The 56783-nt window shown below is 65.0% G+C and carries 54 protein-coding genes and 1 pseudogene (2 of these 55 running past the window's edge); 27 read left to right on the top strand and 28 right to left on the bottom strand.

Annotated features, from left to right (window positions below; translation table 11 throughout):
• From AB0N05_RS35085 to AB0N05_RS35075, 3 genes are all read right to left on the bottom strand, one after another.
• Window positions 1–1270, bottom strand: the 5' portion of a protein-coding gene (locus AB0N05_RS35085; protein ID WP_364702263.1) for an aldehyde dehydrogenase family protein. Its footprint begins 119 nt before the window's first position; the window shows 1270 of its 1389 coding nt (coding positions 1–1270); its start codon is at window positions 1268–1270; the stop codon falls past the left edge of the window.
• A gap of 83 nt (window positions 1271–1353) precedes the next feature.
• Window positions 1354–2637: an acyl-CoA dehydrogenase family protein gene (locus AB0N05_RS35080; protein ID WP_364702261.1), complete on the bottom strand. Its 1284-nt coding sequence runs from the start codon at window positions 2635–2637 to the stop codon at window positions 1354–1356.
• Window positions 2634–3116 carry a flavin reductase family protein gene (locus AB0N05_RS35075; protein ID WP_364702258.1) on the bottom strand — a complete coding sequence of 161 codons (483 nt, stop codon included), beginning with the start codon at window positions 3114–3116 and terminating at the stop codon, window positions 2634–2636. Before AB0N05_RS35075 ends, AB0N05_RS35080 begins: the two co-directional genes overlap by 4 nt.
• A 150-nt stretch (window positions 3117–3266) precedes the next feature.
• On the opposite strand from AB0N05_RS35075, the gene AB0N05_RS35070 reads away from it, so the two are divergent.
• Window positions 3267–4052: an IclR family transcriptional regulator gene (locus AB0N05_RS35070; protein ID WP_364702255.1), complete on the top strand. Its 786-nt coding sequence runs from the start codon at window positions 3267–3269 to the stop codon at window positions 4050–4052.
• A 24-nt stretch (window positions 4053–4076) separates the two neighbouring features.
• Here the strand turns inward: AB0N05_RS35070 and AB0N05_RS35065 are convergent, their stop codons facing one another.
• The gene (locus AB0N05_RS35065; RefSeq protein WP_364702252.1) at window positions 4077–4784 is read right to left on the bottom strand and encodes a hypothetical protein; all 708 of its coding nucleotides are present in this window, start codon (window positions 4782–4784) and stop codon (window positions 4077–4079) included.
• A gap of 97 nt (window positions 4785–4881) precedes the next feature.
• Between AB0N05_RS35065 and AB0N05_RS35060 the strand changes: the two genes are divergently transcribed.
• A complete protein-coding gene (locus AB0N05_RS35060; protein ID WP_364702249.1) occupies window positions 4882–5763 on the top strand; it encodes an alpha/beta fold hydrolase in 882 nt (293 codons plus the stop codon).
• 8 nt (window positions 5764–5771) lie between these two features.
• Here the strand turns inward: AB0N05_RS35060 and AB0N05_RS35055 are convergent, their stop codons facing one another.
• A complete protein-coding gene (locus tag AB0N05_RS35055; protein WP_364702246.1) occupies window positions 5772–6410 on the bottom strand; it encodes an isochorismatase family protein in 639 nt (212 codons plus the stop codon).
• Window positions 6411–6421: 11 nt separating this feature from the next.
• Window positions 6422–7636 (bottom strand): CoA transferase, encoded by a 1215-nt coding sequence (locus AB0N05_RS35050; RefSeq protein WP_364702243.1) that lies wholly within the window; start codon window positions 7634–7636, stop codon window positions 6422–6424.
• Window positions 7637–7764: 128 nt separating this feature from the next.
• Here AB0N05_RS35050 and AB0N05_RS35045 point away from each other — a divergent pair, with 128 nt between their 5' ends.
• Window positions 7765–8688 carry a hydroxymethylglutaryl-CoA lyase gene (locus AB0N05_RS35045; RefSeq protein WP_364702240.1) on the top strand — a complete coding sequence of 308 codons (924 nt, stop codon included), beginning with the start codon at window positions 7765–7767 and terminating at the stop codon, window positions 8686–8688.
• On the opposite strand, the gene AB0N05_RS35040 is transcribed toward AB0N05_RS35045, so the two are convergent.
• The 3 genes from AB0N05_RS35040 to AB0N05_RS35030 are packed head-to-tail and all read right to left on the bottom strand — an operon-like array spanning window position 8685 to window position 12159.
• A complete protein-coding gene (locus AB0N05_RS35040; protein ID WP_364702237.1) occupies window positions 8685–10163 on the bottom strand; it encodes an MmgE/PrpD family protein in 1479 nt (492 codons plus the stop codon). The genes AB0N05_RS35045 and AB0N05_RS35040 overlap by 4 nt on opposite strands.
• Window positions 10160–10975, bottom strand: coding sequence for a cyclase family protein (locus AB0N05_RS35035; RefSeq protein WP_364702235.1), 816 nt, complete (start codon window positions 10973–10975; stop codon window positions 10160–10162). The genes AB0N05_RS35040 and AB0N05_RS35035 overlap by 4 nt, the downstream gene beginning before the upstream one ends.
• The gene (locus AB0N05_RS35030; RefSeq protein ID WP_364702233.1) at window positions 10972–12159 is read right to left on the bottom strand and encodes a CoA transferase; all 1188 of its coding nucleotides are present in this window, start codon (window positions 12157–12159) and stop codon (window positions 10972–10974) included. Before AB0N05_RS35030 ends, AB0N05_RS35035 begins: the two co-directional genes overlap by 4 nt.
• Window positions 12160–12299: 140 nt before the next feature.
• Between AB0N05_RS35030 and AB0N05_RS35025 the strand changes: the two genes are divergently transcribed.
• The gene (locus AB0N05_RS35025) at window positions 12300–13763 is read left to right on the top strand and encodes a dihydroorotase family protein (RefSeq protein ID WP_364702231.1); all 1464 of its coding nucleotides are present in this window, start codon (window positions 12300–12302) and stop codon (window positions 13761–13763) included.
• A gap of 41 nt (window positions 13764–13804) precedes the next feature.
• On the opposite strand, the gene AB0N05_RS35020 is transcribed toward AB0N05_RS35025, so the two are convergent.
• Together AB0N05_RS35020 and AB0N05_RS35015 are read right to left on the bottom strand one after the other, a co-directional pair.
• Window positions 13805–14542 (bottom strand): hypothetical protein, encoded by a 738-nt coding sequence (locus AB0N05_RS35020; RefSeq protein WP_364702229.1) that lies wholly within the window; start codon window positions 14540–14542, stop codon window positions 13805–13807.
• An 88-nt stretch (window positions 14543–14630) separates the two neighbouring features.
• A complete protein-coding gene (locus AB0N05_RS35015; RefSeq protein WP_364702226.1) occupies window positions 14631–15437 on the bottom strand; it encodes a methyltransferase in 807 nt (268 codons plus the stop codon).
• A gap of 62 nt (window positions 15438–15499) precedes the next feature.
• On the opposite strand from AB0N05_RS35015, the gene AB0N05_RS35010 reads away from it, so the two are divergent.
• Complete coding sequence (locus tag AB0N05_RS35010; RefSeq protein ID WP_364702223.1) at window positions 15500–16018, top strand: AAA family ATPase; 519 nt, start codon at window positions 15500–15502, stop codon at window positions 16016–16018.
• Window positions 16019–16127: 109 nt separating this feature from the next.
• Here the strand turns inward: AB0N05_RS35010 and AB0N05_RS35005 are convergent, their stop codons facing one another.
• Window positions 16128–16661 carry a hypothetical protein gene (locus AB0N05_RS35005; RefSeq protein ID WP_364702220.1) on the bottom strand — a complete coding sequence of 178 codons (534 nt, stop codon included), beginning with the start codon at window positions 16659–16661 and terminating at the stop codon, window positions 16128–16130.
• A gap of 217 nt (window positions 16662–16878) precedes the next feature.
• On the opposite strand from AB0N05_RS35005, the gene AB0N05_RS35000 reads away from it, so the two are divergent.
• The 5 genes from AB0N05_RS35000 (at window position 16879) to AB0N05_RS34980 (ending at window position 20335) form a co-directional block, all read left to right on the top strand.
• A complete protein-coding gene (locus AB0N05_RS35000) occupies window positions 16879–17208 on the top strand; it encodes a hypothetical protein (protein ID WP_364702218.1) in 330 nt (109 codons plus the stop codon).
• A complete protein-coding gene (locus AB0N05_RS34995) occupies window positions 17189–17707 on the top strand; it encodes a DUF6879 family protein (RefSeq protein WP_364702215.1) in 519 nt (172 codons plus the stop codon). The genes AB0N05_RS35000 and AB0N05_RS34995 overlap by 20 nt, the downstream gene beginning before the upstream one ends.
• A 3-nt stretch (window positions 17708–17710) precedes the next feature.
• Window positions 17711–18601 carry a helix-turn-helix transcriptional regulator gene (locus AB0N05_RS34990; RefSeq protein ID WP_364702212.1) on the top strand — a complete coding sequence of 297 codons (891 nt, stop codon included), beginning with the start codon at window positions 17711–17713 and terminating at the stop codon, window positions 18599–18601.
• A 38-nt stretch (window positions 18602–18639) separates the two neighbouring features.
• Complete coding sequence (locus tag AB0N05_RS34985) at window positions 18640–19614, top strand: GlxA family transcriptional regulator (RefSeq protein WP_364702208.1); 975 nt, start codon at window positions 18640–18642, stop codon at window positions 19612–19614.
• An 82-nt stretch (window positions 19615–19696) separates the two neighbouring features.
• A complete protein-coding gene (locus tag AB0N05_RS34980; RefSeq protein WP_364702206.1) occupies window positions 19697–20335 on the top strand; it encodes an HD domain-containing protein in 639 nt (212 codons plus the stop codon).
• 28 nt (window positions 20336–20363) lie between these two features.
• On the opposite strand, the gene AB0N05_RS34975 is transcribed toward AB0N05_RS34980, so the two are convergent.
• The 3 genes from AB0N05_RS34975 to AB0N05_RS34965 all read right to left on the bottom strand — a co-directional run bounded on the left by AB0N05_RS34975 (window position 20364) and on the right by AB0N05_RS34965 (window position 24096).
• The gene (locus tag AB0N05_RS34975) at window positions 20364–20750 is read right to left on the bottom strand and encodes a nitroreductase/quinone reductase family protein (RefSeq protein ID WP_364702203.1); all 387 of its coding nucleotides are present in this window, start codon (window positions 20748–20750) and stop codon (window positions 20364–20366) included.
• Window positions 20751–20832: 82 nt separating this feature from the next.
• The gene (locus AB0N05_RS34970; protein WP_364702200.1) at window positions 20833–22434 is read right to left on the bottom strand and encodes an ABC transporter substrate-binding protein; all 1602 of its coding nucleotides are present in this window, start codon (window positions 22432–22434) and stop codon (window positions 20833–20835) included.
• Between the two features lie 168 nt (window positions 22435–22602).
• Entirely contained in the window at window positions 22603–24096 is a 1494-nt protein-coding gene (locus AB0N05_RS34965; RefSeq protein ID WP_364702197.1) for a DUF222 domain-containing protein, read from the bottom strand.
• A 143-nt stretch (window positions 24097–24239) separates the two neighbouring features.
• On the opposite strand from AB0N05_RS34965, the gene AB0N05_RS34960 reads away from it, so the two are divergent.
• Genes AB0N05_RS34960 through AB0N05_RS34915 form a run of 10 tightly spaced genes read left to right on the top strand, consistent with a single transcriptional unit; the run spans window position 24240 to window position 36788 of the window.
• A complete protein-coding gene (locus tag AB0N05_RS34960; protein WP_364702194.1) occupies window positions 24240–25022 on the top strand; it encodes a methyltransferase domain-containing protein in 783 nt (260 codons plus the stop codon).
• Window positions 25023–25076: 54 nt separating this feature from the next.
• Window positions 25077–26501 (top strand): MFS transporter, encoded by a 1425-nt coding sequence (locus tag AB0N05_RS34955; RefSeq protein WP_364702192.1) that lies wholly within the window; start codon window positions 25077–25079, stop codon window positions 26499–26501.
• Window positions 26502–26530: 29 nt separating this feature from the next.
• Window positions 26531–27766 (top strand): aminotransferase class I/II-fold pyridoxal phosphate-dependent enzyme, encoded by a 1236-nt coding sequence (locus AB0N05_RS34950; protein WP_364702189.1) that lies wholly within the window; start codon window positions 26531–26533, stop codon window positions 27764–27766.
• Window positions 27763–29328: a carboxyl transferase domain-containing protein gene (locus AB0N05_RS34945; protein WP_364702186.1), complete on the top strand. Its 1566-nt coding sequence runs from the start codon at window positions 27763–27765 to the stop codon at window positions 29326–29328. The genes AB0N05_RS34950 and AB0N05_RS34945 overlap by 4 nt, the downstream gene beginning before the upstream one ends.
• Entirely contained in the window at window positions 29325–31265 is a 1941-nt protein-coding gene (locus AB0N05_RS34940) for a biotin carboxylase N-terminal domain-containing protein (RefSeq protein ID WP_364702184.1), read from the top strand. The genes AB0N05_RS34945 and AB0N05_RS34940 overlap by 4 nt, the downstream gene beginning before the upstream one ends.
• Window positions 31265–32896, top strand: a complete 1632-nt coding sequence (locus AB0N05_RS34935; RefSeq protein WP_364702181.1) for an ABC transporter substrate-binding protein — start codon at window positions 31265–31267, stop codon at window positions 32894–32896. The genes AB0N05_RS34940 and AB0N05_RS34935 overlap by 1 nt, the downstream gene beginning before the upstream one ends.
• Before the next feature lie 42 nt (window positions 32897–32938).
• On the top strand, window positions 32939–33949 hold the full coding sequence (locus AB0N05_RS34930; RefSeq protein WP_364702178.1) for an ABC transporter permease: 1011 nt from the start codon (window positions 32939–32941) through the stop codon (window positions 33947–33949).
• Entirely contained in the window at window positions 33946–34806 is an 861-nt protein-coding gene (locus AB0N05_RS34925; RefSeq protein ID WP_364702175.1) for an ABC transporter permease, read from the top strand. Before AB0N05_RS34930 ends, AB0N05_RS34925 begins: the two co-directional genes overlap by 4 nt.
• Window positions 34803–36461, top strand: coding sequence for an ABC transporter ATP-binding protein (locus tag AB0N05_RS34920; protein ID WP_364702172.1), 1659 nt, complete (start codon window positions 34803–34805; stop codon window positions 36459–36461). The genes AB0N05_RS34925 and AB0N05_RS34920 overlap by 4 nt, the downstream gene beginning before the upstream one ends.
• Window positions 36462–36482: 21 nt before the next feature.
• Window positions 36483–36788, top strand: coding sequence for a hypothetical protein (locus AB0N05_RS34915; protein WP_364702170.1), 306 nt, complete (start codon window positions 36483–36485; stop codon window positions 36786–36788).
• Here AB0N05_RS34915 and AB0N05_RS34910 read toward each other — a convergent pair.
• Together AB0N05_RS34910 and AB0N05_RS34905 are read right to left on the bottom strand one after the other, a co-directional pair.
• Window positions 36785–37177 carry an NUDIX domain-containing protein gene (locus AB0N05_RS34910; RefSeq protein ID WP_364702167.1) on the bottom strand — a complete coding sequence of 131 codons (393 nt, stop codon included), beginning with the start codon at window positions 37175–37177 and terminating at the stop codon, window positions 36785–36787. The two genes, AB0N05_RS34915 and AB0N05_RS34910, sit on opposite strands and share 4 nt — an antisense overlap.
• Window positions 37178–37399: 222 nt before the next feature.
• Window positions 37400–38680 carry a hypothetical protein gene (locus AB0N05_RS34905; protein ID WP_364702165.1) on the bottom strand — a complete coding sequence of 427 codons (1281 nt, stop codon included), beginning with the start codon at window positions 38678–38680 and terminating at the stop codon, window positions 37400–37402.
• A gap of 335 nt (window positions 38681–39015) precedes the next feature.
• On the opposite strand from AB0N05_RS34905, the gene AB0N05_RS34900 reads away from it, so the two are divergent.
• The 3 genes from AB0N05_RS34900 to AB0N05_RS34890 are packed head-to-tail and all read left to right on the top strand — an operon-like array spanning window position 39016 to window position 42538.
• On the top strand, window positions 39016–39453 hold the full coding sequence (locus tag AB0N05_RS34900) for a DUF4189 domain-containing protein (protein WP_364702163.1): 438 nt from the start codon (window positions 39016–39018) through the stop codon (window positions 39451–39453).
• A 51-nt stretch (window positions 39454–39504) separates the two neighbouring features.
• Complete coding sequence (locus AB0N05_RS34895; protein WP_364702161.1) at window positions 39505–41193, top strand: peroxidase family protein; 1689 nt, start codon at window positions 39505–39507, stop codon at window positions 41191–41193.
• 7 nt (window positions 41194–41200) lie between these two features.
• Window positions 41201–42538 carry a cytochrome P450 gene (locus AB0N05_RS34890; RefSeq protein WP_364702158.1) on the top strand — a complete coding sequence of 446 codons (1338 nt, stop codon included), beginning with the start codon at window positions 41201–41203 and terminating at the stop codon, window positions 42536–42538.
• Window positions 42539–42580: 42 nt separating this feature from the next.
• On the opposite strand, the gene AB0N05_RS34885 is transcribed toward AB0N05_RS34890, so the two are convergent.
• The 6 genes from AB0N05_RS34885 to AB0N05_RS34860 form a co-directional block, all read right to left on the bottom strand.
• Window positions 42581–42931, bottom strand: coding sequence for a hypothetical protein (locus AB0N05_RS34885; RefSeq protein WP_364702155.1), 351 nt, complete (start codon window positions 42929–42931; stop codon window positions 42581–42583).
• Between the two features lie 40 nt (window positions 42932–42971).
• Window positions 42972–43385, bottom strand: coding sequence for a hypothetical protein (locus AB0N05_RS34880; protein WP_364702152.1), 414 nt, complete (start codon window positions 43383–43385; stop codon window positions 42972–42974).
• A gap of 841 nt (window positions 43386–44226) precedes the next feature.
• A complete protein-coding gene (locus AB0N05_RS34875; protein ID WP_364702149.1) occupies window positions 44227–44634 on the bottom strand; it encodes a hypothetical protein in 408 nt (135 codons plus the stop codon).
• Window positions 44635–44700: 66 nt separating this feature from the next.
• Complete coding sequence (locus AB0N05_RS34870) at window positions 44701–45027, bottom strand: hypothetical protein (RefSeq protein ID WP_364702146.1); 327 nt, start codon at window positions 45025–45027, stop codon at window positions 44701–44703.
• 51 nt (window positions 45028–45078) lie between these two features.
• Window positions 45079–45606, bottom strand: a complete 528-nt coding sequence (locus tag AB0N05_RS34865) for a hypothetical protein (protein WP_364702143.1) — start codon at window positions 45604–45606, stop codon at window positions 45079–45081.
• A 17-nt stretch (window positions 45607–45623) separates the two neighbouring features.
• Complete coding sequence (locus tag AB0N05_RS34860) at window positions 45624–45884, bottom strand: hypothetical protein (RefSeq protein WP_364702140.1); 261 nt, start codon at window positions 45882–45884, stop codon at window positions 45624–45626.
• A gap of 378 nt (window positions 45885–46262) precedes the next feature.
• On the opposite strand from AB0N05_RS34860, the gene AB0N05_RS34855 reads away from it, so the two are divergent.
• A complete protein-coding gene (locus tag AB0N05_RS34855) occupies window positions 46263–47477 on the top strand; it encodes an FAD-dependent monooxygenase (RefSeq protein WP_364702137.1) in 1215 nt (404 codons plus the stop codon).
• Window positions 47478–47749: 272 nt separating this feature from the next.
• Here AB0N05_RS34855 and AB0N05_RS34850 read toward each other — a convergent pair whose 3' ends face one another.
• From AB0N05_RS34850 to AB0N05_RS34835, 4 genes are read right to left on the bottom strand one after another with little or no spacing between them, the layout of a single operon-like run.
• Window positions 47750–49222, bottom strand: coding sequence for an aldehyde dehydrogenase (NADP(+)) (locus AB0N05_RS34850; RefSeq protein ID WP_364702134.1), 1473 nt, complete (start codon window positions 49220–49222; stop codon window positions 47750–47752).
• Between the two features lie 31 nt (window positions 49223–49253).
• Window positions 49254–50390, bottom strand: coding sequence for a mandelate racemase/muconate lactonizing enzyme family protein (locus AB0N05_RS34845; RefSeq protein WP_364702131.1), 1137 nt, complete (start codon window positions 50388–50390; stop codon window positions 49254–49256).
• A gap of 14 nt (window positions 50391–50404) precedes the next feature.
• Entirely contained in the window at window positions 50405–51319 is a 915-nt protein-coding gene (gene kdgD / locus AB0N05_RS34840; RefSeq protein ID WP_364702128.1) for a 5-dehydro-4-deoxyglucarate dehydratase, read from the bottom strand.
• 44 nt (window positions 51320–51363) lie between these two features.
• Window positions 51364–52242 carry a LysR substrate-binding domain-containing protein gene (locus tag AB0N05_RS34835; protein WP_364702125.1) on the bottom strand — a complete coding sequence of 293 codons (879 nt, stop codon included), beginning with the start codon at window positions 52240–52242 and terminating at the stop codon, window positions 51364–51366.
• A 300-nt stretch (window positions 52243–52542) separates the two neighbouring features.
• Here AB0N05_RS34835 and AB0N05_RS34830 point away from each other — a divergent pair, with 300 nt between their 5' ends.
• Window positions 52543–53928 (top strand): sugar porter family MFS transporter, encoded by a 1386-nt coding sequence (locus AB0N05_RS34830; protein ID WP_364702122.1) that lies wholly within the window; start codon window positions 52543–52545, stop codon window positions 53926–53928.
• Complete coding sequence (locus tag AB0N05_RS34825; protein ID WP_364702119.1) at window positions 53925–54944, top strand: beta-propeller fold lactonase family protein; 1020 nt, start codon at window positions 53925–53927, stop codon at window positions 54942–54944. Before AB0N05_RS34830 ends, AB0N05_RS34825 begins: the two co-directional genes overlap by 4 nt.
• Here AB0N05_RS34825 and AB0N05_RS34820 read toward each other — a convergent pair.
• Window positions 54916–56176, bottom strand: a pseudogene (locus AB0N05_RS34820) (enolase C-terminal domain-like protein). The gene AB0N05_RS34825 and the pseudogene AB0N05_RS34820 overlap by 29 nt on opposite strands.
• 145 nt (window positions 56177–56321) lie before the next feature.
• Here AB0N05_RS34820 and AB0N05_RS34815 point away from each other — a divergent pair.
• Window positions 56322–56783 carry the 5' portion of an NAD(P)-dependent oxidoreductase gene (locus AB0N05_RS34815; RefSeq protein WP_364702117.1) on the top strand. The gene runs 342 nt beyond the window's last position, so the window shows 462 of its 804 coding nt (coding positions 1–462); its start codon is at window positions 56322–56324; its stop codon lies beyond the right edge, outside the window.

Here is a 56783-nt window from a genome sequence, read left to right as displayed (position 1 = left end):
GTGTCATCAGGTGCAGGCTCATGATCGAGGATCCGTTGACCTTCACCTCACCGGCCCGAATTCGTTGCGCCACTGTCAAAGCCAGATCTTCATCGGCGCCGCAGACATAACCCTCGAGTCCGAACGGCCCGGAGTTGGCCTGCTCGACCGCCTCGTCGATGGAGGTGTAGGTGAGGACTCCGGCGACCGGGCCGAAAACCTCCTCGGCCAGGTCGCCGTCCAGCAGGGTGGGCGCGAAATAGTTCCCGAGTCCGGGAACCGTGCCGTACGACCGTGCCTCGCGGCCGGATACCGCGGCCCGCACGGTGGCCAGGTGCCGGGAGTGCAGCAGCGGCCCGAAGTCGGTGTCCGGGTCCAAGGGTGCACCGATTCGCAAGCCCGCCAATCGTTTTCCGATCGCCTCCAGGAGATCATCGGCATGATCCGCGGGAAGGATCAGACGGCCGAGCGCCCGGCACCATTGACCGTTGAGCGTGGTGAGCAGTTCGGCGGCCATGCGCGCGGCGGTCTCGAGATCCGCGTCGGGCAGTACGACCAGTGGATTATTGCCACCGAGTTCGAGCTGACAGGGCCGCAGCAGCGGTGCCGAGGCGACGGCCACCGACCGGCCACCGGGCAACCCGCCCGTGAACGACACCGCCTTGATCCGTGGGTCGCCCACCAGTCGCGCGCCGGTTTCCGCGCCGCCGTGGACGAGCTGGAACATGCCGTCGGGCACATGCTCGGCGATCACCCGGGCGAGCGGAATCGCACTGTAGGGCGCGAATTCACTGACCTTGAGGATGACCGGGCAGCCCGCCGCGAGCGCATTGGCGACCTTGTGTGCGGCCATCGGGGCGGGCGCGTTCCACGGGGTCAGGCATAGTGCCGGGCCGAGCGGCAACCGATGCACCCGCACGCCGTCGTGGTCGGCGCGCAGGGCACCCGTGCGCATCTGCTGGGCAGCCAGCCGGAAGGATCCGGAGACAATCACGCCGAGTGGGCGGGTCTGCCGAATCGGTACACCCGTTGCCCGCGAATCCAATTCCGTGATCAGGTTCAGTTGCGCGTCGAGATCGTCGGCGATCGCCTCGAGCACCTCCGGAGTGATCGCGCCCCGGACTCGATCGGCGACCTCGAGCGCCCGTTCCACCCGCTCGGGCGCGGTGGCGACCATGCGGGCCACCTCGCTACCGGTCGCCGGATCCTCCAGCGCCACACCGAGATCGACGGCCGGGCGGCCCCACCGCCCGTCAACCAGCTCGACTATCTCGGGCAGCTCGCTGCTCATCTCGCTCACTGTGTGACCTCCGCGGTGGATTCCGGGCCGATCGATCTGCTCAAGTATTTCTGGCAGCTCGCCACTCATCTCGCTCACCGTGCGACCTCCGCATTGGATTCCGGTGCGGTGGCGAACAATTCGTTCGCCTTGGCGTCGGTGACCATGCGCGCCACCTCGAGCATGCCGCGTTCGGCCGGGAACGTCATGACCAATCCCATGGCGAGATCACGCAGCGCGCGTCCGGCCGTACCGTCCATCGAGGCGGCGGACGTGCCACCGGCCTTGAGCGCTCCGAGCGCGACCTGGAAGCACGCCTCGGTGACCGCGCCCTTGCCGAGCCGCCACTGCGCGAACACTTCCGGCTTGGGCTTGAGCGGCGGTTCGACCGTCTCGATAGCGAGCTGATAACGCAACCACAGGTAGGCGGTGTGCAACTGTCGCGTCATCTCACCGATGAGTACCTGATGTACGGGAGAGGAGGCGATAGGATCCCCGGTGTCCGCGAAGGTCTTCCGCGTTGTGGCCGCGAGGGTCTCGTCGTAGACCTGCTGCGCGCACCCGGTGTAGACCGCGGCGATGGCCAATTGATTGCCGACGAAGCTGCCCCTGCTCATGGTGAGCATCTTGGTGAACGCGCCCGGCACCGCCAGGGCCTCGTCCTCGGGAATGAAGACCTCGTCGAGCCGGATGCCATTATTGGCGGTGGCGCGCATGCCGAGCCCATCCCACGGTGCGCGCACGCTCACGCCCGTGGCCTCCCGCGGCACGAAGAAGGTCGCCAGCCCTTCGGCGGTGTCGTAACCCTCCAGCTTGGCGGAAGTCAGGTAGTAGTCCGCGACACCGGTCGCACAGCCGAAGGACTTCTCTCCATTGAGAATCCAGCCGCCGTCCACCTTGCGGGCGGTGGTGGCGATGGTGATGTTCGCCTTGGCCGTCTTCACCGCCTCGGAGGCGAAATTGGCCAGCCACACACCGTCGGCCATGCGGGTGAGCACCTTTTCGGCGAAGGCGCGCACGACGGGAATCTCGTCGTCGGCGAACAATCCCGCGTCGATGGCTTCGAGGGGAAGCAGCCCGCGCGAGGCGCTGGTGTTGTGGAAGAAGTACGCCAGTGCGGTGGACGGGCACGCGGTGCCCATGGCGAACGTGGCAGCGGCCAGATCGCGCAGGGTGCCGCCGAGTCCGCCGAATTTCTCCGGCACCACCAGGCCCAGCAGCCCCGCCTCACGCAGCAGCGCGATATGCGAGGCGGGGAAGGTGGCGGTGCGGTCGGCTTCGGCGGCGGCGGCGCGCAGGTCGGGCAGGATCGACTCGACCCGGCTCGCGCGTGCGCGTTCCGCGTCGGTCATGTCTTCGACGAGTCGTTCGCCGATCATCGGGCAATCCCCTCGTAGTAGGTGCGGTCGTGATAGATGAGCGGGGGTGCGGGTCGTGGGGCGGCGGCCTCCTGGACCAGCCCGAGCACGATGGTGTGGTCACCGGCCGGATGGCAGGCGGCGACCACGCAGTCCATCCACGCCACCGCGTCCCGCAGTACGGCGGAACCGGTTTTCGCGGAGGTCCAGCGCCCCAAGGCGAATCGGTCACCGCGCAACGCGGGTCCGGCGAAGCGGCGGCTGATGTCCTCATGGTCGTGACCGAGCACATTGACCGCGAAGACACCACTCTCGCGGATCAATCGGCAGGTGGTGCTGTCCGAGGCCAGGCATATCGAGACGAGTGGCGGTTCCAGGGCCACACTGGTGAATGAGCTGGCTGTCATTCCGTGGCGGGTTCCGTTGTCGCGGATGGTCGTGACGATCACGACCCCGGACGCCCACTGGGCCAGCACCGACCGGAGAGCTATCGGCTCCACGTTTCCCTCCGTTTCGATAGTGGAAACGCTGTTACGCACAAGGTAACGCGAGGGGTGATGCCGTGCAAGTGGTGAGCGGGAGATTCGGTGCCGTCGGCAGATTCGGGACGTCGTTTCCCATCGGGAAATTCGGTGTTCTAAGCTGTAGCGGTGTCGGACATCGAGGCCGAGAACCAGAGTCGATCCATCGCCGCCGTCGAACGAGCCATGGACGTGTTATTGCTGTTCGGCCGCAGCGGCCGGGCCGATCTCGGCGTCACCGAGATCGCCAATGAACTCGGTTTGACCAAGGCCGCGGTGCATCGCATCCTCACCGCGCTGCGCAATCGCGAACTCATTGCCCTGGAACCCACCACCCGGCGTTACGCGCTCGGGCACGCCGCCATCGCGCTGGGCCGGGCGTATCTCGCGCGCACCGATCTGCGGGTGATGGCCGCACCCGAACTGCGCAGGCTGGCGGCCGCGACGGGGGAGACCGCGACGCTGTCCATTCGACGCGGCGATACCCGCATGTATGTGGATCAGGTTGTGCCGGAACAGGAATTGCGCATGGAGGTGGCGCTCGGGGTGCCGTATCCGCTGCACGCCGGGAGCTCCTCGAAGGTCATTCTGGCGCACCTGCGCAAGGAAGAGATCGACGAATACCTCGATCGGCATGAGCTGACCCCGTTCACCGACGCCACCATCACCACCCCGCGCAAACTGCGTTCCGAGCTCACCGCGATTCGCAAGCAGGGTTACGCGATCTCGTTGGGGGAGCGGCAGATCGGCGCGGCCTCGGTCGCCGCGCCGGTGCTCGACCATGACGGTGGCGTGGTGGCCGCGATCAGCGGGTGCGGGCCGCTCTCGCGGTTCGAGCCCCGGATCCCGGAGCTTATTCCGCTGCTGCAGAAAGCGGCTGGCGCGCTGTCGGCCCAGCTCGGCTATTCGGGGTAGCGCGGTTACTCAGGGTCAGCGCTGTCACAGGTGTGCGCCGGGCTTGAACACGCCCAGCGCGGCCGCCGCCAGCACGCTGCACCAGATCGCCCAGACGTAGGGCAGGCAGCCGTCCACGCTGCGGCGTAAGGTCCGTTCCACCTCTTCGGTCGATCCATTCGTCTGTAGCGCCCCGAAGGCAGCGCCGAAGGGGCGCAAGGTCATTCGGATGCCCAACCCGGCCGCGATGGCGATGGTGTAGAGCAAGATCTTGGCCCCCAGCCACTTCGGATTGGTGGTGACACCGAACGGTTCAGCCGCGAACAGCGTGTACACGCCCGTGCCCGCCAATGCGACGATGACGGCGAATCGGATGGCCAGATCCGCGCGCTGGACCATCCGGATGCGCCCGTGCGTGCGGTGTTGAATCACGTTGAGCGTCAACCAGATCGCGGCGAGCACCCAGATCGCGACGACCGACCACCAGGGAAACAGTGCGATCCCGAACAGTGACGCGCCGTGCGGTGCGGTCGCCATGAGCGTCACGCCGCTGGGAAGGAACAACACCAGGCAGACCTTCGGCCCCAGATCCAGGCCGCTCATGATGCTCAGTGCGGTCGCGCGTGCCGCGGGCGTGAGATTCGGATTGATCACGAAGCGGCTGGAATAGAACACTCCCAGGTCCCCACCCAGCCAAAACACGAACAACACCAGGTGCAGCAGGATCCACCAGCCGTAGGGGTGCGGGCCCATTCCAACTCCCTGTTCTCTTCTGCGAAACGCTGTTTCGGAGTACGCTCCCGGACAGTCTCACATCGAAACAGTGTTTCCACAATCGAAACGGGGTCCCATGCGCACCGTGATGGCGGCCGCCCTCTCCCTGCTCTTTCTCACTGCCGCACCGGCATCCGGCGACAACACCGTCATCCAGGAGCAAACCCGCGTCGGATCCGACGGGGCGACCGTCTGGTATCCGGCGCACGCCGAGCGCCGCCTACCCGTGGCGCTCATGCTTCCCGGCGCGAATGTGCGCCGCGAGTACTATTCCCGATTCGCCTCCGCCGTAGCCGATTACGGGTTCGTCGTGGTCATTCCCGAGCGTTATGCCATGCCCGGCTACAGCCTGCCCAGCGAACAATCGGTCACCGAGGTGCTTACCTGGGCTCGCGAACGAGCCGCCGACCCCTCCTCCACGGTAGGAACCCACGTGGACCCGGACACCCTGGTGGTAGCCGGTCATTCCTACGGCGGCGCCACCGCCCTCTACGCCGCCGCGGACCGTTGTCAGGTTCCCTTCTGTTTCGGCCTGTCCTATCAGCATCCGCCGCAGTTGAAGGCGATAGTCGGCCACGGCACCAACACCACCATCGGTCCCCTCGTCGACGCGGTTGCGGTACAGGACATCCCGGTTCTCTACATCAATGGCACCGAGGATGGCGTCAGCGAACCGGCCGAAGCCCATCAAAGCTTCGCCGAACTCACCGGCACGTCCTCCTCCGAATTTGTGAACCTGGTGGGCGCCAACCACTTCGGCCTGACCGATCAAGACAACCCGCCCGGCGCGGCCCCGGACGCACACCCCGGCACCGCGCCACGTGAGCAGACGATTGCGGCGGCGGCCCGCTGGACGGCAATGTGGTTCCTCGCTCAACTCGGTGATCAGACGGCACGCTCGTACGTCTACGACATCGGACTACACACCGATTCGGCCGTCCGCGTCGAAACCCGCTGAACGGACCACTATTCCCTCGGAGCGCTTTTCGGGGCCAGCAGTTCGAGTGCGTACTTCAGGTCGATGACGTCGGCGTATTTCGCATTGAGGTCGAACAGGTTCGCCTCGTGTAGCCGGGGGTCTCGGTCGCCGCAGGCGTCGGCCACGACCTGGGGGCGGAAGCCGTGCTGAAGGGCGTCGGTGGCGGTGGCTCGGACACAGCCGCTGGTGGTGAGTCCGACGATGAATACGGTATCGATGCCCGCGGCGGTGAGATTGGCCGCGAGGGGCGTTCCGTGGAAGGCGCTCGGATATTGCTTGGTGATGACGCAGTCTCCGGGCAGGGGTGCGGGGTCGGGGAGGAATTCTCCGAGGGGGTTGCCCTCTTCGAAGACCGCGAGGTTGGGGATCTTCTGGCGGAAGAGCCCGCCTTCGGTGGAGCCGGGGCGGTAGCTGACGCGGGTGAAAATGATCGGATGTCCGGCCTGCCGGGCCTGCTCCACTACCGTGGCCGCGGCGCGTACCGAGGCCTCGACCGGGGCCCGCAGTGGCGAGGCATCGTCGAGGTACGCCGCGCAGACATCGATGACCACCACCGCCGGGTGCGCGCCCGCGCCGAGTGGGGTGCCATATCCGGCTCGGCGCGCGTCTTCGTTCAGGTCTGTCATGTGAATGCTCCTCAGATGACGCCGGTCTCGGTGAGTTTCGCCAGCTGGTCGGCATCCAGGCCGAGCAAGCCGCCGTAGACGTCGGCATTGTGGTCGCCGAGTCCGGGTCCGGCGTGGCGAACCTGGCCAGGGGTGGCGCTGAGTTTGGGGAATACGTTCTGCATCGGCAGTTCGCCGAGTTCCGGATGTGCAAGGCGCACAATGGCTTCCCGTGCCGCGAAGTGCGGGTCGGTGAACATGTCGCGGGCGGTGTATATGCGCCCGGCGGGGACACCACCCTCGTGTAGCCGGGTGAGCAGGACGTCGGCGTCCTGTTCGGCGGTCCATTCGGAGATCATTGCGTCGAGCTCGTCCATGCGCGCGCCGCGGGCGGTGTGGTTGGAATACCGTTCATCGCTTGCCAATTCGGACCGGTCCATGAGTTCGGTGAGGCGGGCGAAGACGCTGTCCTGGTTGGCGGCAATGAGGATCATCTCGCCACCCGCGGTGGGATAGACATTGCTGGGCGCGACATTGGGCAGCACCGAGCCGGTGCGCTCACGCTGATAGCCGGTGAGCGCGTATTCGGGGAGTAGGGATTCCATCATGGCCAGCACGGCTTCGTAGATGGCGGAGTCGACTATTTGTCCCTGGCCGGTGCGGTCGCGGTGGTGCAGGGCGGACAGCGTGCCGATGGTCGCGAAGACGGCCGCCAGTGCGTCACCGATCGAAATGCCGGTCCGTGCCGGACGATGGTCGGGATCGCCTGTGGTGTAGCGGATTCCGCCCATGGCCTCGCCGATGGAACCGTATCCGGCGCGGGGCGCGTACGGTCCGGTCTGGCCATATCCGGTGACTCGCACCATGATCAGGCCCGGGTTGATGTCGCGGAGTCGGTCGTAGCCGAGTCCCCAGCGTTCCATGGTGCCGGGGCGGAAGTTCTCGATCACGATATCGGCCTGCGCGATCAATTCCCGTGCCAGTCTTTGCCCTTCGGCCTCGCGCAGATTGCAGGTGACCGATTTCTTATTACGCGCAACCACCGGCCACCACAGCGAGGTGCCATTGGATTGTTCGCGTCCCCACTGGCGCATGGGATCGCCGCTGCCGGGGGATTCGAGTTTGATCACCTCCGCGCCGAAGTCGCCCAGCAGCTGTCCGCAGAACGGTCCGGCCAGCAGCTGGCCCATCTCGATCACGCGGAGATCGGCGAGTGGTCCGGTGTTGGCCGTGTCCTCGGCTGTCATGGGGCTTCTCCGTTCGTGGTGCGCCCGCGGACTGCGCGATCGCGCGGCGGGCCGGATATAGTCGAAAGTGGATACACTGTATCCCTGAGAGAAACACTGCGGCAAGGTGAGAGAAATAGGGAGGCCCCGTGGACATCACGGTGCTGGAGGTCGCCCCGCGCGACGGCTTGCAGAACGAATCGGCAATGGTCGCGACCCGGGACAAGATCGAACTGATCGAACGCTCGATCGCGGCCGGACTGCGGCGCGTCGAGGCGGTCAGCTTCGTGAATCCGCGCGCGGTGCCGCAAATGGCCGACGCCGAAGCGGTCATGGCCGGTGTTCCGCGACTCGCGGGAGTGTCCTATGCGGGTCTGGTCTTCAATGATCGCGGTCTGGACCGGGCGCTCGCCGCAGGTGTGGACGAGATCAATGTGGTTGTGGTCGCGACGGATACGTTCAGCCGACGGAATCAGGGCTGCGGGACCGCCGAGGGAGTGCGGCGCTGGCGTGGGCTGGCGCGGCGGGCCGCCGAGTCCGGGCTGGCGCGCACCGTCACCATTGCCGCCGCCTTCGGCTGCCCGTTCGAGGGTGAAGTAGCCGAATCGACTGTGCTGGAGCTGATTCGACAGGTCGCCGACGACGGTCCGGAGGAAATCGCGCTGGCCGACACCATCGGCGTCGGCACCCCCGATCGGGTCCGCGCCCTGGTGTCCGCGACCGCCACCCTGGCTCCGGAGGCGGTGGTGCGCTGCCACTTCCACAACACCCGCAATACCGGCTACGCCAACGCGTTCGCCGCGCTGGAGGCGGGTGCCCGCGTGCTCGACGCGAGCACTGGCGGGATCGGCGGCTGCCCCTTCGCGCCCGCCGCCACCGGCAATATCGCCACCGAGGACCTGCTCTATTCGCTCGACCGCATGGGCTACGCCACGGGTGTGCGAATGGAAGCGGTCAGCGCCACCGGGCAATGGTTGGAAACGGTACTCGGCAAACCTGTTCCCGCGCTCCTGGGCCGGGCCGGGGCATTCCCCGACCCGGCCGTTCGACTCGAACCTCAGGACAGCGTTTAGGTCGTGCCCGCCGACTCAGTCCTCGTGGTAACCGCAGGACGGCGTTGCGAGGTGGTTGAGCGGCAGCGTGGGGTATGCAAGGGTTCGAACAACGTGTGCAGATTCTCCAGTTCGGCAGTCGTGTAGATGATTTCGGCGAGCGCGTCAGCGCGCTTCGCGGACAACGTCCCGGCAGCGTTGAGGCGGAATTTCAGTGCCAGCTCCGTGGCCGACAGCGGGTTCCCGGGACCGCCGCGATTGACCTCCACGCGTTCGGTGAGTGTGCGTCCGTCCCGTAGTTCCGCGGTGAGCACGGCGGGAAACTGATGGGGGAAGATCTCGTCGCAGCGGGTATCGGGTACGCATTCGACCGTGGCGGCCAAGGCAAGTCGCCGAGGGTCGCGCGCGGCGGCATCGGTGAAGTCCTCGTGGAAGAGGCCGAGCCCGCCGCCGCCGATCAGCGCCGCCGCCACCGTGTACGGGCCGGAAAACGCGGCATTGTAACCGGATTCGGGTCTCCGCTTCGCTTCCACGGGTTCGCCGATGGTCCGAAGAACCGGTGTGGGCGCGCCGAGGGTCAGCTTCACTACGTCCTCGGCCGTGACGCCCCGGGCGCGTAAGCGCAGCGCCGCGTCTATCCCCGCATGGGTGAAGTGATTGCACGGATACGGTTTGAAGAACACCCCCGGCAGCTCCCACTCGACGCCGAGACCATCCACAATCCGCTCCGGCACGGCCAGGTCCCCGCAAAACGCCTGGAGCAGACCGAATCTGCCCTCGAACACGGTGGGTGGCCCGGTCAAGCCATGACGCGCCAACTCCGCCGCCGTCACCGCCGCATGCGCCGCCCAGCCGCAGTGCACCCGCTTCACCGTCCCGCCGGTCCGATTGGCTTCCAGCAAGCCCGATCCCATGCTGGCCGCAATGCCCAACGCGTGCCCGATGCGGGGCGCATCCAGTCCCGCAAGCATTCCCGCCGCCGCCGCACCACCGAGGGCCCCGCAAATCGCGGTGGCATGCAGCCCCCGCTCGAAGAACACCGAATTCCCAAGCTTCGCGTCATACCCGGCCATCCCGACCCGCACCGCGATCTCCACCCCCACGGCAATGGCATCCAACAGCGCCGCACCATTCGCCCCCACCGCCTCGGCGACCGCGAGCGCGGCGGGCACCACAGTCGCCGACGGATGTAGCACAGACGGCAGATGCGTGTCATCAAAATCCGAGGCATGTGCCAGAGTCCCGCCCAACAGTGCCGCGCTCGCCGCGGGATACCGCCCAGGCAGACCGATCGCGGTGGCCATCGGCCGCCCACCCCATTCACTCACCACCGACCGCACCGCCGCAGCGGCCGCCGACGGCTGCGCCGCGAGACTGTTACCGAGCACATCGAGCAACCGTCGCGCAGCGTCGTCGCGCAGTGCGACCCCAACCCCGCGCTGCCGCGCGTCGTCCGCGAAATCCGCAAGTCGATGCACGATCGTGGGCTCGCTCACCGCCGCACCGCCGCGAGTGGGCGCACCGGCGATCCCGTGCCGCCGACGATCCGTAGTGGGGCGAGCATGAACGCGAACTCGTTGATCTGTTCGGCCGCAATGGCTTCCAAGTCCAGGTGCTCCATGATGTAGATGCCGGATTCGACCAGTAGCACTCGGTGCACGGGGAGGATGCTGTGGCCCGCGCCCGGGGCCAGGCATTCATAGGCGGTGGTGTCCGCGCCGGTGGCTGTGATGCCCTGGGCCGCTAGCCAGCGGGCGGCGGCGGTGCCCACGCCGGGGACGCCGGTGCTCGTGCCCAGGTACGCCGGAGTGTTCTCGTATAAGCGTGCCCAGCCGGTGCGGATCAGTGCTACATCGCCGGGGTGGAGATGTACCGCTGCCGCCTCGGCTGCCCGCTCGAGATCCTCGGTGGTGATTTCGTATCCGCCGGGCAAGGTTTCGGTGGCGTGTAGGCGGGCGATGTCGAGAAGTACTGCGCGGCAGAGGAAACCGGGTAGGTGTTCGGCTCCATGGGCCGCGAATGCGCCTCCGCGCTGGGCTTGGGCGGCGTCGATGCCGCCGTGCAACTTTCCTTTGTGGCTGACGTGGCTCAGCGCGTCGATGTGGGTGCCCACGTGCCCGCCGGTGATGATGATCTCGCTGGCCGCCGAACCGCCGTCCGGGCGCACCATGTCGCCGTGGCGGCGGGCCAAGGTCATTCGGAAGCCGGGATGGTTGGGGGAGCAGGGCATTCCGGTGTAGTACGGCCGCCCGAGTTCGATCAGTCGGACACCGCCGCGGACCAATTCGACCAAGGGATCCGTTGTCACAGAACCACTCCCGCTGCGCGTAGCTCGGCCAGTTGCGTGGCATCGACGCCGTATTTGCTCAGGACTTCGGCGGTGTGCGCGCCCAGGGGCGGACCGGTCCAGCGGATGCGGCCGGGGGTCGCGGAGAGCCGGAACAGGATGTTCTGCATGCGTATCGGTCCCAATTCGTCGTCGTGGAGTTCGGCGATGGTGCCCAGTGCCTGGAATTGTGGGTCGGCGAGCACATCGGCAGCGGTGTAGATCGGTGCGACCGCGGCTTGCGCCTGTTCGAATTCGCGCAGCACCTGGTCGGCGTCGCGGTCGGCGATCCAAGCGCCGACCGCCGCATCGAGTTCGTCTGCGTGCTGGGCTCTTTCGGCTCCCGAGGCGAACCACGGCTGCGCGGTCAGGTCCGCGCGTCCGACCAGGCGGAGCAGTCGATCGGCCACCGACTGGGTGCTGGTGGATACGGCCACCCAGCGATCGTCGGCGGTGCGGTAGATATTGCGGGGCGCGTTATTGCTGGAGCGGTTGCCCATGCGCGGCTGTAGTTCACCGAGTTGGTCGTAGGCGAGGAGCTGTGGTCCGAGCAGGGTGAGAATCGGTTCGATAATGGCCATGTCGATCTGCTGACCTGTGCCGTCCGCGTCACGAGCTCGCAGGGCGGTCATGATGGCGAAAGCCGTTGTCAGCGCGGCGATTCCATCGGCGAGGCCGAAAGGTGGCAGAGTGGGTGGCCCGTCGGGTTCGCCGGTGACGGCCGCGAATCCGCTCATGGCTTCGGCGAGGGTTCCGAATCCGGGCCGATGCGCGTACGGGCCGATCTGCCCGAAACCGGTCACCCGCGCCAGCACCAGGCCCGGATTGATCTCACGGAGTTCGGAATATCCGAGGCCCCAGCGTTCCAGGGTGCCGGGACGGAAGTTCTCGATCACCACATCGGCCTCGGCCACCATGCGCCGGAAGATCTCCTGACCCTGCGGTGCGCCCAGGTACAGCGTGACCGACTTCTTGCCGCGTCCGAGCATCTTCCACCACAGGCCTACCCCATCGCGTTGTGCGCCGTGGGTTCGCGAGGGATCACCCTTGGGATGTTCGATCTTCACCACCTCCGCGCCGAAGTCGGCCAGCAGTGTCGCCGCCAGCGGCCCGGCGAACAGGGTCGCCACATCCAGCACCCGGATTCCCGACAGTGGTCCGTCCATTGCGTGCTCCTCCCTGCCACTCGCAATGTTTCGCACAAGGAAACATGAAACTTGCTGAGCCGCATTGACTGTCAGCGCATACTACTGCCATGATCGCGGCATTGGTAAAGTTGTTTCGCACAGAGAAACTGGAGCAAGCCATGGCGGCGACCGACCTGCTGATCCGGAACGCCCGCGTGGTGCGGCCCGGCAGAAACTCGTCCGATGATCCGGAACCGGTCGATATCGCCGTCGCCGACGGGGTCATCACCCGGATCGGACCGAATGTGGCCGCGGCGGGGGCGAATCGGGTGATCGATGCCGACGGGCGGCTCGCCTTCCCCGGCGTGATCGACGCCCATCAGCACTGGGGCATCTATCGAGAACTGTCCGCCGACACCGAAACCGAGAGCCGCGCCTGCGCCCAGGGCGGCGTCACCACCTCGCTGACCTACCTGCGCACCGGCCGCTACTACCTCAACAAGGGCGGTGCCTACCGGGACTTCGTGCCCGAGGCGCTGGACCGCATGGCGGGTCGCGCCTTCGTCGATCACGGCCTGCACCTTGCCCCGATGACCGCCGAACACATTGCCGAGATCCCGTCGCTGATCAAGGATTTCGGCGTCACCTCGTTCAAGATATTCATGTTCTACGGCGGCCACGGCCTGCACGGCCGCTCCGACGACCAAGCCGACTTCCTGATGATCGGCCCGGACGAGCGCTACGATCTGGCGCATTTCGAATTCGTCATGCGCGCCATCCAGCGGGCCCGGCAGCAACTCGGCGATCGCCTCTCGCTGTCACTGCACTGCGAGACCGCCGAGATCATGGCCGCCTACACCGCGCTCGTCGAACGCGAAGGCACCCTCACCGGGCTGCGGGCCTACAGTGCCTCGCGCCCACCGCATTCCGAGGGGCTGGCCATCACCATGGCCTCGTACCTGGCGCACGAGACCGGACTGGCCAATATCAACCTGCTGCACCTGTCCTCGGCCAAAGCCATCGATGCCGCGCTCACCATGGCGAAAGCGTTCCCGCACGTGGACTTTCGCCGCGAGGTGACCATCGGCCATCTGCTCGCCGACGTGGACACCGCACACGGCCTCGGCGGCAAGGTGAACCCGCCGCTGCGCGAACGCGCCGACGTCGAAGCGCTGTGGCGGCACCTGCTTGCCGGTGAAATCGACTGGGTGGTCAGCGATCACGCCTGTTGCCGCGACGAACAAAAATTCGGCGCCGACCGCGACGACGTGTTCGCCGCCAAATCCGGCTTCGGCGGCGCGGAATACCTGCTGCCCGGCCTGGTGGGGGAGGGCCTGAAACGCGGCCTGCCGCTATCCCGCATCGCCGAACTCACCGCGCGAAACCCCGCGCAACGCTACGGCTTGACCGGCAAGGGTGACATCGCCCCCGGCTTCGACGCCGACATCGTGCTGGTCGACCCGGACGCCCGCTGGATCGTCCGCGCCGCGGACTCGGAATCCGCCCAGGAATACACACCGTTCGAAGGCTTCGAGATGAACGCGCGCGTCACCGATGTGTTCCTGCGCGGTCACCACATCTGCGCAGACGGACACGTCCAGGGCGACCCCCGCGGCCGATACCTGCACCGCACTCCGGCCTGAACCTCACTGCCGCAACGTATCTCGCAATGCTAGCCGCGCCTTCACAACGTGCTGTTTCGTATCAACTGTTGCCGGTGCCGGGACTGTAGTTCGAACAGTTCGGCGTCGGAGTGGTGGGACCAGTCGCCCTTGGGGGCGAACTTGGGGCGTAAGGCGCGAATCTGGTCCGCGCACCAGAGCACTTCCGCCTCGAGCGCACGGGGATTCGAGCAGCCGGGCCATAGCGGTGACACGGTGATCGAATGGATTTGCCGCCGGTTTCCGGTCATGGATACGGCGGCCTTGTCGTATTGCGTGGCAGCTCCGCGGATCAGATATTCACCCTCTGATTGGAGGTCGTCCTGCACCCGGCAGTATTTGTTCCAGGTGCAGGTCTCCAGCAGCATGATCGCCTGTTCCCGGGCGGACAGGGGCCAGCCGGGAGCGGAGATGTTCGCGGCGGAGTGTCGTCCGTGGCGTTCGTTCAGAGCCTCGGAGTACGCCTCGAAAAGCTCGCGGCCGACCTCTTTGGGCGGTACCCGATCGCGCCAGCCGGACCTGAATTCCACGCTGGTCGGCAGCCTGCCGCCATCCAATGTCATGGCGATCGACGGAACATCGTCCGCCGATGGAAACGGAACGACATTCAGCGCTCGAACCGGTTCGGCGGGTGGGGCCGCCGTCACCGCGAAACGCGGTTCCTGTTGCAGCGGCGTCGAATTCACATTCACCGTGATCGACACCGCGACGGTGACCGTCGGCTTCCGATCGTCATAGTCGTCGACGTATCTGATCCCCATGACGAATCCAAACTCTGCGCAGCCGCTTGTCGGCGCACCGTATCAGATCTCGAAGCGAAGGACCGGAGTCTCAGCCTTGGCGATGACCTCAGGACTGAGGTGCGCGAGCCCATGCGCGGACTGTGGGCGGGACGTACAGCCATTGCTGTTCGTCTTCCAGTTCGGCTTGCGCAGCGGCAATTACCTCGGGTGAGACACCGTGTGGGATCAAGGCGTCGTGCGCCTGTACCCAGGTCAGGTTCCACATGCGCGCCATCGACGAACCTCCGCGAAACATCGGGATCTCCGCCTCCGCTCGGACGTCGACGAGCCCGAGAGTCTCCAACCGTGCGGGTAAGTTCCGGGCCCATGATTGGCTCGCGCCCGCATTCTCGGTCGAACGCGCAAACGCACGCCAGACTTCACCGAACGCTCCCGGCATTTCATTGTGCACACCGAGCCCATCACCCTCCTCGAGCACGAGGACGCCGCCCGGCGCCAGCGCCCGGACCAATCGCTCCAAAACGGCTTCCCTGTCAGCAATATGAAGCAGCACGAATCGGGTATGAACGAAATCGAATGCGCGCTCAGGGATCTCGTCAACAACAAGATCCATCTGGGCGACTTCACCACCAAGCCCGGGCAAGTCGCCAAGATGGCGCGAATCAGCATCCACCGCGAGCACTCGCCCACCGGGCAGCGCGGCACCGCAGAGCCACCGCGCGAACGATCCGCCGCCAGCTCCGGCCTCCAAGCACCGCCATCCCGCACTCACCCCCACCCGCTCCGCGAGCGCGATACTCCCCGGGTCGTAAGCCGCGCCAAGCAAGGCGAGGCGTTCGGCTGCGAAATCCCATTCATTAGGCAGCGTGTAATACGGATTGCCCGACGAGGAAGTTGGTGACGACCAGCTCATGCCACGACACTAGGCCGTGCACCGGGCGCGGGTCGGATTGCCAACCGAATACGCTCGGCCCCATGATCATCTGGTTGAACGGAACCTTCGGAGCCGGTAAAACCACCACGGCGAAAGAATTGACGGCGCTACTGCCCGGATCGCGCGTGTTCGACACCGAGGAAGTCGGAATCATGCTCCGCCATGTCCTGTCCACCGAGGTCGTTCGGGACTTCCAGGACTGGCAACCCTGGCGCGGGCTCGTCGTGGCCGCGGCAAAACAGATCCTCGATTACGTCGGCGGAACCCTGGTCATCCCCCAAGCGGTTCTTGTGCACCAATACTGGCGAGAGATCCGCACTGGACTCGAAACCGCTGGCATTCCACTACAGCATTTCGTCCTTCACGCCGAACACGATGAGCTGCTCCGCCGCATCGAAACCGACCCCGTGATTCCGAACTCCTCATGGCGTCTCGAGCACCTCGACGACTACGACGAGGCCCGCTCCTGGCACCGCCGAGAGGCCCACATCATCGACACCACCGACCTGCGACCCCAACAGGTCGCCATGCGCATCGCAGCAGATGCCACACGGGTGTGACAACATTGCTGTCGTTGTGGAGCAATTCCACCGAGTCGTCCTGAATATCGGTGCTGGGTAGGGCATCACCCCTTCCCCGTGGATCTCGAGCATCGGAATGGCTTGTGGATCAGGCCTCGTCAGTTCGAGCAGGCGGCAGGTCTCGCAGCGGTGGCAACGCACGCCGGGCGTAGGTCTCCTCTGGGGTTACGGTGATCACGTCGAGCCGCTGCACCAGCGTTCCCGGAATTTCCCCGCCTGTGAAGTGCTCAGGGCTCGGGACTATAACGGCCTCCGCATCCAGGCGGGTTGCCTGCGCCTTCAGGCGAGCCAATGGTGGCCGTCCGAACTTGGGGTCATAGACCACCATGTCGGTGAAGTCATACCCGAGACGTGTTGCGAGCTTGCGAATCTGGGTCTGGTCCCACAGCAATGCGGCTCCGGATACGTCGACTCGTTGATATCCGATACACGTTGGCTTCCAACACATTAAAGTCCCTCCGTCCTCGTGCCCGTCGAGTGCGATGTGTCCGTGAATCTCGAGATAGAACCCGGGGCAGTCCTCCAAGTCGTCTCCGGTGCCCTGGAGTTCCAGCACGCCACCGGGGAACTGGAACAGCCGCGTACGCGCCGCGGCCCTTGATTGGTCTGGTTCATCGGTCACGTCTGCCCCCTGTTGGTCGCTTGCGAGGCAGACCGGGCAGATCGACTGCACGGTCCCCGAACGCCATGAACCGACGTTAGAAGTGTCCAGCCACCAAGACCACACCTATGCCGAACTATGCCGAAATTGGCCTGATCCCATGTCGGGCGGCACATCAGAGCGGGACAATCAGGACGCGCAAGCATAGTTGCGCGTAGGTCAACTAGGGAGTGTCATCATGTTGTTGAAATTCCTGGGTAAGGGTGGATCAGGCGACGGGGAATGCCCATCGCTGTACGCAACCGAGACCAGTACCTACGTCGTGGTGGGCTGGAAGACGGACACGTCGGGGACAGTGGAGATTCCGCACCTGCTGTTGGGATTCGCTGAGCCGGACACGTTCATCGGTGCCACCATGAGCGACACCGGCCGGGGAACATTCCTCGTGTCCGGCCGACCGATCACCGATCTCGAGACGGTGCTCCGGCTGGACATGGAGCCCCACGAGACGGCTGTTGAAGTGCCCAAGGCGGAGAGGACTTTCTACGGTGTTACTGCGGCAGCCTAGCCCGTGGCCTGAACTATTCAGGGAGGCCCAACAGGAGGCATTCCATCTGGAAGTGAGGGACACTTACGCCGTGCCTGCAGAGTCAGAACCGTTGCGACGGTTCCTGAATGGTGAACCGCCGGTACCCGAGTATGACAAGCGGCCCTGGACAAAACTTGTTCAGGAGACCGTGAACCGTGGGGTACGCATCACTCGCGTACGGGTTGTCACTGAGCCGCACAGCGACTATCAGCGTTGGTTGCTGTCGATCACCGCGAGCAACATCGAGGCCGGAGAGGACATCCGCTATCTGCCTCGGCATCTCGCTGGGGAAGTGCCGCCTGATGACTGGTGGCTCTTCGATGACACGACCGTGGGTTTCAACCTGGTGGACAACGACGGGAAGCCCGCTGGTGCGGCAATCACTACGGATCCGGGCATCGCCGCTTACTGCCGAAGTGTGAAGGAAAAGCTTTGGCAATCAGCGGTTCCGTTCGACGAATACGCCGGTGAATTCTGACCGGTGACAGATTCGGTACAACAACAGCGCGAAGCTCTCGGGGAACGTCTCCGAGGGCTTCGCCAGTCTGCCGGTCTCAGCGGCAGTGAGCTTGCCCGTCGGGCAGGCTGGCACCAAACACGGGTGCCCAAGATCGAGTACGGCAAGACCAGGCCGTCGATTGTCGATATTCAGATGTGGTGCAAGCTCACCGGGGCCGAGGGTGAGATACAGGACCTGATCGCATCGCTGCGGAACATCGAGACCGCGTACCGCGAGTGGCGTCGGACGCTGAGCGGTGGGACGAAACAGAAGCAACACGAGATCCTTCGCTTGATGCAGCAGTCCACGGTTATGCGCGCGTATCAGCCGTCGCTGATACCCGGATTGCTCCAAACCGCCGAATACGCTTCGGCGATCCTGCGGAGGTCTATCAAGTTCCACGGGATACCCGATGATTTGGATGAGGGTGTAGCCAAGCGCCTCGAACGGCAACAGATTCTGTACAAGGGCGAGCGCAGGTTCCATCTGCTGATGGGTGAGCAGGCGTTGTACAACAACGTCGGCGGCGACTCGGTGATGAGAGGGCAGTTGGACAGGTTACTTGCGGCAATGGGTTTGCCGCGTGTCACCTTCGGGATTGTTCCTTTAGGGGCCGAGCTGCCGATGCAGTTGACGAACTTCGTCATGTTCGATGAGCGACGGGTGACCGTCGAGGGCATAACCGCTGAGCTGACGATCACCCAGCCTCGAGAGATCAAGGTGTATCACCGGACGTTCGATGTCCTGGTTGATCGGTCGGTGACCGGTGAGGAGGCAAGGGCGTTGATACGCGAGGCGGTGAACAGGAGCAGCGAGCGGCGCCAGAGATCGACCCAGCAATACCTAGCGAAAAATCAGGCCCGCGAATCCTGACATACTGGGCGATTCGATCAACTCGGGAGGCAGTGACCGTGGGCCGACACGTGGTATTCGTGGTGTTCGACGGCATGAAGATGCTCGACGCGGCCGGGCCTGCGGAGGTGTTCGCGGAGGCGGGGGTGTTCGGGGGCGAGTATTCGGTCAGTTATGTTTCGCCGCTCGGGAAGCCTGTTCTCACCTCGGTGGGGATTCGGCTTCCGGTGGATGGTGCGGCCGGGGACGTGCCGGACCCGGACACCGTCGTCGTGTGCGGGGGTGATGTGCTTGTCAGCGGCCCGGTTCCGGACGAATTGATCGCGGCGGTCAAGGATCTCGCGGGGCGGACGCGTCGGCTCGTGTCGATCTGCACCGGCTCGTTCGTTCTTGCCGCCGCCGGAGTGCTGTCGGGTCACCGCGCCACCACGCATTGGCGGCATGCGCGATTGCTGGCGGGCAGGTACCCGGATATTGACGTGGTGCCCGACGCACTGTTTGTCGAGGATGCGGGCGTGTTCACGTCGGCAGGCGTTTCGGCCGGTATCGATCTTGCTCTCGCACTCGTCGAGCAGGACCACGGCCGCGATCTCGCACGCGAGGTGGCCCGCAATCTGGTGATGTTCATGCAGCGACCCGGCGGTCAATCCCAGTTCTCCGCGCCTCTCGAGGTCCGGCCGCCGAGTACGCCCACAATCCGGACTGTTGTCGACCTGATCTCGGCCGAGCCCGCCCTCGATCACAGCACGCGTGTACTGGCCGCCCGGGTGGGAGTCAGCCCCCGCCACCTGGCCAGACTGTTCGCCACCGAATTGGACACCACGCCAGCGAAATTCGTCGAACAGGTGCGACTGGATCACGCCAAGGCGTTGCTGGACGCGGGCCACGGCGTGGCGGAGACCGCCCGCCGCGCGGGATTCGGAAGCTCCGAAACCATGCGCCGCACCTTCGTGGCTCGCCTCGGCATCTCCCCGAGCCAATACCGGGCTCGGTTCGGAACCACGGATCGCTCGGTGTCCGAATCTGTGGGGTAGTGGTCAGTCTGCGCGGTGGGCTGCGGCCCGGCCGCCCGAGAGAGTGGAAGCACAGATTCACTGCGCGACCATGGAGGCCCCGATGCCCGAAATCATTGCCGGAATAACAGTTCCCGACACCGAACTCGTACGAGAGGCGACGGCGCTCGTCCGGAATGCCGCCGACGATACGCTTTTCGATCATTCCCGCCGAGTATTTCTCTGGGGAGCCTTGAAGGCGGCAGCCCGCGGCCTCGAGGTCGATCTCGAACTCGCCTACGTCGGCGGGCTATTCCACGACCTCGGCCTGACCCCCGCCTATGCCACGAAAAATCGGCGATTCGAACTCGACGGCGCCGAGGCCGCGCGAACCTTCCTGCTCGAACACGGTCGCTCCGAAGAAGATGCGCGCGCCGTATGGCTGGCCATCGCCCTGCACACCACCCCGGAGGTGCCCCTCCACCTCGCCCCGGAGGTCGCCGTCGTCACCCTCGGCGTGGAGACCGACGTCCTAGGCCTGGACCTCGACGAGATTACCGACCAACAACGCGCCGAGGTCGTAATGACCCATCCCAGACCAGATTTCAAGAATCGCATCCTGCATGCGTTCCATCAAGGTATGGCCAACCGCCCCGACACCACGTTCGGCACCATGAACGACGATGTCCTGGCCCACTTCGACCCGACCTTCGTCCGCAAGGACTTTGTCGAGATCATCCAAAACAACCCCTGGCCCGAGTAATTCCAGTCCCAACCCACACCGATTGCCGCTACTGTCGCGCCCCGCCTGGGGCCGCGATGGCGCGTATGAATTGCCGGGGACCGATGGTGATGATCTCGGGTGTGTGCACGTGGATCAGAATGTCTTGATGTTCCAGTTGGAACTCGTTGGCGGCGAGTATGTTTCGGACCCAGTCGCTGCCCTGGCCGTAGTTGAGTGGGATTGTGAGTTCGTCCCCATGTCGGGTGATTGCGACAGGGGTGCGGTAACGGCGGCCGGATCTTCTGCCGTAATGGATTACATTCCCGTAGCCCTCGATGTGGGCGGCCCGAGCGCGGAAGAGGGGGTTGGTGATTCGGCGGTTGACTCGGGCCAGGGTGCGCATTGGAGCCCAGCGCACCAGCGCCGTCCAGACTGCATCGCCGAACGTCGCCATAGGGCATGGTATCTCGGACGGCGTGGGTTGAATGGCCGAAGCCCAGAACGGCGGACCGAACTGGGCTTCGACGCTTCAGGGGTTACTTTTTCTGGATGTTTTCGAAGTCGAACAATCCGGCCCAGGTGACCTGCGCCTTGACCCTGTCCGATCGGGCCGAGGCGGCGTTGTATTCCAGGACCGGGATGTCGGCCATGTCGTTGAGTAGCAGGGTCTGAGCCTGGGCTAGGAGGGTCCAGGCCTGGTCGGTGGTGGGGGCGGCCAGGGCGGCTTTGAGGAGGCGGTCGAATTCGGGGTTGGCGTAGTCGACGTCATTGGTTTCCGAACCGGACAGGAACTGAGAGGTGAGGAATTCGAACATCGACGGGTAGTCGCCCTGCCAGGCGTAGCGGAAGGCCTTGCCTATGGTGCGGTGGGTTACCTCATCGCGCATATTCTTGAAGGTCGGGTAGGGGGCGGGTTCGGCGGAGATGCCCAGGGTGTTCTTGACGCTGTTGGAGATGGCCTCGATGACCGCCTGATGGCCGCCGTCGGAGTTGTAGGCGATCTGTAGCCCGCCCGACCAGGGGGACATGGCATCGGCTTGGGCCCACAGCTTCTTGGCTTCGTCGGGGTTGTAGGTCAGCCATTGCACGCCGGGCAGGTCGCCGCGGAAGCCGGGCAGGGTGGAGGCGGTGAAGTCGCGGGCGGGCAGGCGCGCGCCGTGGAAGATATTGGCGCAGATCTGTTCCCGGTTGATCGACATGGAGATGGCCTTGCGGCGCAGCACGCCCTCGGGTCCGCCGAAGTGCGGCAGATCCTTCGGGAAACCGATGTGCAGGTTCTGTGCGGTGGGGTGGTCGATGGCGCGGTCGCCGAGTTCGCTCTTGTAGAGGCCGAGCGAGCCGTCGGGGACGGTGTCGAGGGCGTCGAGATTACCGGCGAGCAGATCGGCGTAGGCGGTCTCGAAGGTCTGGTACATCATGAATCGCAGCCCATTGTTCTTCGCGGGCCGCCCGCCGTGATAGCCGGAGTTCGGCTTCATCTCGATCTTGACATTGTGTTCCCAGGCGGTCAGCTGGTACGGGCCATTGCCGACCGGATGCTCGCCGAACGCCTTGATGTCCTTGTAGGCCACGTCGGGCAGCGGATAGAACGGCGAGAAGCCCAGTGACAGTTCGAAATCCATCGACGGCTGGGTGAGGTCGACGGTGAACGTACGATCGTCGACGACCTTCAGCCCGCTCAGGGTCTGTGCCTTCGGCGGAGCCGAGGACACCTCGTCGTACCCGGCGATCGGAGAGAACACCCAGCTGCTCAGCTGCCCATTGGTGCCCAGCGCCCCGTAATTCCACGCGTCGACGAACGACTTCGCCGTCACCGCCGTCCCATCGGTGAAGGTCCAGTCCGGTTTGATCGTGATCTTGTAGTGCTGCCGATCCGGCGACTCGATCGACTGTGCGAGCTCGTTGTACGACTTCCCGTCGACGTCGTAATACTTCAGCCCCGCGAACAGCCGGTCGACGACCCGCCCACCCTGATTCTCATTGGTATTGCTCGGTACCAGCGGATTCTGCGGTTCACCGGCGTTCACGACGATGTAATCGTCTCCTCCTCCATCACTGGAGGAGGAACAACCCGCGAGCGCGGGCCCGGCGGCCAGCAGGGCCGCAAAGCACAAGGCAGTGAGCGTCTGTCTTCTCATGATCTCTCCCGAATCCGACGGTTCGGCAGAGCGTAGCGGGAAATTCTTCTCCCCCAGCAAGTTTGACACAAGAATTTAAAGAGAGAGAAGTGATTTCGGATCGAAAGGTCGTGTCGTGGGCTGGACCGACAGTGTTGGAAGGACTGCCCCTGGGCCGGTGACGAATCGTTAGAAGGCGGCGGCCACGGGGGCGTGGGCGCGGGTGGCTAGCCACCGGCGATGCCGCAATGCATCCCGCTCCTCCCGCGCCCGGATCCGCGACCGAGCCTGGGTGATCAACTCTTTGGAGTGGTGGCGGAGGTTCACCCGGGGTATCCCTGTCGGGTTGATATGGGTGGGCGCGATCCATCCGGTGCGGCCTGGGAAGTCGGAATCCCCGCCCAGTTTCACGGTCCGCCAGCCGCCGGGGCCATCGCTGACCAGGGCGTGGCAGTGATCGCAAGCGAGAGTGAGGTTTTCGATGTCGGTGGTGCCGCCCTCGGCCCACTCGGTGATGTGATGCACGGCGGCGAGGGTGGCGGGGGCATTGCAGCCGGGGCGGGTGCATCCGCGCTCGGCGGCGATGAGTGCGAGGCGTTGTGCCGCGTTGGCGAGGCGCTTCCCGCGTCCCAAATGCAGCGGCATACCTTGGTGATCGAACAGCGCCAGCACCGGGAGTGCTTTCTCCGCCAGCTTCAACGCTTCCGGAATGGACACCGTGCCACCCGAAGCCGTGGTGACCACCCCGGCGGCCTGATCCAGTTCGGCCACACTCATCGTGAAGATCGCCGACACCGGCAGACCGCGATGGCTGCCCAAGTTGTCGGGGCCCATCTCCGGGCGCAGGAAGGCTTGCAGTGCATCGTGATTACGCTGCGCCACCGACCGATTGTCCCGCGCGGCGGCCTCCTCGACCTGCTCGCGCGTCACCGAATCATCAGCGGTCCACGGACTCTGCGGATCGTCGGGGTTGCACATGCCCGGGCGCGCCAGCTTGGCCAGCACCGGATCGAGCAACGCCCGCAACATCGGGGTGATCTCGCCCTTGATAGGGGACATGCCATCCGCACGCTGGCGACCGAGCACCACACCGCGCATCCGCGCGCGATCGGTGTCGTCGGTGAGCGTCCCGTCCGGATCCAAATGCGCGATGATGCGCTCACCCGCCTTGGGCAGATCATCCGGGGTCGCCGAGCGTGCGAGTTCGACCAGGATCTGCTCGGCCGCCTCCCGATCCTCGCGCGACACGCCATTCGGGATCCGGTCGGTGATCTTCGCGATGACGCGCGCGTGATCAGCGGAGATCTCCCCGGCGGCTTGGGCTTTCGCCGTGTGCGCCAGCACCGCATCCAACGCCTGTCCACCGACGTCGTGCCAGGTGCCGAGCTGCTTGGCGGCCTTCACCCGCGCCACCGCATCCGCGTGCGAGAGCAGCAGCGTTTCCTCGAGGTACCGCACCGGGCTTCCCGCGCCCACGCGTTGCGGGATCGAGCGCTCACACACCTCGACGAGCAAGCGATGCCCGAGCGCGGCCAACCGGCGTGTGCTGGTTTCGATCTCACGCAGCAACGCGGCGATCCCAGACTCCGGCACGGCCGTCAGCGAGGCTTCGAACAGGGCGTCCACCGCGTCGGCCAGCTGACCGGCCTCCGGTGTGGTGAACGCTTCCTCATTCGAACTCATGTGCTAATTGTACCGCGAATGATCAACGCAGAGAAGGGAATATCGCATCTGAACTGCGGCTATTCAGACAACCTCATCGTTCGCAATTGGCCGGTTCATTCAGGGCCTGAAATCGTGGTGATCGGCGCCGCATACTGAGATGCATGACCGCGAAGACTTACAGTGTCAGCGCCCTCAGTCATGAGATACCGACAGAGTTGCAGCGCCTGCGGTTGCTCGAAGAGTATCTGGAGCCGGTGACGACCGCCGCACTCGAGCGCACCGGCGTCGAATCCCACTGGCGATGTCTGGATGTCGGCGCTGGTGCGGGAGCGGTCGCGCGGTGGCTCGCTGGGCGCTGCGTGGACGGCCACGTGATCGCGGCGGATATCGACACGAGGTTCCTGACTCCCGAGCGGAACCTCGAGGTGTGCGAATTCGACGCGCGGACAGGTGAATTCGCGCCGCAATCGTTTGAACTGATCCATACGCGGGCATTACTGATGCATCTGCCCGAGAGGGCGGGGCTGGTGGCCCGGTGCCTGTCCTGGCTCGCTCCGGGTGGCTGGCTGGTGGCCACCGATCCCTCGGGATTCACCGCGTCGTCCTCGCCCTATCCGCACTGGCGAGTGCTGATGAATGCGTTCTGGGAGCTCATGGCCGCTCACGGCGGTGATCCGCTATGGGGTCGGCAGGGGCTCGCCCGCACGGTCGCCGAGGCCGGGTTCGCCGATGTCGGGATGTCGATCGATGCGACCATCGTCGGCGCCGGTGGCCCGGCGGACAGCTTCTGGCGTCTGTTCTTCGCCCAGGTCGGTCCGCACATGGTCGAACTCGGGCTCCTCGCTGCCGAGGATCTGGCCGCGGGTGTCGCCCTCCTCGACGAACCCACATTCTTTGATAGCCCCGATGCTTTCGTCACCGTGTGGGGTCGACGCCCGCTCTGAGCCTGCGCTCCTTCCCGCTCCTCCGCCGCGTCGAAGGTGTGGCGTGGTGCACCGATGTGCTTGTGGCAGAACAGGTTCCAGTTCTGCGTGATGTCTTCCAGAAGAATCAAGGCGATTCTAACTGTCGTGCTGCCGCGTCCAACTGCGGTACTTCTATACCCGTTCGAAATCCGGTCGAACGATGCTGCCGGTGTCCTTCGCCGATATGCAGGGCTGTCGGGCGAATTGCGACGTGCGTGTATTGGGTGTAGGGGAGTGAATTTGACTGTTCAGCAGGAATCAGGCGAAGTCGCGTCCTCGACGGTAGGGCGCCGGGCCGTTGTCGTTACCGCGTGTAGTGCGGTGGTCGTCGCGCAAATGGCGACCACTATTTATCTTCCGAGCATGCCCGCGCTGGGCGCCGATATCGGTGCGAGTGACCGGACATTGCAGCTGTCCGTTGCCGTATTCGTCGTGTTCGCCGCGCTGCCGGTTGTCGCGTGGGGGCGGGCGGCCGAGCGGTTCGGGCGGGTGCCTGCCTTTGTCGCGGCCGGGGTGTGTTTCATCCTAGCCAGCGCGGGTCTGTCGCTGATCACGAATGCGCCGGAGTTGCTGAGCCTGCGGGTTGTGCAGGCCATCGGTGCGGGCGGTATCGCCGTTGTCGGACGGATGATGGTCAAGGACCTGTTCACGGGTGCCGAACTCGCGCGCCAGCTTTCCCTGTTGTCGATGGCGTTCGTCGTGGCGCTCGGCGGCGGGCAGGTGCTCGGTGGCGTGATTACTTCGACGGTCGGGTGGCGCTACGGGTTCGCCGTGCTGGCCGTGCTGGCCGCGGTGCCGGTGTTCTTCGCGCTGCGCCTGTCGCTCCCGCGGCCTACCTCGAATTCGACGGGCAAGGGCATCGCGCGCCGGCTGATCCGAGACCGCATCTTCATGACCAGTGCGGTCGCCGGTGGGATCGGGTTCGCCGTCATCGTGATGATCCAGCAGAAGTCCGCGTTCATCTTCTCCGACCGATTCGCCTTGCCGCCGTGGCTGTTCGGCCTGTTCGGCGTCTTGTATGGCGCGGCGTACCTGGCGGGTGCGACCTATGTGCGGCGGGCGGTTCGGCGCGTGGGAGCGCGCACCATGATTCGTCAGGGTGCCTGGATCATGCTCGCCGGATGCGCGCTCATCACCGTGGTCTGGGCGCTGGATCTGCCTCGGGCGATCGCGCTTCCTATCTTTCTCGCAGGTTATGTCACAACGACTTTCGGGCAGGCGACCCTGTTCCCGAACAGTGCGGCGCACGCGGTCAGCCACCTGGTCTCCGGTGCCGCCATCGCGGTCTCCTGGTGCGCGCTGATCCAGCAGGGCCTGGCGGGGGTCGCCTCCTTCGCTGGGCCCGCACTCACCGGCCTGGTCGGCTGGTCGATCGCGATTACAGCGCTCGCGGCCGTGAACGTACTCATCGCGCGGACGCCGGAAGGACCCGCAACCAAGCCCGAATCGACAGATTGACGCGCACCGCTGATAAAGGAATAGAGGGTATGGTCACTCATCAATTCGCTAATATCCGCAAACAGTTGCAGTTCAGCAACTCCTTCTGGGATGACAGTGCCGCGCACGGACTGGTCGATATCGTCGCCACGGATATGCGCGACGGGCACGTCCACGGCCGTGACGGTCGCACGATCGTCAATTTCTCTTCGTACTCGTATCTCGGTCTGGACAGCGATCCACGGATCATCGCGGGGGCGCACCGCGGGCTCGACGAAACCGCGACGGTCAATTCGTCCATCTCCCGCATGCGCATTCGGCTCTCGCTCCTGGATGAGGCCGAGCAGCGCCTGACGGACACGTTCGGCGCGCAGGCCGTCACCGTATCGTCCTGTGCCGCGGCGGCATGGGCGACCTTGCCGCTGCTCGCCTCCGGGGAGCTCACCGGCGGACACGCGCCGCTGGTCGTCTTCGACAAGAACGCGCACTTCTGCCTGAATGCGATGAAACCGCTGGTCGCGGACGAGACCGAGCTGACAACGATCGAACACAATGACATCGCGGCGCTGGAGGAGTTGTGCCGCAAGCATTCTCACGTCGCCTACGTGGCCGACGGCGTGTACAGCACGGGCGGGGGAGCGCCCTTGGCCGAGCTGTTCCGGCTCCAGGACGAGTATGGGCTGTTCCTGTATTTCGATGAGGCGCACGGTATTTCGACGCTCGGGCAGCGGGGTCGCGGATACGTTCTGGGCGCGCACGAAGGCTGGCGGGATCGGACGCTGGTAATCGCCTCGCTCAATAAGGGTTTCGGGGCCAGTGGCGGCGTCATCTTCTTCGGGGCCGCCGGAGACGATTCGCTCAGGAATACGCTGCTGCGCACGAGCGGGCCATTGATGTGGTCGCAGCGGATCAATACGGCCGGGCTCGGCGCGGTCATCGCGTCCTGCGATCTGCACGATGACGGCACGGTCGATCGACTACAGATCGCACTCCAGGAGCGGATTCGCCTGTTCGACTCCCTCGTCGATACCGAACTCGCCGGTGACGGGTTTCCCATCCGCTTCGTGAGCATCGGCCAGGAGGACGCCACCATCGCCGTGGCGCGGGACATGCTGAACGCGGGCTTCTACACCTCGCCCATCTTCTTCCCGATCATCCGTCGCGGCAGCGCGGGCCTGCGCCTGATGCTGCGGGCCGACCTCGAGCCCGACACCATTCGCCGATTCGCCGACACGGTGAACGCGAGCCTCGCCGCGCACCAGGACCGAGCGGAGTTGCCCGCATGACCGTCACCGTGGAGCGCAATACCGGATTCGAAGCGCAACGCACCCTGCTTCGCGATCACACCGCCGATATCGTGGCACCGCGACGACGGCCGGGTGACGCCAAACTCCCTGTGCGCGAACGTGTGAACCGAATCCTCGATCCCGGCACACCATTCCTGGAGATCGGTCGGCTGGCCGCACACGGCGTGTACGACACCGATTTGCCCGCGGCCGCGCTCATTGTCGGAATCGGCACTATTCACGGCCGACCGGTCATGGTGTTCGCGAATGACCCGCACGTCAAAGGTGGGACCTTCTACCCGCTCACCGTCAAGAAGCATCTGCGCGGGCAGAAACTGGCCCGCGAATACCGTTTGCCCTGCGTCTATCTCGCGGATTCGGGCGGCATCTATCTTCCATTGCAGGAGGAGATATTCCCCGATGAAGAGCATCTGGGGAAGATGTTCCGCAATATCGCGGAAATGTCGGCGCTGGGGCTGCCCCAGATCTCCGCAGTGCTCGGAATCTGCACCGCGGGTGGCGCGTACATCCCCGCGATGAGCGACGAAACCGTCATGGTGAAGGACCTCAGCACCGTCTTCCTCGGCGGACCGCAATTGGTCGAGGCCGCCACCGGCATCAAGGTCGACGCGCAGACCCTGGGCGGCGCGGACCTGCATGTACGGGAAACCGCCGTGGCCGATCACCTGGCGATGAACGAGGCCGAAGCGCTGGCCATGGTCCGGGATATCGTCGCCCGCACGCCCGGAGATTCGGTGCGCCCGCCCGCGTTCGCGGCCCTCGAACCGGCCGACGATCCGGCGCTGCTGCCGAGTTTGATACCGGCCACCACCAAGAAGGAGATGGACGTCCGCGCGATTCTGCGCTGTGTCGTCGATGCCTCGTCGTGGGTCGAGTACCGCCGTGATTACGGCATCACGATCGTGTGCGCGACCGCCCGGATCGCCGGATATGAGGTGGGAATCGTCGCGAATCAGGGCGTGATCTTCCCCGACAGCGCCCTCAAGGCGACGAACTTCATTCAGATCTGCAACCAGCGCCGCATTCCACTTCTGTTCGTACACAACGTGAGTGGCTTCATGGTCGGCGAGCAATACGAGCGCGAGGGCATCGCGAAGCACGGCGCGAAAATGGTGAACGCCGTCTCCTGCGCCACCGTGCCCAAGATTTCGCTGGTCATCGGCGGAAGCTTCGGAGCGGCCAATTTCGCCATGTCCGGGCGGTCGATGGGCGGCCAGTTCATGGCCATGTGGCCGAACGCCCGCTCCACCGGGGTCGGTGGCGAGCAGGCCGCCTCGGTCATGGCGATCCTGCGGCGGGACCGGTTGCGTCGCGAGGGCAAGGAGCTCAGCGCCGAGGAGGAAGCGGCGATCAAACAGCCGATCATCGACAGCTTCGAACGGCAATCGCATCCGGCCTATATCGCCGCGCGCATGTGGGTCGATGCGGTCGTCGAGCCCGAGGACACGCGGACCTGGCTCGCGCAGTGCCTGTCGCTGGCGCATGAACGATGGGATCGGCCGCAGTCAGCCGCGGGCACGTTCGGGGTGTTCCGGCTGTGATCTCGACGCTGCTCATCGCGAATCGAGGTGAGGTCGCCGCGCGTATTGCCCGCACGTGCGACCGCCTCGGCATCGACTACGTGACCGTGAGTGTCGATGAGGACCGCGAGCTGACCTATCACGAGGGTGCGGTGGCGACGGTGCGATTGCCCGCCGCGAGCAGTCACCTCGATGCCGCCGCGCTGGTGCGTGCGGCCACCGAAACCGGTTGCGACGCAGTGCATCCGGGCTACGGATTCCTCTCCGAGAACGCGGGCTTCGCACGTGCTGTCCGGTCTGCCGGACTGGTTTTCGTGGGCCCGAGCTCCCGGGTGATCGAGACCATGGCCGATAAGGCATCGGCCCTGCGCGTCATGGCCGACGCGGGTGTTCCGGTACTGCCCGGCACCCGGGAGGCGACCGACGATCTCGATGCCCTGATCCGCGCGGCCGACGATATCGGGTACCCCCTGATCGTCAAACCGGCCGGTGGCGGCGGTGGTAAGGGCATGTCGGTCGTTCGCTCCCGCGACGGCCTGCGGGAGGCGCTGGCCTCGGCGAGCCGGACCGCGACGGCCGCCTTCGCCGATGGCCGCCTGCATCTGGAACGCTATGTCGAGCACGCGCGCCATATCGAAATCCAGGTATTCGGTGATGAATTCGGCCATGCCGTGCACCTGTTCGATCGCGACTGCTCGTTACAGCGACGACACCAGAAGGTGATCGAGGAAGCACCTGCCCCGCGGATTCCCGATGCCGTCCGCCGGAAGATATTCGACGCCGCGGTGCGCGGCACGAAGGCGCTGAATTATGTCGGCGCGGGCACTTTCGAGTTCCTGTTGGTCGGTGACGAGTTCTTCTTCATCGAGATGAATACGCGTCTTCAGGTCGAGCACACCGTTACGGAGGAGATCACCGGCGTCGACCTGGTGGACTGGCAGTTGCGCGTCGCGTCGGGAGAGCCACTGCCCGCCGTGCAGGAGGAGATCGGATACACAGGTGCCTCGGTGCAGGTTCGCGTGTATGCCGAGGACCCGTTCCGGTCCTTCCTGCCGTGCCCGGGGGAACTCACGGTGACCCACTGGCCGGACGTCCGCATCGAGCGAGCGTTCACTCAAAGCCTCCATGTCACCGGCGGATTCGACCCCATGATCGCCAAACTCGTCGCAACCGGCGCCACGCGGGCCGAGGCTCTCGCCGCCGCCCGCAATGCCTGCGCCGAGCTGCGATGGACCGGCATTTCGACGAATCTTGGCTTTGCCGCACACGTTCTCGCGTCGCCGGTTGTCGCGGCGGCCGAGCACGACACCGCTTATCTGGACCGGATCGACCCAGCGGTGGAATTCGCGGATCCAGATCTGTTGAGCGCCTTCGCAGTTGCGGCCGTACTGACCGCACCCGACCGCGCGACCCCGTGGTCGGCGGGTGCGCCGATCGGTGATCGCGCATGGCTCGACCCTGCCGATCACGATCTCGGCAGTATCGATCTCTCGGTCGACGGCCGCCCGTTCACCATTCGCGTCAATGGCTACGACGGCGAGGCGGTTCTGGTCCGAGCCGACCCGGCGGACCCTGGGGCGGTCTGCGTGCGAACCACCGACGAGACGATCGAGGTGGACTCCACACCCTGCACGGTCCGACGCCAGGGTGAGGCGTGGATCTGCCAGGTGGCCGGTGTCTCGAGGGAGGTCCGGTACGCGGAGTACCGCTCGTTCGGCAGCAGCGCCGCGGGCCCCGAGATCCGTTCTCCCATGCCCGGCACCATCGTTCGACTCCATGTCGAATCCGGCGCGCACGTCGAGAAGGGCCAACTGCTCGGCGTGGTCGAGGCCATGAAAATGGAGCACGAGCTCACCGCGACCCATCCGGGAATCGTCACGGTGAGCGCGGTCGAGGGCGCGGTCGTCACCACTGATCAACCAATTTTTCTCATCGAGGATAGGAGCGCCGCGCGGTGATGCGGAAACGGCGACTGGCAATGGCCCTCATGGCGGGGGCGCTACTGCTGACCGCGTGCGGTGGCACCGACACCACGGCACGCGAATCGGCACAGCCGACCAGCGGGGGATCGCTGACCTGGGGCGTGGAAACGGAGCCGACCACGCTGAATCCGCACCTCAATGGTCAAGGCAAGACGAGACTGTTGCTGCGCAACACCTTCGAGTCTCTGCTGTCGCGGACCGAGGACGGTAAGTATGTGCCGTGGCTGGCCTCGGGCTACGAGGTGTCCCCGGACGCGCTGACCTACACCTTCACCCTGCGTGAGGGAGTGCGATTCACCGACGGCGTGCCGTTGACCGCGAACGCGGTGGCCCGGAACTTCACCACGCTCCAGGACACGACGTATACCGGCGGTTGGTCGGCTTGGCGCATTTCCAGTCTCGCCACCGTGACGGCGCGGGACGAGCGAACCGTGGTCTTCACGCTGAAGAACGTGTACGCGCCCTTTCTCGACTTCGCCTCCTCGCAGGAGATTCTGTCTCCGGCCGCCTTCGATTCGCCGCAGTTGAAGGCCGGTGGCCCGGAGATCGCGGGCACGGGGCCGTTCATTCTGGACCGCTATGTCAAGGGTCAGGAAATCCACTTCCGGAAGAATCCGGAATACAACTGGGCCCCACAGAATGCGAAGCATCAGGGTCCCGCGTACCTGGATGAGGTCACCTACCGATTCCTGCCCGAGTCGTCCGTGCGCACCGGCGCGCTGACCTCCGGACAGGTCGACGTCATCGAAGGAATCTCCGGAAATGACGCCGGATTGTTCCAGGACAACGGCGAATTCACCTATCAGCACGCACCGGATGCGGGCAGCCCTTACGCCCTGTACTTGAACTCCACCTATGGTCCGGCCGCCGAGGAGAAGGTGCGCAAGGCACTGATCAATTCCGTCGATGTCGATGCGGTGCTGAAGTCGATCTACCGCGGCCAGCGCACTCGCGCATGGGGCATCGTCTCGTCCGCCGATTCGGAGTTCTACGACAGGAGCATCGAGCGCTCCTACGGCGGCGATACGAAGGCCGCGAACCGGTTGCTCGATGAGGCGGGCTGGACTGCGCGTGATGACAAGGGATTTCGCACCAAGGACGGGCACCGTTTGACCATCGATGTGGTCCAGGCGCAGTCCACTCTCCGGGATCAGCGCGATGTGCTCTTGCAGGCGATCCAGGCCCAGGCCAAACAGAATGCCGGAATCGATCTCGAGATTTCCCTGGTCGATGCGGGCACCTATGCCGAGCGCCGCAAGAGCGGGACCTTCGGATCGATCGCCAATAATGACACCATCACCGGCGGCATTGATATCGAAAACCATTGGTACCCGGCGGATTCGGGTGGAACGCTGAACTACAGCCGCGCATCGGATCCCGAACTGACTCGATGGCTCACCGCTGCCGCCACGACCGTCGATACCGGTGCGCGCGCCGGACAGTATTCGCAATTGCAGCGATATGTGCTCTCCGACAAGGCTTATGCGTTTCCGCTGTACGAACCCGAGGACCAGATCGCTGCCGCCGCGCGGGTGCACGGTGCGGGATTCCGTCCCTTCAAACAGTTCCCGGAGAGCGCCTACGACGTCTGGGTCGATCGTGGATAGCACGCTCGGCTCGGGTGCGCCGAGGAAACGGGGGCGGTGGGGATGACGCTCGAAGCCACCGCACCCGAGCAGGTGGAACTGGTCGCGGACGCCCAGACCGAGCCAAGCCGCGGGATCTGGCTGCGCGTCCTGCTCCGGTTACTCTCGGCGCTGAGCGTGCTGTGGGGAGCCGCGACGCTGGCCTTCATCAGCGTTCGGCTCGCGCCCGGCGATACGGTCGACGTATTGCTGGGCGAACAGCAGCGGACACCGGAGGTCGAGGCGGCCATTCGCGCCGAATGGGGCCTGGACAGCCCGGTTGTCGTGCAGTACTTCCGCTACCTGTGGCATTCGGCGCACGGCGATTTCGGGCGTTCCTACGTCCTGCAGCAGCCGGTGTCCGACATACTCCGCTCACAGGCCGGGCCGACGCTGGAACTCACCGCGGCCGCCCTGCTGGTTGCCTTGATCTTCGCGGTCGTGGTCGCGACCACCACCGCACAGCGACGACGATCGCGGGCACTCGCGAACACGGTCGAGTTGGCGCTCGTTTCGACGCCGACCTTCTGGCTGGGGATCGTGCTGTTGTCCGTCTTCAGCTTCAATCTGAAGATATTTCCGGTGTCGGGGAACAAAGGTGCTGCGGCACTTGTGCTTCCGGCGCTCACGCTCGGGCTGTCGCTCGGCGCGGTCATCTCTCAGGTGCTGCGGGACGGCTTGGAGCGAGCGCTCGAGGAACCGTTCGCACTGACCGTGAAATCATGGTCGGTGAGCGAGAGCGCGCTGCGTCTGCGTCACGGATTGCGGCATGCGGCGCTCCCGGCGGTGACCTTGACCGGGTGGCTGGTCGGCGGTCTGCTCGGCGGTGCCGTGATCACCGAAGCGGTCTTCGGGCGACCGGGACTCGGCAGATTGACCGTCAATGCGGTACTGGCGCAGGACCTTCCGGTCGTATTGGCCGTGGCTATCCTGTCCGCGCTCGTGTACGTCGTGATCAGCACGATTGTCGACCTGCTCTATCTGTGGCTGGACCCGCGGCTGCGCACCGGCTCTCGGGAAGGACGGTCGCGATGACGACGATCGGTCGTGCCGGTGACCTTGCCGGACGGGTGGCCGCGCGGGTGCGGATCGCACCCGGTGTGGCCGCCGCGACGCTCATCCTGGTGGTGATCGCGATTGCCGTGATCGCGCCCTCGCTGCTGACCGGAAGCGACCCGCTCACCGCGGATCCCCTTGCCGCACAACTCGAGCCGAGCGCGCAGCACTGGTTCGGCACTGACCATCTCGGGCGGGACGTTTTCACCCGTGTCGTGTACGGAGCCCGGTATTCGCTGTTCATCGGGGTGACGGCCACCGTCATCGCGGTCATCGTCGGCACCTTGCTGGGCTTGGTCTCCGGGCTGGCCCGGGGACTGCTTGACGAGTTGGTCACCCGATTCCTCGATGTCGTCTCCTCATTCCCGGATCTGCTGCTGGCCTTGGTATTGATCTCGTTCACCGGACCGGGAACCGTGAATCTGATCTTCGCGCTGGGTATCGCGTCGATTCCCCGGTTCGCTCGGATGGTGCGGGCGCAGACGCTCGTTATCCGCGAGACCGGCTATGTCGAGCAGGCGCGCACTTTCGGGCTTACCCGAATGACATTGGTGCGTCGGCATATTCTTCCGCATGCGGTGGCGCAGGTGCCGATCCTCGCGACCATCGGCCTCGGCACCGCGATCCTCGGTGCGGCGGGCCTCAGCTTCCTGGGGATGGGGCCCAAACCGCCCGCACCGGAATGGGGCGCAATGCTTTCCGAGGGCCGCAATTATCTGCGCAATGCCTGGTGGATTGCCGTGTTGCCCGGAGTGGCGGTCACCGCCACGGTGATCGCCGTGAGTTCCCTTGGGCGGCAATGGCAACGACACTACGACGGAAGGCCTCGGGGATGAGCCTCGTATCGATCACGAATCTCCGCGTCGGCTTTCCGTCGAAGGCGGGTGCGGGTGAGGTCGTGAAGGGCATCGATCTGCGGATCGAAGCGGGTGAGACTGTCGCGCTCGTCGGTGAGTCGGGATCCGGAAAGTCGGTCACCGCACGCACTCTCGTCGGTTTGTCCGGCTCCGGCGCGGTCGTTCGCGCGGATCGGTTCGACCTCTTCGGGCAGGATGCGCGTGCGTTTCGCGAGCGTCAGTGGCGGCGGATTCGTGGCACCGATATCGGCTTCGTCCTGCAGGATGCGCTCGTCTCCCTCGATCCGCTGCGATCGGTCGGTCAGCAGTTGGCCGAGGCCCAGCGGGCGCTGACCGGCCTGCGGGGACGTGCCCTCGCCGCGCGCAGCGTGGACCTGCTCGAATCGGTGGGATTCCCGGAGCCCGAAAAGCGGCTGGGGCAGTATCCCCATGAGCTGTCCGGCGGCCTCCGGCAGCGAGTGTTGATCGCGACGGCCATTGCGGGCGATCCTCGATTGATCATCGCCGACGAGCCGACCACGGCGCTCGATGTGACTGTCCAGCAACAGATTCTGGATTTGCTGCGGCAACGTAAGGAGGCGGGAAACGCCCTCCTGCTGATCAGCCACGATCTTGCGGTGGTGGCGGAATTGGCGGACCGCGTGCTGGTCATGAAGAACGGTGAGGTCGTCGAACAGGGGGATACGCGGGATGTACTCACGCGCCCAACGCATTCCTACACGAGGAGACTGCTCGCCGCCGTTCCCTCTGCCGCCTCGCGCGGCAAGAGACTGTCGATCCCCGAGGATCCGGCCGACGAACTTCAGGACCGGCCACTGCCGCCACGCAGGGTGGATGAAACCCGAATCGTATTGTCGGTCCAGAACCTTCGTAAAACATACGGCTCCGGAACGGCCGCCCGAACCGTGGTCCACGACGTCAACTTCGACCTTTTCGCAGGCGAGACCCTCGGAATAGTCGGCGAGTCCGGTTCCGGCAAGACGACCACCGCCCGCCTCGCCCTGAGCCTCATCTCGCCGACCTCCGGCCGCGCAATCGTCGATGGCGAACCATGGTCCGAACTCTCCGACAGAGACCTGCGCCCCCACCGCGGCACCGCCCAACTGATCGCCCAAGATCCATTGAGCTCCTTCGATCCGCGCTACACCGTGGAACGCGTGATCGGCGAGAGCCTGGACACGGTAGGCATCCGCGGCAGCGCCCGAGCAGCCCGAGTCCGAGAAACACTCGACGCAGTCCACCTCACCCGTGACCTCCTGAACCGCCACCCCCGCACCCTCTCCGGCGGCCAACGACAACGAGTAGCCATAGCCCGCGCCCTGGCCCCCCGCCCAGCCCTGATCGTCGCCGACGAACCAGTCTCCGCCCTGGACGTCTCCATCCAAGCCCAAATCCTCGACCTACTCGCCGACCTACAATCAGAATTCGGCACCGCCCTCCTACTCATCTCCCACAACCTCGGCGTAATCCACCACATCGCCGACCGAGTCCTAGTCATGAAAGACGGCCACATAGTCGAATCCGGCGACGCCAACGCAGTACTCACAGCCCCCCAACACGCCTACACCCGCCGCCTGGTCGCCTCGGTCCCCCAACTCCCGTCCCCAGAATCCACCCCCCTCGCCGTGTCATAGTGAGTCCGTATTGTCCACTTCATGACCGATATCGCCCCTCTGGCCGCGTCCGCCCGGGAGAAGTTCGGTGACCCCGGTGTCCACGCCATCGTCCGCAACGGACGCACCGTTCACGCGGTGAGCCTCGGCCAGTGGATCGGTGCCGAGGAAGTGCCAGAGTTGTTATGCCACACCGGCGTCGCCGGTTGGTCTCCCTCAGCATTGCAGCCAACCCGCGCGGATGTGACCTGCGTGCGATGCCTGCGCAGTCTGAACAGCGACATCGACACCTACTCATCCCAGTTGCCGCTGTTCAGCAGAGACTCGCTGGAATCGTTCACCACCTAGCCCAGGTAAGGCTGTTCCCGGTTCTCGGCGTGGTGCCGAAGGCGCAGCCGCACCGTGTCATGCACCGGCAACTCGGCCAGCTCATCCAGCGCGAGAAACCTGACCGAGGTCGACTCGTCGCTGACTTCGATCCGCCCGCCGATGATACGGCCGTAGTAGGTGATGTTGAATTCCTGCCGAATCTCACCGTCTTGGTACTCGATGATGTGTTCCGGGTCGGTGTAGATCCCGAGTAGTCCGGTGATCTCGATCTCGAGCCCTGTTTCTTCCTTCGTCTCGCGGATCACGCACTGCTCCAACGTCTCTCCGATGTCCATCACGCCACCAGGAAAACTCCAGTTCCCGGAATCGCTTCGGCGCTGCATGAGAATCGCGCCGTGCTCGTCCACGACCAGCGCGGAACCTCCCGGCACCAGACTGTTCGCCTTGGGCGCATTCGGATCTCGGTAATAGTCACGCCGTGAGCCCATGAGCATTCCCTTGCGAGTAGGTAGTTACGGATCCCCAAATCTGTTCTACCTGGTCATCGAACGAGGCGAAGATCCCGTGGGGTGACAGCTGCCGGGCGACCACCACTGGCCCGCCTGAAAGCCCAAGCGGGGGATGTGGCATTACTTCGAAGCGACCAGTTCGGTGAACCAGCGGACTGCTGCGGCGGTTCCCTTTCGGCCGGAATCCATGTGGTTGACGTCGCCGATGTCGATGAGCTGCGCATCTGGGGTGTGTTCACGTAGTGAGGTTTGGCAGTGGGCGCTGTTGTCCGGGATGACGTCGCGGTCCTTGCTGCCTGTGTACAGGCGGATTGGCATTTGGGGGGTCCAGTCGCGGCAGGTGCCGTTGGCGATTTGGACGGCGGTGGCTAACTCGCCGGTTGGGTTGCGGAGCATGTCTATGGCGTGGGGGGTTAGTAGGGCGTCGAGGGTTGTGGGGAGATTTTCGACGATGTCTTGTTCGGTGTGGGAGCCGTCGAATAATTGCTCCACGGTTTGGTCGTAGGGGGGTTGGAAGACTTCATTGGGGGATTGGTATAGGTGGTGTAGGCGATTCCAGGCGACCAGGAAATAGGCCGAGTAGAAGACGGCAGAGGTTGGGTCCAGCGAATTGCTCAGCAGTGCAGGGAATTCGGCGGTGGTCAGGTCGAATGGGCCGCTGATCGCGGCTACCGCGGCGGCTCGGAAGCCGTTGTCTGCGCCGCCTTGAATGGTTCGGGCCAAATCCATGGCCGCCGGTCCGCCCTGGGAGAAGCCGGTGATATCGACCTCGGGTCGTAGCGTTCGGCCGACACCGGTGACATAGGTTCGTGCCGCGCGCAACATGTCCAGTGACGCAGTGGTTGCGGAAGGCACATCCATGTAGGGGTGCGGGCCCGGCCCAAGCCCCAGGCCCAGGTAATCGGGCGTGACCCCGGCGAACCCGGCGCTCGCGTAGGTGATCGTTGCGGCCAGCTCGCCACCGTGGTCGGAGACCGACGGGCCGAAGGCCTTGGTGGCCATGGTGCCGTGCTCGAATGCCACTGCCGTCAGGTCGGCTACGCCGTTGCTGGGTAGTGCCAGCAAACCGCTGGCGGTCGTGACCCCGCCGGTGGGATCGACCGTCTCATAGACCAGCCGATACGTGTCGACACCGAATCGCACCGCGCCCGTATCGAATTCCTCGTTCGCGAGTTCCGCCGCCACGTCCTCGGTGGAGAACGTGCGCAGATGTTCGGCGTGCGCGAGCCGACCTCGATCGATATCGGCCGATTGTGGGCGAACGGCGTCGGGTGAACCTCCGCAGCCGGTCAGGAACACCGACATCGCGAGCATCAGTCCCGCGCCGCCGATCCCCGCGGTCACTCGGCGTTCCCGTGCCCGCCGCATGCGACGCGCCCCTGTCGACAAGAACTCAGTCATACCTGAAAGTGGACCTCTAGCAGGGCATTCGGGTCAATCGCTCCTGAGGGTGAGCGTGTGTCCGGCACCCTCAACCGCCGGTATGAGAACAGCCTCCTCCCTATAGGTCAGGAGTCCTGGTCGCTCCTTTGCACAGGCTTCCGGTCGCCGGGCTGATGAAACGGCCGGTCGGTGGGCGATTGTCTGGATTGTCGGGACTTCTGGGGGTGGTGAGAGGTACCGTGCGTACGGATATGACGGCTGGCTATTGGTGAGCTAACTCATTGGTGGTGGCGTTTGTTGTCGCGTGGCACTGCATCCCGTTTGACGTGAGACGGCGATCAAGGAGCACTGTGATGGCAGTTGTGGGAACGATTCTTCGGGGGTTCGCGGCGGTGGTGTCGGTTGCCGCATTCGTGGCTGTGGGGGGTGGCCCGGCGTCGGCGGAGCCGGGGCCGGATGGGCATATGTACGGGGCGTACGCGATTTCGGCCCTGCAACCGGATGGGTCGTATCAGATCGGATCCGCCTGGAACTTTCCGAATCAGGCGGGTGCCGACGGGCGGGCTATCACGGAGTGCGGGGTCGGCACTTGCTCGATCGCGTTCCGCTATATGGATGGGTGTGGGGCGATCGCGTTTCGAGGGGACCGGTTCGCGGGGGCTGCCGGTGCGAACCGTGATGAGGCGGCGCGCAATGCGGTGAACGCGGTCGGCCCGCCGTGGCCGTCGTCGATCAGCGCCGATGCTTCCGAGCCGGCGCAAGTGTTCGGGCCGGACTGCAATGGTCAGTGACGGTGTGCGATGAGTCGTCAATGGCATGAAAAGCCCTTGTTGCCTTTGCAAGTGCTGGATCTTGTGCATGAACGCGATGCCTTGCGGGAGAACAATCTGTTCGAGTCCGAGTGGATACGGCCCGAGTCGGAGCCCGGTGAACCGCCGGAGCAGGCGAAGCGGGCGCGTACCCCGGATGGGACATGGAACGACCTGTCCTGCCCGTTCATGGGGGCCAAGGGAACGGGATTCGGGCGCAATGCCCCGGCACGCGGCACGGTCACTCACACCGCACGGCTGCTGGATCCCGATCCCCGGGTGATCAGCCGTGAGCTGATGGCACGCGATGTGTTCAAACCAGCCGGAATCATCAACTCGCTCGCCGCCGCCTGGTTGCAGTTCGAGAACCACAACTGGTTCTTTCACGGCGATGGAGTGCCGGAGCGGACGATCGACATTCCGCTGCGCGACGGCGACGACTTCCCGGAGAACCCGATGCGGATCCGCAGCACCATCCCGCTGCACGGTGAGATCCGCGATGGTTGTCCCGCACCGGTTTTCGCGAACCATGAGACGCATTGGTGGGACGGCTCGCAGATCTATGGCAGCGGGGTGGAGCGGCAACGGGAGATCCGCACCTTCGTGGACGGCAAGGTGAAGGTCGGCGACGATGGGCGATTGCCCGAGAGTGATGTCTCCGGCATCGATCTCACGGGTATGCGGGAAAATTGGTGGGTCGGCGTCGGATTGCTGCACACGCTGTTCGCGCGCGAGCACAACACGGTATGCGACGCCCTGAAACGCGAGTATCCGAATCTCGGCGACCAGCGGCTGTTCGAACTCGGCGTCCTCGTCGTCTCCGCATTGATCGCCAAGATCCACACCGTGGAATGGACGACCTGCATCTGCCGCCACCCGGCACTCCAGTTCGCCATGAAGGCCAATTGGTATGGGGGACTGGGCAAACAGTTCAAGGCCAAGATCGGCCGGGTCGGCGACAACGAAGCCCTGTCAGGCATTATCGGATCGCACACCGACCACCACGACGTGCCGTTCTCGCTCACCGAGGAATTCGTCTCCGTCTATCGCATGCATCCGCTGATCGCCGACGACTGGGACTTCTACTCCCTCGATTCGGGACAATTCCTCGAACACCGCGTCTTCACCGAGTTGCAGGGTCGGCATACCCGCGACTTCATGGACCGCGTGGAGATGGGCGACCTGTGGTATTCCTTCGGATTGGGCGACGCCGGCGCGGTCTGCCTGCACAACTACCCCAACTCGCTGCGCACCCTGGCCCGCGTCGACGGACAGATCACCGACCTCGCGACCCTCGATATCATCCGCGATCGCGAACGAGGAGTGCCCCGATACAACGACTTCCGTGAGATGCTGCGCATGCCGCGACGTCGAAGCATTGCCGAGATCACACCGAATACCCAGTGGGCCAAGGAGATCGACGAGATCTACCACGGCGACGTCGACAGTGTCGATCTGCAGATCGGGTTGCAGGCCGAGCAGCCGCCGAAGGGATTCGGCTTCTCCGACACCGCATTCCGCATCTTCGTCCTCATGGCGTCGCGACGCTTGAAGAGCGACCGGTTCTTCACTGGCGACTTCCGGCCCGAGGTGTACACCAAGGTGGGCTACGACTGGGTGAATGATAATGATATGAAAGACGTACTGCTGCGCCACTATCCGGAACTCAGGCCCGTCATCGGCAGTGTCGATCGGATATTCGCGCCCTGGCCGAAAGGCTGATATGGCGGTGCGAGAATTCCCCCGCGCCTCCGCACTGGAAGGAATCCGATTCACCACCCGGATCGGAATCCCGCGCGTGGCTTCGGGATTGTTCGTGGAGCGGCCGATCCCGGCGCGTATTGCGGCTGCATGCGGTGCCGACCGCCGCGGCTATCGCCTCGTCGAAAAGCTCGTCCACAAGTACGGTCCCGCTCCGTTCCGGCTACGCGTCGGCCGCGACGAGGTCTTACTCGTTCATCACCCCGAGGACCTCCGATTCGTCCTGGAACGGTCGCCGGACCCGTTCGCTTCGGATCCCGGGAGCAAACGCGCGGGCATGGCCGCCTTCCAGCCCGAGGCCCTGACGCTCAGCCGTGGCACGCTATGGCAGGAACGCCGCCGATTCGCGGACTCGATTCTCGACACCGGGCATCCCGTCCACCGTCTCGCCGGTCGTTTCGTCGAGATCGCCAATGCGGAAACCGATCTTCTCCTGGCTCGAAGTGGCGGAAACACACTGTGCTGGAAGGAGTTCCACCAGGCGTTCCAGCGGATCACACGCCGAGTGATATTCGGCGCCCCCGCCGCCGATGACACCGCATTGTCGGAACTCCTCGAAGCTCTCATGGCCGCAGGGAATCGGCTGCCCGGTGCACCGGCACCTCGCTATCCCGAGTTCATCGCGCACATCGAGCGCTATCTGACATCGCCGCCGGGCGAAAGCCTGGCCGCCTTGATAGCCACCGCACCGCCGCTGAGCGCCACGGAACCCGCCGGACAGCTGGTGCACTGGATGTTCGCGATGGGAGACACGCTGGCCGTCAATGCCTTCCGTGCCCTCGCCGCTCTCATCGCGCATCCCGAGCAACTACGCCAGGTTCGAGACGAGGTCTCCCGGATCGATGGCGACGCTGCCTCCGGCATCGCATCCTCGGGTCACCTGGCCGGATCGATCTACGAAGCCATGCGCCTATGGCCCACCACCCCCATGTTCGGCCGCGAAAGCGCCGACGATGTCGAATTCCCCAGTGGGGCGGTACTTCCGGCCGGAAGCCAGATCCTCATCTACAACGTCTTCAACCACCGCGACCGCGCCCGCATCCCCTACGCCGACCGCTTCGCGCCACACGAGTGGGTCAGTGGTACCGCTGGCGACGACTGGTCATTCAACTTCTTCAGCCACGGTCCGCAGAACTGCCCCGGCCGCCACCTCGCCATGCTCCTCGCACAGACCGTCCTCGCCCGAATCATCGGCACAGTCGGTAATCTCACCGTTCGCGGCGCACGACTGACTCCCTCCCGCCCCCTGCCTTACACCCTCGGAACCGCCGCCATCCGTCTCTCGTGCGCGAATCCTCCGGGCTGAATAGGTTCATGTGAGCGGGCCCGTGGTCCAGGCGCAAACCGTCTATGGCATCCAGTGACCACATACCCGGCAGCTGACACTCTGCCGAGCGTGGTCTGAGCAGACGCCGGACTTCCGAATCAGATACCGGCCCAACGGCATGTCGGGCATCTTCCGAAATGCTTTCGGTCGACGCCCGCGCAGTCGCTGTTCGGCGGTATCGGACATCTCACTGTCGACCGGCCCGATTGCATTCAGCAGATCCTCATGGGCCTTATGCCGGTTGGCGCGATGCACGCGAGCCCGCTTGCGCGGCAGGTTCTTCCGTGACGCCTTATCGTTCTCGCCGTAGATATTGCGGCCGTCCTTGGCGTAACTCAGCTGCTTCTTCTCCTGCGGAGATCTCCTCACCATCGATCCCACGGTACGAGACCGTCGAGGCGTTCACCACGCATTAATCCGCCGCCTGGTCGGGCTTACCCAGGGTGGTCGGGTCCAGGACGCTGGCCGGTACGCCGTAGGGGAGGAAGCGGACTCGGCGGCGATCATCGGTGTTGTCGCGGTGTGCGCGTAGGGCTTCCAGCTCGCTGGGGAAGACCTGGTCGATGCGGGCCCCACCGTCGTCGTCGACAGTGAAGATCACCCACACGCCGCTCCCTGTTTCACCGGTGGTTTCACTCTCCGGTTTCGCTGCGCGCGGCCGCTCCGGCTGAACGAACTGGGAGAAGAGGGAAGCCAGCGGATTCGCGCTGGTGCGGTCGATATATTCGCTGGCCTTGGCGACCAGATCCCGCACATCGATCCCAGCCTCCCGCAAGGCACGTTCAACATCTTCCGGGTCAAAACCAAAGGGTCCATTATTTGCCATCGCATGCTCTCCTGAAAACGAATCCGGCGCTACGCCTCAGTCTCCCCGCGCAACCCCGACTTCGCCACGAGCAAGCACTGGCGGAGAGGCCTACTCGGCCGATGCCACAGCCACTGCATGCTGATCTTCACCAACACCCACCTCGCGCCCGGCCGAATTGAGTGTTCAGTGGTGCAGGGAGGTTCTCGACGTTAGTCTCCACGGCTGACGTTGTAGACAGGCTCACCGCTCACGACCTGCGGCAATGATGCCGGAGCAGGCGCGGACATCTCACAAATCCTCACAAATGCAGCGGATAGCGCTTCCGCCGCCTGCTCCAGGTACCACCAGTCGTTGCCGTCGTAGAACAGGTGATCAGGTCTCTGGCTTTCAGGGCTTTCAGTGGTTCGTTGCCGCGCCAGTCGACCAGGGGCGCAATCCAGTCCCGGTACGTTTCGCGGGAGTCCTCGGTCTGGAGGGCTAGCAATGCGGTGCAGTAGCAGACCCGATCACCAGCGTGACCGTCCTCGGGCGGGCCGACGTGGACCGCGAAGGGCCGAAGGTTCAGCTGTTAGGCCGGGGCTCTCTTCCCCGCTCTCACCCCTCCTGCACTACTTCGTGTCCCACGAAGTCTATCGAAAACAGCCTCTGACCTGCAATGATTGGCGTCGCACGCGCGAATAGTGTTGGTAGCGTCCGGATTCAAGATCCGGAGGCTGTCATCCACTCACCTTCGCGTTGAGGGTTAGTCGTCAATTCCCGCAGGTCAGCAACTTACCGACGCCGGTAGCCTTTGGCCGGATACGACAAAGGCCCCACCCTTCCCTTGGTGGGGCCTACGGTGATTCAGATGCTGGTGGGGTCAGAGCGATTTGCCGGTGAAGCCTGCCCAGAAATGCGCCCAGACAGAAGCCGGTTTCGAGGGGGCGTCCGTGGTGGTCGCGGCCTCGGAGCGCTCCACCTCAGCCAGGAAGGCAGCGGAAGGCTTGCGCAGTCCCCCCTGTTCTGCGGTACGGACAGGTTCGGCGGGAAGCGTTTTCGCGTTGCCGGTCTTGTTGTACTGCCCGCACGCCAGGCATTTCATCTTCTTAGCGGTGGCCAGGGTGCCCGCCCCGGCGAGTAGGCCGATACCGCCGGTGGGGACGCCTGCGGTGACGGCCGCGCCTGCGCCCATGGCCTTGGATCGGGTGGTGCGCTTGTGCTGGAACTGGCTACTACGGCAGTAGGCGCACCGCAGTTCGCCAGCCTGGTCGAGAAGGATGTTTCGCATGATGTGGGTAACTCCTTGAGGGGGTAGAGGATTCGCGTACTCAGTTGTCGATCAATGGATTCCGACTCAGTATCCCTGGCCGAGGACGTAGCAGTCGGTGCGGACGATATCGTCAGGGTTGAACCAGAACGAGGTACGCGCGCCGATGATGGTGCGGCCGGTAATGAACCCGTTCGACGCACCCCGGGATGGGACGTAGCCGTAGACGCAGGTTCCGCCGACCAGGTCCGGTTGCAGCGTGATCATGAAGCCGGTGTCGTAGTTGGTGTAGATGTCACGCTCGACGGACATGCCCGCCGAGGCCTGGGCAATGCCCGCGCCGGTGACGGCTGCCGTGATTGCCAGCGCAGTGATAGCCACGTAACGCAGTGCGCGGGCGGTGATTCCGTTCACTATTTATCTAATTCCTTTGAGATTGAGTGGGTTTCGGTGGAACTTCTGCGGCTACGCCGCTGCGCCGGTCACGATCGTGCAGGGCGCGTTCTTGTATTGGATGAGCAGGCTGCGGTCGCTCGGACAGGTGACGAGCATGTCGGCACCGAGGCCGTTCTTGTCCAGCGCGGCACGGACGAAGGTGTGCGTTTCGGCCCTGGTCAGCCTCGGCGCGGTGGCATCGAAGGTGCCGTTCTGCAAGCGGGCCTTGATCATCGCCCACGTCATGCTGACCGGGTTCTCAATGGCGGCGATGTCGACGCTGTACCGCACTTGCTGTCCTGTCTGGATCGCGCCGTCGGGGTCGACTTCCGCCCACCGGCCGAGGGTGCCGCCTGCGATCTTCAGTGACCGCAGGAACGCCGCCTCTTGCGCCGCCTTGGGTGAGGTTGTGGCCGGCGTCGTCGTAGTGGCCTCGGTGGTCGCGGCGGCGCTCGGGCCCATGGGGGCCTGGTAGCTGGTGGCGGCCACGTAGCTGGCTCCGCCGATGAGGGCGAGACCTAGTGCGGCAGCAGCGATCTTGGCACGGAGGGTGAACATGTCTTCGGAATTCCTTGTCAGGTGGTGGGTTTGGTGAATTCGAGTAATGCGGTGCGCTGGGCGGCGGTGATGATGCCCGCCTTCACTGCGTCGGTGAGGAACTTGGGCAGGTTCAGCGCGGGCGGTTCGGTATCCGTGTCGGTGGCCTGCTCGGCGGCCTCGAGGGCTGCTCTGGTCTCTGGGCTGACCGATTCGGGGTCGGAGCGCCAGCGCCGCACGGTGGCGACGGAGCGGCCGGAGCGGCGGGCGATATCGACCTGCCGGGGTGGTGTGCTCATGGTTTGCCACTCTACCATATTGAGCGCTCATAATTTAGAGCACGAGCGCTCAAGCGATGTTCTCAAGCAGCCTTGCCGGATGAGGCCTATGCCTCACAACATCTCACAAATCCGGAAACACCCCAGGTCGCTACAACCTGGGGTGTTCAATAGCCTTCCGCTATACCCGGACGTCAGTAGGCATCAGTAGAGACCGGCATCACTCAATGGACACCCTTCCGGCTTCTCGACGGATGCCTGCACCAATGAACATTCGATTCTGACCTTGATGGCTGGGGCCGATGAATTTTGGGTGGAGGGGGCGTCCACATCTCTGGATAGGCCGATAGTGAAGTAGATGACCTTGGTGGTGAGCCGGGGCAGCGTGTAGGAGGCACAGTGAGCGGGATCAGAGTATTGGTGGCGGGAGCGAGTATTGCGGGGCCTGCGCTGGCGCATTGGCTGCGGCGGCGGGGGGCTGAGGTGACCGTGGTGGAGCGGGCTCCCGAGTTGCGGCCGGGCGGGCAGGCGGTGGATGCGCGCGGGATTACCAAGGAGGTTATTCGGCGGATGGGGCTGGACACGGCGGTGCGGGCGGCCTGCACGCAGACCATCGGCGCGCACACCGTGGACGCGGAGGGGAATGTGCTGGAGAGCTATCGCGCGGATGATGATGGCGGCGACGGGTTCATTGCGGAGATCGAGATTCTGCGTGGGGACCTGTCGAAGGTCCTGTATGAGGACACCCGCGATGGTGTCGAATACATCTTCGGGGATCGGATCGCCGAACTCACCCAGGATCCGGATGGCGTTGACGTGACTTTCGTCGGCGGTGATCAGCGGCGATTCGACCTGGTGATCGGGGCAGACGGGCTGCATTCGGCATTGCGTGCAATGGTTTTCGGGCCGCATGAGCAGTTCGTGCGGCACCTCGGGTACATGCTGTCCTTCTACAGCGTGCCGAACGAGTTCGGGCTCGATAAGTGGCTGATCGAGTATCAGGAGTCGGGGCGCTCGGCCGGTCTGCGGCCGATTCAGGATGCGACCCGGGCGATGGCCATGTTCTCCTTCCCCTCGACCGACCTCGATTTCGATTACCGCGACATCGACGCCCAGAAGCGACTGCTGCGTGAGCGGATGGACGGCTTCGGCTGGTTGACCCCGGGTATCCTCGCCTACCTGGACGACACTCCGGACTTCTATCTCGACCAGGTCGCCCAGGTGGTGATGGACCGCTGGTCGAGCGGACGGGTGGGGTTGCTGGGGGACGCGGCATACAGCTCGTCGCCCATGTCGGGGCAGGGCACCGGGCTGGCCCTGGTCGGTGCGTACGTGCTGGCCGGTGAGCTGGCCGCCGCCGGGTGGGATCCGGAGATCGGGTTCGCCCGCTACCAGGAGCGAATGCTCGCCTTCGTCGAGGCCAATCAGGAGATCGCCCGGTTGAACGCGCGCAGCCGCGACGTCGCCGGGCCCGATGCCGAGCCGATCGTCGACTTCCAGAGCGAATGGTTCGCCGAGCTGATCGAGACCGCGATCAACGGTGTCGAGCTCCCCGACTACGCGGGGGTGCCGGACTCCGGGGCACCGGCCGAAGCGGGCGTTGACGGCGGGTAACGGGAGCCGTAGCCCGGCCCGGCAACTCCCCGTTCATGTGGCTTACACCACTGTCGATGGCAATTGAGTGGTGGTTGTCGGGCTGTGCCGTTAGAGTGGTCGCCGCGACGCGGGGAAGTTCCTGGATCTATAGCTGGGGGCCGAGTTGAGTTCCTCGGCGTCGTCCAAAATTTTTAGTGAGCGCCCCTCGTGCGCAACATCCTCCGCTCATCGGCATCCGTAATTGCCCTGAGCCCCTCCATTATTCACCGCAATCCGGGGTCGTTACCCGATCATCCATCGGCTGGGGTGACGCGGATGCCGTTGATGCGGCGGGATAGTTGCCAGGGGTTGGTTTCGCGCAGGGGCGGGAGGAGGAGGGCGTCGGGGAAGCCCTGCCAGGCGACCGGGCGGAGGAAGCGTGCGATGGCGGCGGTGCCCATGGAGGTGAAAACCGGTGCGGTGGTGGCGGGGTAGGGGCCGCCGTGGTGTTGGGCCCAGGACAGGATGATGCCGGTGGGCCAGCCGTTCCAGATCAAGCGCCCGGCCAGGCGGGTGAGAGCGGGCAAAAGGGTTCGCACCATGTCGGATTCGGATTCCTGCGCGTGCACGGTGGCGGTCAGGCCGGGCTTGAGGACGCCGAGGACCGCACGCAACTCGGCCTCGTCGGCGTATTCGACGATCAGGGAGACCGGGCCGAAGCATTCGACGGCCAGCGACTCCGCCGATTTCATGAAGTCGTCCGCTCGGACCTTCAGGAGCGTCGGGCGGATCGGGTCATCTGCCGGTCCAGGTTCTGAAAGCACTGTGACAGCAGGGTGTTCGCGCAGCTGCTCACGCCCGGATCGGTAACCGTCGGTGATCCGTTCATTGAGCATTGCTTGACCTGGCACGGAGGCGACTGCGGCACACAGTGTTTCGTCGAGCCCGTGCCCTTCCGGCAGCAGCAGTAGCCCCGGTTTGGTGCAGAACTGCCCGGCACCCAAGGTGAACGAGCTCGCGAACCCCTCGGCGAGCTCGGGACCTCGGGCCTTGACCGCGCCGAGGGTGACGACCACCGGGTTGACGCTGCCGAGTTCCCCGTAGAAGGGGATGGGCCGCGGCCGGGCATTGGCGATATCGAACAGCGCGCGCCCGCCCGCCTCGGAACCGGTGAAGGAGGCCGCGGCGATGTCGGGATGGCGTAGTGCGGTGCGGCCCGCTTCCACACCGCACAGCAGATCGAATGTCCCGGTCGGCGCACCCGCCGCGGTCAGCGCTTCGACCAGGATGTCGCGCGTGCGCACCGACAGCTCCGGATGCCCCGGATGCGCCTTCACCACCACGGGGCAACCGGCTGCCAGCGCGGCGGCGGTGTCGTGCCCGGCGACACTGAGCGCGAAGGGGAAGTTGCTTGCCGTGAAGACCAGCACCGGGCCGATCGGCACCACCGTGCGCCGGATATCCGGGCGCGCGCCCATGGGCCAGTCCGGATCGGCGTGATCGATGGTGGCGTCGAGGAATTCACCGTCGGTGAGTACCTGCCCGAACAAGCGGAGCTGAAAGACGGTGCGCAGCAGCTCCGAGCGCAGTCGCGGCCGCTCGGGCAGGTGAGTCTCCCGCGCCGCCAGCGGAACCAGCTCATCCGCCGCCTTCTCCAAGGCGTCGGCGGCAGCGTCGAGCCACCGCGCCCGTTCGCCGGGGGTGGTCACCGCGAGCTGTGCCGCGGCGGTGGTCGCGGCGGCGATGATGCGGTCGATTTCGGTTCGGGATGTTTCCGCGATCATGGTGTCCTTCAATGATTCTCGGGATCGATACTCAGGATCGGATCCGGTGGCGGTCGACGGTCCAGGCGCGGGCCTGCTCACTGATGCTCACGCCCAGACCGGGTCGCCCCGACAGGTGCATGCGTCCGTCGCGAATGTCGAGCCGTTCGTCGAAGAGCGGATCGAACCATTCGAAATGCTCCACCCAGGACTCGAGTGGATAGGCCGCGGCGAGGTGCACGTGCACCTCCATCAGGAAATGCGGTGCCAGGATCAGCTTTTCGCGCCCGGCGAGGGACATGATCTCCAGGAACCGGGTGATGCCGCCCACCCGTGGCGCATCCGGTTGCGCGATATCGATTCCGGCCCTGAGTAATTCGGTGTGCTCGGCCACGCTCGAGAGCATCTCACCGGTCGCGATCGGGGTGTCGAAAGCCTGGGACAGGTGAGCGTGACCGGTGAAATCGTGTGCATCGAGGGGCTCTTCGATCCATTCCAGCCGCAGCGGCTCGAAGGACCGGCACATGCGCCGCGCGGTGGTCCGATCCCACTGCTGGTTGGCGTCCACCATCAGCGGCACGGCGTCACCGATCTTCTCCCGCACCGCGATGACCCGAGCCAAATCCACCGCGTGGTCGGGATGCCCGACCTTGATCTTGATGCCGCCGATACCGCTGTCCAGTGCGGTGGCCGCCCGCTCGAGTACCTCCTCGACGGGCAGGTGCAGGAATCCGCCCGTGGTGTTGTAGCACCGCACCGAATCACGATATGCACCAAGCAGTTTCGCCAACGGCAGCCCGGCCCGCTTGGCCTTGAGATCCCACAGCGCGATATCGAAGGCGGCAATCGCCTGCGCGGCCAGCCCACCGCGGCCCACCGACGCGCCCGCCCACATCAGCTTGTCCCAGAGTCGGCCGATATCGCTGGGATCCTGCCCGAGCAGTTCCGGCGCGAGTTCGCGTGCGTGCGCGAACTGTCCGGGTCCACCGGCGCGCTTGGCATAGCTGATGCCGATGCCGGTCAGCCCGGTCTCGGTGCTGATCTCGGCGAACAGCACCGCGACCTCGGTCATCGGCCGCTGACGTCCGGTCAGTACCTTGGCGTCGCTGATCCCGGTGGGCAGCGGCAGCCGCACCGAGGAAATCTCGACACCGGTGATACGGTCCAGAATCGCTGTGCTTGTAGTCATTTCGTGAGCGCCCGTCATATGATCGTGGCGACGAGCGCGGTGAGCTCGGCGACTTCGCTCGCGCTGAGATCCGTCAGCGGTGGCCGGACGCGGCTCGACGGGCGGCCCGCGGCCGCCAGCCCCGCCTTGATGATCGACACCGCGTATCCGGGCCTGCGATCGCGAATGTCCAGGTACGGCAGGACGAACGAGCGCAGCTTGCGATAGACCTCATCACGGTCATGGGCACGCACTGCCTTGTAGAACGACAGCGCGAACTCCGGTGCGAAGTTGAAGATCGCGGAAGAGTATGTGGTGACCCCCATTTCGGTATACGGGAGCGCGAACGTCTCCGCCGTGGGCAGTCCACCTATGTAAGTGAGCCGGTCGCCCAAACGCGCGTAGATGCGTGTCATGGTCTCGATATTGCCGACCCCATCCTTGAACCCGATCAGATTGGGGCAGCGATCGGCCATGCGCGCCACGGTCACGTCGTCGCAGGCCGCATTGGCACGGCTGTAGAAGATCACGCCGAGTGACGTGGCCGCACACACCGCCGCCACATGTTCGACCATCCCGTCCGGCCCCGCCTCCGTCAGATACGGCGGAAGCAGCAGAATCCCCTGCGCCCCAGCGGCTTCCGCCGCCCGCGCCTGTTCCACGGCAATGGCAGTACCCGTGGTGGCGGGCGCGATGACCGGCACCCGCCCCGCGGTCTCGGCGACCGCCGCGCGCAACACCCGATCGATCTCCGCCGAGGTCAGCGAGAAGCCCTCACCGGTCCCGCCCGCGGCGAAAAGCCCGGCCACGTCGTACTGAGCCAGCCAGTCGATGTGCTCGCGATAGGCATCCTCGTCGAAGGCCAGCTCCGAGTCGAAATGTGTGACCGGAAAGGACAGCAGGCCCCGGCCCAGCACGGGCCCGAGTTCTCCAGCGGATATCGACGACACAGTGTTCTCCTCGAATACATTGCATGGCACCGGCGTCCAGGACGTCAGGCGTCGTGCCACGTCTCCAATAGATTGACGACGCGGCGCAGCGCCGGATTGGCCGGCTGCCCACGCCAGACCGCATACAGCTCGGCTCGCTCGCGCACCGCGGTCAGCGGCAGATAGCGGACACCCTCGGGATGCAGGTGGCTGGCAGTCTCCGGCACCAGCGCCACCCCGCGCCCGGCGGCGACCAGCGCGAGCATGGTGTGCACCTGGGTCACCTGATCGCCGACATCGTGGGATACCCCCGCCAGTACCCGCGCCATGAGTTCGGCGAAATACCGTGCCGGGCCCGGGGCATACGCCAGGAACCGCTCACCGTCGAGATCCCGCACCCCGACCGGACCCGCGCCCAGCCGATGCTGCTCCGGCACGGCCAGCACCAGCGGATCGCGATGCACCAGCACCCCTTCGAACTCGGTGCGTTCGAAGGGCGGCCTGCAAAGCCCGAGATCCAGCTTGCCACTGGATAATTCGCCGAACTGCTGAGCACTCACCGATTCGCTCAATGCCAGTTCCACCCGTGGCAGCGCCTGAGAGATCTGGTTCAGGAAATGACCCAGAAAGCCGAAGCCAGCGGTGGCGGTGAACCCAATGCGCACGGTGCCGGTATTCCCGGCGGCAACCAATCGTGCTGTGCCCGGCGCGGCTTCGGCAAGCGCCAGTAGACGTTTGGCCTCCGTGAGAAACACCGCCCCCGCCGGGGTGAGTTCCACCTGCCGCTGGGTGCGGTCGAGCAATTGCACCCCGACATCGCGCTCCAACTTCTGGATCTGGCGGCTCAATGGCGGCTGGGTCATTCGCAGCAGTTCCGCCGCGCGGCGAAAACTGCCCTCCTCGGCGACCACGACGAAACCGCGTACCTGCTCCAGGGACAACATGCGGCCCTCCTCGGTTCGTATCGGTCACCCGCTTACGGAGGCTAGGGCAGGTTTTGATACCCGTCCAACATCAATAGAGCATCGGCCGATGCAGTGTGAGTATCGAGCCTGATTCATAACACGAATCCCCGTCGTGCCGTGCAGAACTGCGTTGACCGTTCCGGAAAAGGCTCTCCCACAGCGGCATTGGAATTCATGAAGGCATGACCTGATACCGAGATTGAATCGGAGATCGTATTGCCTCCGCTATACGGGCATGTGACCCTGGGCACACTTGTTCGGCAGTGAAGGAAGCAGCTCATGCAGCAATCGGCAACGGCGCCCGCTCGTCCGAGGCGAATCAGCGTGTCGTATCTCTACTTCTTCGGCGCGCTCGGAGGCATCCTGTTCGGCTATGACCTCGGCGTCATCTCCGGAGTCCTGTTGTTCATCAAACCGCTCTGGCACCTGGGCTCGGTCGCGCAGGGCGTGGTCGGCGGCTGCCTGGCGGCGGGTGCCATTCTCGGCGCGGCATTCGCGGGTCGGATCACGGACCGCTGGGGTCGGCGGCGGTCCATCATGGTCGCGGCCGCGGTCTTCACCGTCGGAGTGGTCGGCTGCACCATCGCCCCGAACTTCGGAATGCTGGTGGTGGCCCGGTTCATTACCGGTATCGCGGTCGGATGCTCGTCGGCGACGGTGCCGACCTACCTGTCCGAGCTCGCACCGACCCGGGTGCGCGGTGCACTGTCGACGCTGAACCAGTTGATGATCGTGTCCGGCATCCTTATCGCCTACATCATCGACTGGGCGCTCTCGGGTGCGCAGAACTGGCGGCTGATGTTCGCGCTGGCCGCGGTCCCCGCCGTCATCCTGTTCTTCGGCCTCATCGGTATGCCGGAAACTCCGCGCTGGCTGGTCAAGGCCGGTCGCGACGCCGAGGCCCGCACCGTGCTCGAACAGACCCACCGCGATGACGATATCGACGCCGAGCTGAACAGCATCCGCGAGGTGATCCAACTCGATGCCACCCAGCAGGGCCGATTGCGGGATCTCTTGACGCCCTGGGCCCGACCGGCGCTCATCGTGGCGCTGATCCTCGCGATCGGACAGCAGTTCGCGGGCACGAACGCGGTGAACCTGTACGCGCCCATTATGTTCAAGGATCTCGGGCTCACCAGTTCCAACTCGCTGCTGGCGTCCATCATCATGGGCACGGTGAAGGTCATCTTCACCGGCTGGGTGTTCCTGGTGGTCGACCGCTGGGGCCGTAAACCCTTGCTGCTCATCGGCAATGTGCTGATGGCACTGGCACTGTTCCTGCTCGGCGCGGCCGTACTCGGCATGGACAAGGGCACCGGCACCGGTATCGTGGCGCTGATTCTGCTCAATCTGTACTGGGTCGGTTACGAACTCGGCTGGGGCGCGGTGGTGTGGGTGATGATGGCCGAGATCTTCCCGCTGCGAGTGCGCGGCATCGGGATGGGCAGCGCCAGCACCGTGCTGTGGGCCTCCACCTTCGCGATCACCTTCCTGTTCCCGGTCATGAACGACCATCTGGGACTGGGGTATTCGGCCTGGATCTTCGCCTCGGTCAGTGTGGTGCTGTTCGTGCTGGTGCGGCGATTCGTGCCGGAGACCAAGGGGCGCAGCCTGGAACAGATCGAACTGGATATGCGGTCACGGGTCGCGGGAGCCGAGGCGTGACGACGGTCGTCTATGTGTCGAATGCCGGTAGCGCGGAAATCTCCGTGCTCCGGCTCGATTCGGACGGTTCGGTGCGGCCGGTGCAGACGGTATCGGTCACGGGTGCGGTCATGCCGTTGGTCATCAGTCCGGACCGTCGGTACTTGTACGCGTCGTTGCGGTCGGTGCCTTACTCCGTCGCGTGTTTCGAGATCGATCCTGGCACTGGGGAATTGAGGGCGACGGGGACGGTGCCGCTGCCCGACAGCATGGCCTACTTGTCGGTCGATCGCGGTGGTCGCTACCTGCTCGGGGCTTCCTATACCGGCAATGTCATCTCGGTTAATGCGATCGCGCCCGGCGGCCATGTCGATTCAATGCCGATCGAGGTACTGCCGACGCCGCCGCACGCACACTCGATCGTCACCGATCCATCGAATCGGTATCTGTTCGCGACAGCGCTTGGTGGTGACGTGATCCTGCAATTCCTGTTCGATCCGGCGACCGGTCGGCCCACGCCCAACAGCCCCGCCGTCGTTGCAACCAAACCCGATGCGGGACCGCGACATCTGCTGTTCCATCCGGGCGGGCGGTTCGTCTATGTGAGCAATGAGCTGGACGGCACGGTGGGATGCTTCGAATTCGACCGGGACACCGGTTGTCTCGCTGCCTCCGACACGTATTCCGTCATGCCCGAAGGCCTTTCCGAACCGTGGACCGCCGAGCTGCGCTGCACGCCCGACGGCAAATACCTCTACATTTCGGAGCGACGCTCGAGCACCCTCACCGGTTTTGAGATCGACGCCGTGACTGGCGCGCTGCGATCACTCGGGCACACCGCGACCGAGACCTGCCCGCGCGGCTTCGCTATCGACCCGAGCGGCCGCTATCTACTGGCCGCGGGACAGCAGTCCGACGCGCTCACGGTCTACGCCATCGAACCCGGCACCGGCGCTCTTACGCCACTGGCCCGGCAGTTCCTGGGCCGCGACCCGAACTGGGTCGAGATCATCGCCCTGCCCGAGCCCGACGCATAGCGGCAATATCATCGCGATCCCGCAAGTGCGGCAAGTTGTTCCAGCGTTCGTGCAAGTGGGCAAGGGAGTCCCGATCCAGGTCTATGCCGAGGCCGGGGTCGTCGGTGACGGTGACCGCGCCGTCGGTGAAGGCGAACCGATCGGTAATGACGTCCTCGGACTGCCATGGGTAGTGGGTGTCGCAGGCGTACTCCAGGTGGGCGACCGTGGCGGCCACCTGGGTCATGGCGGCCAGGCTGATCCCGAGGTGGGTATTGGAGTGCATCGACAGGCCCTTGCCGTAGGCGCGGCAGATTGCGGCCAGATCGCGGGTGGCGAACAAGCCGCCCCAGAAGTGGTGGTCGGCCAGCACGATCTGGACGGCATTCCGGTCGAAGGCCCGGTTTCACTTCATCGAACGACGTCACGATCATATTGGTGGCCAACGGAATTCCGGTGCGCCGGTGCACCTCCGCCATATCCTCGACAGTGGCGGCGGGATCCTCCAGATATTCGACAACACCGGTCAGCTCCTCGGCGACATGCAGCGACGTTGTCAACGACCACGCGCCATTGGGGTCCAATCGCAGTGGCATACCGGGAAATTCGACCGCCAGCGCCTTGATCGCCTCGATCTCCTCCTCGGGCGTCATGACTCCACCCTTGAGCTTGATGGACCGGAACCCTCCGTATTCCACGAACTTTCGCGCGAGCCGCACAACCCCCTCGGGATCCAAGGCCGCGCCCCAGTCATCGGCCTGCGCACCGGCGACGGGATGCTCCGCCCATTTATAGAACAGGTACCCCGAATACTCGACGGTGTCACGCACCTTGCCGCCGAGCAGGGCATGAACGGGAACACCCAGATGCCGTCCCAGCGCGTCCAGCATGGCCACCTCGAATGCCGAGAGGACACTCGATCGCACCTTGTCGGTGGTCAGCGCTCCCCGCAAACCACTGGCCGCGGGCGTGGCATCGAGAAGAGTGGTGGCGGTCCGCCCCCTCCGCCCGAGCGCGTTGACCGCACCGATCGAGGTGCCGACCAGCTCGCGGGAGAGTTCCGCCGCACGCGCCAAATAGACCGTGTCACCGTATGTTTCACCGAGCCCGCACACACCGCCGTCGGTCTCCACCTCCACGATCAGACGCGGCGTGAACGGCTGATGCACGCCCGACCGGTTCAAGAGCGGCGGATCCGCGATCAGAATCGGGGTCAGCCGCACATCGGTGATGGTCGGAAACTTCGTGGTCATCGGCAGCATGAATTGCAGGCTAGGGCCGGTTCCGATATCGGTCCAACATCAATGAGGCATCGTCCTATGCCCAAGAAGTATCGATAGCGGGCGTTCTTGTGTGCGAAGTTCTTATTTCCTCTCGAAATTCGAACAAGGAGTTCTCGTGTCGGAGCAACGCGTTCTCATCACCGGTGCGGCGGGCATTGTCGGCAAGCTCATGCGGCCGCGCCTCATTCGGACCGGTCGCGTGCTGCGCCTGCTGGACGTGCAGCCGCTGGAACCCGCGGTGGCCGGTGAACAGGTGGAGATCGTGACCGCCTCGATCACCGACGCCGACGCCATGGCCGCCGCCTGCCGCGACGTGGACGCGCTGATCCACCTCGGCGGCATCAGCCGCGAGGACACCTGGGAGCGGATTCTCGAAGTGAATATCGACGGCACCCATACGCTGCTGGAAGCCGCACGGGCAGCGGGTGTTCCGCGCGTGGTGCTGGCCTCGAGCAATCACGCGGTCGGATTCCGCCGCATCGGCGAGGCCGGACCGGACGGCCTGCCCGGCGATAGCGCGCCCCGCCCGGACACCTACTACGGCGTCAGCAAGGCGGCCATCGAAGCACTCGGCAGC

The sequence above is a fragment of the Nocardia sp. NPDC051030 genome, from assembly GCF_040683015.1.
GTDB lineage: Bacteria > Actinomycetota > Actinomycetes > Mycobacteriales > Mycobacteriaceae > Nocardia.
The sequence above is the reverse complement of the archived record's forward strand: the minus strand, read 5'-3'. Positions and strand labels throughout refer to the sequence as shown.

Coding starts and splice junctions, on each gene's coding strand:
- AB0N05_RS34850 (WP_364702134.1), bottom strand. CDS start 49,222: ATGATCGCGGAAACATCCCGAACCGAAATCGACCGCATCATCGCCGCC.
- AB0N05_RS35080 (WP_364702261.1), bottom strand. CDS start 2,637: ATGATCGGCGAACGACTCGTCGAAGACATGACCGACGCGGAACGCGCA.
- AB0N05_RS34980 (WP_364702206.1), top strand. CDS start 19,697: ATGCCCGAAATCATTGCCGGAATAACAGTTCCCGACACCGAACTCGTA.
- AB0N05_RS34900 (WP_364702163.1), top strand. CDS start 39,016: ATGGCAGTTGTGGGAACGATTCTTCGGGGGTTCGCGGCGGTGGTGTCG.
- AB0N05_RS34845 (WP_364702131.1), bottom strand. CDS start 50,390: ATGACTACAAGCACAGCGATTCTGGACCGTATCACCGGTGTCGAGATT.
- AB0N05_RS34970 (WP_364702200.1), bottom strand. CDS start 22,434: ATGAGAAGACAGACGCTCACTGCCTTGTGCTTTGCGGCCCTGCTGGCC.
- AB0N05_RS34885 (WP_364702155.1), bottom strand. CDS start 42,931: ATGGTGAGGAGATCTCCGCAGGAGAAGAAGCAGCTGAGTTACGCCAAG.
- AB0N05_RS34925 (WP_364702175.1), top strand. CDS start 33,946: ATGACGACGATCGGTCGTGCCGGTGACCTTGCCGGACGGGTGGCCGCG.
- AB0N05_RS34860 (WP_364702140.1), bottom strand. CDS start 45,884: ATGAGCACACCACCCCGGCAGGTCGATATCGCCCGCCGCTCCGGCCGC.
- AB0N05_RS34880 (WP_364702152.1), bottom strand. CDS start 43,385: ATGGCAAATAATGGACCCTTTGGTTTTGACCCGGAAGATGTTGAACGT.
- AB0N05_RS34960 (WP_364702194.1), top strand. CDS start 24,240: ATGACCGCGAAGACTTACAGTGTCAGCGCCCTCAGTCATGAGATACCG.
- AB0N05_RS34930 (WP_364702178.1), top strand. CDS start 32,939: ATGACGCTCGAAGCCACCGCACCCGAGCAGGTGGAACTGGTCGCGGAC.
- AB0N05_RS34865 (WP_364702143.1), bottom strand. CDS start 45,606: ATGTTCACCCTCCGTGCCAAGATCGCTGCTGCCGCACTAGGTCTCGCC.
- AB0N05_RS35030 (WP_364702233.1), bottom strand. CDS start 12,159: ATGGACGGACCACTGTCGGGAATCCGGGTGCTGGATGTGGCGACCCTG.
- AB0N05_RS34975 (WP_364702203.1), bottom strand. CDS start 20,750: ATGGCGACGTTCGGCGATGCAGTCTGGACGGCGCTGGTGCGCTGGGCT.
- AB0N05_RS35010 (WP_364702223.1), top strand. CDS start 15,500: ATGATCATCTGGTTGAACGGAACCTTCGGAGCCGGTAAAACCACCACG.
- AB0N05_RS34875 (WP_364702149.1), bottom strand. CDS start 44,634: ATGCGAAACATCCTTCTCGACCAGGCTGGCGAACTGCGGTGCGCCTAC.
- AB0N05_RS35015 (WP_364702226.1), bottom strand. CDS start 15,437: ATGAGCTGGTCGTCACCAACTTCCTCGTCGGGCAATCCGTATTACACG.
- AB0N05_RS34950 (WP_364702189.1), top strand. CDS start 26,531: ATGGTCACTCATCAATTCGCTAATATCCGCAAACAGTTGCAGTTCAGC.
- AB0N05_RS35025 (WP_364702231.1), top strand. CDS start 12,300: ATGGCGGCGACCGACCTGCTGATCCGGAACGCCCGCGTGGTGCGGCCC.
- AB0N05_RS35060 (WP_364702249.1), top strand. CDS start 4,882: ATGCGCACCGTGATGGCGGCCGCCCTCTCCCTGCTCTTTCTCACTGCC.
- AB0N05_RS35055 (WP_364702246.1), bottom strand. CDS start 6,410: ATGACAGACCTGAACGAAGACGCGCGCCGAGCCGGATATGGCACCCCA.
- AB0N05_RS34935 (WP_364702181.1), top strand. CDS start 31,265: ATGCGGAAACGGCGACTGGCAATGGCCCTCATGGCGGGGGCGCTACTG.
- AB0N05_RS34915 (WP_364702170.1), top strand. CDS start 36,483: ATGACCGATATCGCCCCTCTGGCCGCGTCCGCCCGGGAGAAGTTCGGT.
- AB0N05_RS34830 (WP_364702122.1), top strand. CDS start 52,543: ATGCAGCAATCGGCAACGGCGCCCGCTCGTCCGAGGCGAATCAGCGTG.
- AB0N05_RS34965 (WP_364702197.1), bottom strand. CDS start 24,096: ATGAGTTCGAATGAGGAAGCGTTCACCACACCGGAGGCCGGTCAGCTG.
- AB0N05_RS34955 (WP_364702192.1), top strand. CDS start 25,077: ATGTGCTTGTGGCAGAACAGGTTCCAGTTCTGCGTGATGTCTTCCAGA.
- AB0N05_RS35065 (WP_364702252.1), bottom strand. CDS start 4,784: ATGGGCCCGCACCCCTACGGCTGGTGGATCCTGCTGCACCTGGTGTTG.
- AB0N05_RS35020 (WP_364702229.1), bottom strand. CDS start 14,542: ATGGGGATCAGATACGTCGACGACTATGACGATCGGAAGCCGACGGTC.
- AB0N05_RS34835 (WP_364702125.1), bottom strand. CDS start 52,242: ATGTTGTCCCTGGAGCAGGTACGCGGTTTCGTCGTGGTCGCCGAGGAG.
- AB0N05_RS35000 (WP_364702218.1), top strand. CDS start 16,879: ATGTTGTTGAAATTCCTGGGTAAGGGTGGATCAGGCGACGGGGAATGC.
- AB0N05_RS34920 (WP_364702172.1), top strand. CDS start 34,803: ATGAGCCTCGTATCGATCACGAATCTCCGCGTCGGCTTTCCGTCGAAG.
- AB0N05_RS34945 (WP_364702186.1), top strand. CDS start 27,763: ATGACCGTCACCGTGGAGCGCAATACCGGATTCGAAGCGCAACGCACC.
- AB0N05_RS35050 (WP_364702243.1), bottom strand. CDS start 7,636: ATGACAGCCGAGGACACGGCCAACACCGGACCACTCGCCGATCTCCGC.
- AB0N05_RS34905 (WP_364702165.1), bottom strand. CDS start 38,680: ATGACTGAGTTCTTGTCGACAGGGGCGCGTCGCATGCGGCGGGCACGG.